Annotated in this window: 55 protein-coding genes and 2 pseudogenes (2 of these 57 only partly in view); 34 read left to right on the top strand and 23 right to left on the bottom strand. The window is 70.6% G+C overall.

Translation table 11 applies throughout. From position 1 onward, the window contains the following. Positions 1-345: the final stretch of a 5-oxoprolinase subunit PxpA gene (locus tag AC1UKG_RS00560; RefSeq protein ID WP_018743610.1), read on the top strand. It extends 417 nt beyond the left edge of the window; the window shows 345 of its 762 coding nt (coding positions 418-762); its start codon lies beyond the left edge, outside the window; its stop codon occupies positions 343-345. Between the two features lie 69 nt (positions 346-414). Here the strand turns inward: AC1UKG_RS00560 and AC1UKG_RS00565 are convergent, their stop codons facing one another. After that, positions 415-2,253: an NHL domain-containing thioredoxin family protein gene (locus AC1UKG_RS00565; protein WP_482642799.1), complete on the bottom strand. Its 1,839-nt coding sequence runs from the start codon at positions 2,251-2,253 to the stop codon at positions 415-417. A 232-nt stretch (positions 2,254-2,485) separates the two neighbouring features. Between AC1UKG_RS00565 and AC1UKG_RS00570 the strand changes: the two are divergent. The 3 genes and pseudogenes from AC1UKG_RS00570 to AC1UKG_RS00580 form a co-directional block, all read left to right on the top strand. After that, positions 2,486-2,887: pseudogene (locus tag AC1UKG_RS00570) on the top strand (DUF5753 domain-containing protein); the annotation flags it as partial. Then, a complete protein-coding gene (locus AC1UKG_RS00575) occupies positions 2,878-3,069 on the top strand; it encodes a DUF397 domain-containing protein (RefSeq protein ID WP_482642798.1) in 192 nt (63 codons plus the stop codon). The pseudogene AC1UKG_RS00570 and the gene AC1UKG_RS00575, both read left to right, overlap by 10 nt. Positions 3,070-3,258: 189 nt before the next feature. After that, on the top strand, positions 3,259-3,870 hold the full coding sequence (locus AC1UKG_RS00580; protein ID WP_018743615.1) for a GNAT family N-acetyltransferase: 612 nt from the start codon (positions 3,259-3,261) through the stop codon (positions 3,868-3,870). 117 nt (positions 3,871-3,987) lie between these two features. Here the strand turns inward: AC1UKG_RS00580 and AC1UKG_RS00585 are convergent, their stop codons facing one another. The 7 genes from AC1UKG_RS00585 to AC1UKG_RS00615 all read right to left on the bottom strand — a co-directional run bounded on the left by AC1UKG_RS00585 (position 3,988) and on the right by AC1UKG_RS00615 (position 12,769). Next, positions 3,988-6,267, bottom strand: a complete 2,280-nt coding sequence (locus AC1UKG_RS00585; protein ID WP_482642797.1) for an LppU/SCO3897 family protein — start codon at positions 6,265-6,267, stop codon at positions 3,988-3,990. Between the two features lie 365 nt (positions 6,268-6,632). After that, the gene (locus tag AC1UKG_RS00590) at positions 6,633-6,770 is read right to left on the bottom strand and encodes a hypothetical protein (RefSeq protein WP_018221794.1); all 138 of its coding nucleotides are present in this window, start codon (positions 6,768-6,770) and stop codon (positions 6,633-6,635) included. Between the two features lie 227 nt (positions 6,771-6,997). Then, positions 6,998-8,461: a dihydrolipoamide acetyltransferase family protein gene (locus tag AC1UKG_RS00595; RefSeq protein ID WP_018743617.1), complete on the bottom strand. Its 1,464-nt coding sequence runs from the start codon at positions 8,459-8,461 to the stop codon at positions 6,998-7,000. A 7-nt stretch (positions 8,462-8,468) separates the two neighbouring features. Further along, positions 8,469-9,458, bottom strand: a complete 990-nt coding sequence (locus tag AC1UKG_RS00600) for an alpha-ketoacid dehydrogenase subunit beta (RefSeq protein ID WP_018737908.1) — start codon at positions 9,456-9,458, stop codon at positions 8,469-8,471. After that, the gene (gene pdhA / locus AC1UKG_RS00605) at positions 9,458-10,633 is read right to left on the bottom strand and encodes a pyruvate dehydrogenase (acetyl-transferring) E1 component subunit alpha (protein ID WP_018813895.1); all 1,176 of its coding nucleotides are present in this window, start codon (positions 10,631-10,633) and stop codon (positions 9,458-9,460) included. Before pdhA ends, AC1UKG_RS00600 begins: the two co-directional genes overlap by 1 nt. A gap of 619 nt (positions 10,634-11,252) precedes the next feature. Next, positions 11,253-11,483, bottom strand: a complete 231-nt coding sequence (locus AC1UKG_RS00610; RefSeq protein WP_018813894.1) for a hypothetical protein — start codon at positions 11,481-11,483, stop codon at positions 11,253-11,255. Between the two features lie 59 nt (positions 11,484-11,542). Continuing rightward, positions 11,543-12,769 carry a hypothetical protein gene (locus tag AC1UKG_RS00615; protein ID WP_018743620.1) on the bottom strand — a complete coding sequence of 409 codons (1,227 nt, stop codon included), beginning with the start codon at positions 12,767-12,769 and terminating at the stop codon, positions 11,543-11,545. A gap of 301 nt (positions 12,770-13,070) precedes the next feature. Between AC1UKG_RS00615 and dnaK the strand changes: the two genes are divergently transcribed. The 5 genes from dnaK to AC1UKG_RS00640 all read left to right on the top strand — a co-directional run bounded on the left by dnaK (position 13,071) and on the right by AC1UKG_RS00640 (position 17,822). Further along, on the top strand, positions 13,071-14,912 hold the full coding sequence (gene dnaK, locus AC1UKG_RS00620) for a molecular chaperone DnaK (RefSeq protein ID WP_018730869.1): 1,842 nt from the start codon (positions 13,071-13,073) through the stop codon (positions 14,910-14,912). Between the two features lie 45 nt (positions 14,913-14,957). Next, positions 14,958-15,788 (top strand): nucleotide exchange factor GrpE, encoded by an 831-nt coding sequence (gene grpE / locus AC1UKG_RS00625; RefSeq protein WP_018743621.1) that lies wholly within the window; start codon positions 14,958-14,960, stop codon positions 15,786-15,788. 81 nt (positions 15,789-15,869) lie between these two features. Next, positions 15,870-17,042 carry a molecular chaperone DnaJ gene (gene dnaJ / locus AC1UKG_RS00630; protein ID WP_018743622.1) on the top strand — a complete coding sequence of 391 codons (1,173 nt, stop codon included), beginning with the start codon at positions 15,870-15,872 and terminating at the stop codon, positions 17,040-17,042. Positions 17,043-17,085: 43 nt separating this feature from the next. Beyond that, the gene (locus AC1UKG_RS00635) at positions 17,086-17,526 is read left to right on the top strand and encodes a heat shock protein transcriptional repressor HspR (protein WP_018723677.1); all 441 of its coding nucleotides are present in this window, start codon (positions 17,086-17,088) and stop codon (positions 17,524-17,526) included. Positions 17,527-17,627: 101 nt separating this feature from the next. Beyond that, positions 17,628-17,822 (top strand): hypothetical protein, encoded by a 195-nt coding sequence (locus AC1UKG_RS00640; protein ID WP_018743623.1) that lies wholly within the window; start codon positions 17,628-17,630, stop codon positions 17,820-17,822. Positions 17,823-17,879: 57 nt separating this feature from the next. Here the strand turns inward: AC1UKG_RS00640 and AC1UKG_RS00645 are convergent, their stop codons facing one another. From AC1UKG_RS00645 to AC1UKG_RS00655, 3 genes are all read right to left on the bottom strand, one after another. Further along, the gene (locus tag AC1UKG_RS00645; protein WP_018743624.1) at positions 17,880-18,311 is read right to left on the bottom strand and encodes a hypothetical protein; all 432 of its coding nucleotides are present in this window, start codon (positions 18,309-18,311) and stop codon (positions 17,880-17,882) included. Positions 18,312-18,477: 166 nt separating this feature from the next. Next, on the bottom strand, positions 18,478-19,683 hold the full coding sequence (locus AC1UKG_RS00650; protein WP_018743625.1) for a cation:proton antiporter: 1,206 nt from the start codon (positions 19,681-19,683) through the stop codon (positions 18,478-18,480). 5 nt (positions 19,684-19,688) lie between these two features. Next, on the bottom strand, positions 19,689-20,189 hold the full coding sequence (locus tag AC1UKG_RS00655; RefSeq protein ID WP_026271298.1) for a cation:proton antiporter regulatory subunit: 501 nt from the start codon (positions 20,187-20,189) through the stop codon (positions 19,689-19,691). Positions 20,190-20,357: 168 nt separating this feature from the next. Between AC1UKG_RS00655 and clpB the strand changes: the two genes are divergently transcribed. From clpB to AC1UKG_RS00725, 14 genes are all read left to right on the top strand, one after another. Further along, positions 20,358-22,949, top strand: a complete 2,592-nt coding sequence (gene clpB, locus AC1UKG_RS00660) for an ATP-dependent chaperone ClpB (RefSeq protein WP_482642796.1) — start codon at positions 20,358-20,360, stop codon at positions 22,947-22,949. A gap of 445 nt (positions 22,950-23,394) precedes the next feature. Then, positions 23,395-23,856 carry a SigE family RNA polymerase sigma factor gene (locus tag AC1UKG_RS00665; RefSeq protein WP_482642886.1) on the top strand — a complete coding sequence of 154 codons (462 nt, stop codon included), beginning with the start codon at positions 23,395-23,397 and terminating at the stop codon, positions 23,854-23,856. Between the two features lie 17 nt (positions 23,857-23,873). Beyond that, positions 23,874-25,145: a hypothetical protein gene (locus AC1UKG_RS00670; protein WP_482642795.1), complete on the top strand. Its 1,272-nt coding sequence runs from the start codon at positions 23,874-23,876 to the stop codon at positions 25,143-25,145. Positions 25,146-25,459: 314 nt separating this feature from the next. After that, positions 25,460-26,086 carry a DUF4178 domain-containing protein gene (locus tag AC1UKG_RS00675; RefSeq protein WP_482642794.1) on the top strand — a complete coding sequence of 209 codons (627 nt, stop codon included), beginning with the start codon at positions 25,460-25,462 and terminating at the stop codon, positions 26,084-26,086. Then, positions 26,087-26,593, top strand: coding sequence for a DUF2617 family protein (locus AC1UKG_RS00680; RefSeq protein ID WP_482642793.1), 507 nt, complete (start codon positions 26,087-26,089; stop codon positions 26,591-26,593). It begins immediately after the preceding gene. Beyond that, on the top strand, positions 26,590-27,015 hold the full coding sequence (locus tag AC1UKG_RS00685) for a DUF4247 domain-containing protein (protein WP_475890130.1): 426 nt from the start codon (positions 26,590-26,592) through the stop codon (positions 27,013-27,015). The genes AC1UKG_RS00680 and AC1UKG_RS00685 overlap by 4 nt, the downstream gene beginning before the upstream one ends. Before the next feature lie 38 nt (positions 27,016-27,053). Next, positions 27,054-27,479: a DUF350 domain-containing protein gene (locus AC1UKG_RS00690; RefSeq protein ID WP_018743633.1), complete on the top strand. Its 426-nt coding sequence runs from the start codon at positions 27,054-27,056 to the stop codon at positions 27,477-27,479. Positions 27,480-27,526: 47 nt separating this feature from the next. After that, on the top strand, positions 27,527-28,255 hold the full coding sequence (locus AC1UKG_RS00695; protein WP_482642792.1) for a hypothetical protein: 729 nt from the start codon (positions 27,527-27,529) through the stop codon (positions 28,253-28,255). Positions 28,256-28,257: 2 nt separating this feature from the next. Next, on the top strand, positions 28,258-29,817 hold the full coding sequence (locus tag AC1UKG_RS00700; protein ID WP_482642885.1) for a polyamine aminopropyltransferase: 1,560 nt from the start codon (positions 28,258-28,260) through the stop codon (positions 29,815-29,817). Positions 29,818-29,910: 93 nt separating this feature from the next. Further along, positions 29,911-30,708: a hypothetical protein gene (locus AC1UKG_RS00705; RefSeq protein ID WP_482642884.1), complete on the top strand. Its 798-nt coding sequence runs from the start codon at positions 29,911-29,913 to the stop codon at positions 30,706-30,708. 92 nt (positions 30,709-30,800) lie between these two features. Next, positions 30,801-31,406, top strand: a complete 606-nt coding sequence (locus AC1UKG_RS00710) for a hypothetical protein (RefSeq protein ID WP_026325261.1) — start codon at positions 30,801-30,803, stop codon at positions 31,404-31,406. 7 nt (positions 31,407-31,413) lie between these two features. Beyond that, positions 31,414-32,223, top strand: a complete 810-nt coding sequence (locus AC1UKG_RS00715; RefSeq protein WP_018743638.1) for an SDR family NAD(P)-dependent oxidoreductase — start codon at positions 31,414-31,416, stop codon at positions 32,221-32,223. Positions 32,224-32,368: 145 nt separating this feature from the next. Beyond that, positions 32,369-32,908, top strand: coding sequence for an orotate phosphoribosyltransferase (gene pyrE / locus AC1UKG_RS00720; RefSeq protein WP_018217902.1), 540 nt, complete (start codon positions 32,369-32,371; stop codon positions 32,906-32,908). A gap of 57 nt (positions 32,909-32,965) precedes the next feature. Continuing rightward, positions 32,966-33,343 carry an ArsR/SmtB family transcription factor gene (locus AC1UKG_RS00725; protein WP_025618262.1) on the top strand — a complete coding sequence of 126 codons (378 nt, stop codon included), beginning with the start codon at positions 32,966-32,968 and terminating at the stop codon, positions 33,341-33,343. 152 nt (positions 33,344-33,495) lie between these two features. Here the strand turns inward: AC1UKG_RS00725 and AC1UKG_RS00730 are convergent, their stop codons facing one another. Together AC1UKG_RS00730 and AC1UKG_RS00735 are read right to left on the bottom strand one after the other, a co-directional pair. After that, positions 33,496-34,209, bottom strand: a complete 714-nt coding sequence (locus AC1UKG_RS00730) for a VTT domain-containing protein (RefSeq protein WP_018743639.1) — start codon at positions 34,207-34,209, stop codon at positions 33,496-33,498. A 162-nt stretch (positions 34,210-34,371) separates the two neighbouring features. Continuing rightward, on the bottom strand, positions 34,372-34,584 hold the full coding sequence (locus AC1UKG_RS00735) for a hypothetical protein (RefSeq protein WP_018743640.1): 213 nt from the start codon (positions 34,582-34,584) through the stop codon (positions 34,372-34,374). A gap of 360 nt (positions 34,585-34,944) precedes the next feature. Here AC1UKG_RS00735 and fbaA point away from each other — a divergent pair, with 360 nt between their 5' ends. From fbaA to AC1UKG_RS00750, 3 genes are all read left to right on the top strand, one after another. Continuing rightward, entirely contained in the window at positions 34,945-35,967 is a 1,023-nt protein-coding gene (fbaA, locus tag AC1UKG_RS00740; RefSeq protein WP_018221765.1) for a class II fructose-bisphosphate aldolase, read from the top strand. A 10-nt stretch (positions 35,968-35,977) separates the two neighbouring features. After that, on the top strand, positions 35,978-36,151 hold the full coding sequence (locus AC1UKG_RS00745; RefSeq protein ID WP_018813888.1) for a hypothetical protein: 174 nt from the start codon (positions 35,978-35,980) through the stop codon (positions 36,149-36,151). Positions 36,152-36,230: 79 nt separating this feature from the next. Next, positions 36,231-36,659 (top strand): DUF3151 domain-containing protein, encoded by a 429-nt coding sequence (locus AC1UKG_RS00750; RefSeq protein WP_018254810.1) that lies wholly within the window; start codon positions 36,231-36,233, stop codon positions 36,657-36,659. 67 nt (positions 36,660-36,726) lie between these two features. Here the strand turns inward: AC1UKG_RS00750 and AC1UKG_RS00755 are convergent, their stop codons facing one another. Beyond that, positions 36,727-38,343, bottom strand: a complete 1,617-nt coding sequence (locus AC1UKG_RS00755; RefSeq protein ID WP_482642791.1) for a MinD/ParA family ATP-binding protein — start codon at positions 38,341-38,343, stop codon at positions 36,727-36,729. 68 nt (positions 38,344-38,411) lie between these two features. Next, positions 38,412-39,431, bottom strand: a complete 1,020-nt coding sequence (locus AC1UKG_RS00760; RefSeq protein ID WP_482642790.1) for a hypothetical protein — start codon at positions 39,429-39,431, stop codon at positions 38,412-38,414. Between the two features lie 126 nt (positions 39,432-39,557). Here AC1UKG_RS00760 and AC1UKG_RS00765 point away from each other — a divergent pair, with 126 nt between their 5' ends. Both AC1UKG_RS00765 and purD read left to right on the top strand, forming a co-directional pair. Beyond that, a complete protein-coding gene (locus tag AC1UKG_RS00765; protein WP_018743646.1) occupies positions 39,558-40,847 on the top strand; it encodes an adenylosuccinate synthase in 1,290 nt (429 codons plus the stop codon). Between the two features lie 67 nt (positions 40,848-40,914). Next, a complete protein-coding gene (purD, locus tag AC1UKG_RS00770) occupies positions 40,915-42,165 on the top strand; it encodes a phosphoribosylamine--glycine ligase (protein WP_482642789.1) in 1,251 nt (416 codons plus the stop codon). 33 nt (positions 42,166-42,198) lie between these two features. On the opposite strand, the gene AC1UKG_RS00775 is transcribed toward purD, so the two are convergent. The 3 genes from AC1UKG_RS00775 to AC1UKG_RS00785 all read right to left on the bottom strand — a co-directional run bounded on the left by AC1UKG_RS00775 (position 42,199) and on the right by AC1UKG_RS00785 (position 45,376). Then, positions 42,199-43,536 carry an MFS transporter gene (locus tag AC1UKG_RS00775; protein WP_018743648.1) on the bottom strand — a complete coding sequence of 446 codons (1,338 nt, stop codon included), beginning with the start codon at positions 43,534-43,536 and terminating at the stop codon, positions 42,199-42,201. A 170-nt stretch (positions 43,537-43,706) separates the two neighbouring features. Then, positions 43,707-44,921 (bottom strand): acyl-CoA dehydrogenase family protein, encoded by a 1,215-nt coding sequence (locus AC1UKG_RS00780; protein WP_018730842.1) that lies wholly within the window; start codon positions 44,919-44,921, stop codon positions 43,707-43,709. 2 nt (positions 44,922-44,923) lie between these two features. Further along, complete coding sequence (locus tag AC1UKG_RS00785) at positions 44,924-45,376, bottom strand: SCP2 sterol-binding domain-containing protein (protein ID WP_018221757.1); 453 nt, start codon at positions 45,374-45,376, stop codon at positions 44,924-44,926. 66 nt (positions 45,377-45,442) lie between these two features. On the opposite strand from AC1UKG_RS00785, the gene AC1UKG_RS00790 reads away from it, so the two are divergent. Next, the gene (locus AC1UKG_RS00790) at positions 45,443-46,099 is read left to right on the top strand and encodes a TetR/AcrR family transcriptional regulator (protein ID WP_482642788.1); all 657 of its coding nucleotides are present in this window, start codon (positions 45,443-45,445) and stop codon (positions 46,097-46,099) included. A 73-nt stretch (positions 46,100-46,172) separates the two neighbouring features. Here AC1UKG_RS00790 and AC1UKG_RS00795 read toward each other — a convergent pair whose 3' ends face one another. The 3 genes from AC1UKG_RS00795 to AC1UKG_RS00805 all read right to left on the bottom strand — a co-directional run bounded on the left by AC1UKG_RS00795 (position 46,173) and on the right by AC1UKG_RS00805 (position 49,126). After that, complete coding sequence (locus AC1UKG_RS00795; protein WP_018743650.1) at positions 46,173-46,808, bottom strand: DedA family protein; 636 nt, start codon at positions 46,806-46,808, stop codon at positions 46,173-46,175. A gap of 72 nt (positions 46,809-46,880) precedes the next feature. Then, on the bottom strand, positions 46,881-47,771 hold the full coding sequence (locus tag AC1UKG_RS00800; protein ID WP_482642787.1) for a MaoC/PaaZ C-terminal domain-containing protein: 891 nt from the start codon (positions 47,769-47,771) through the stop codon (positions 46,881-46,883). After that, positions 47,771-49,126: a 3-oxoacyl-ACP reductase gene (locus AC1UKG_RS00805; protein ID WP_482642786.1), complete on the bottom strand. Its 1,356-nt coding sequence runs from the start codon at positions 49,124-49,126 to the stop codon at positions 47,771-47,773. Before AC1UKG_RS00805 ends, AC1UKG_RS00800 begins: the two co-directional genes overlap by 1 nt. 55 nt (positions 49,127-49,181) lie before the next feature. On the opposite strand from AC1UKG_RS00805, the gene AC1UKG_RS00810 reads away from it, so the two are divergent. Then, the gene (locus AC1UKG_RS00810) at positions 49,182-50,474 is read left to right on the top strand and encodes an acetyl-CoA C-acetyltransferase (protein WP_018743653.1); all 1,293 of its coding nucleotides are present in this window, start codon (positions 49,182-49,184) and stop codon (positions 50,472-50,474) included. 31 nt (positions 50,475-50,505) lie between these two features. Here the strand turns inward: AC1UKG_RS00810 and AC1UKG_RS00815 are convergent, their stop codons facing one another. Beyond that, positions 50,506-50,958 (bottom strand): hypothetical protein, encoded by a 453-nt coding sequence (locus tag AC1UKG_RS00815; protein ID WP_029123423.1) that lies wholly within the window; start codon positions 50,956-50,958, stop codon positions 50,506-50,508. Beyond that, complete coding sequence (locus AC1UKG_RS00820) at positions 50,955-51,290, bottom strand: hypothetical protein (protein WP_482642785.1); 336 nt, start codon at positions 51,288-51,290, stop codon at positions 50,955-50,957. The genes AC1UKG_RS00815 and AC1UKG_RS00820 overlap by 4 nt, the downstream gene beginning before the upstream one ends. Before the next feature lie 225 nt (positions 51,291-51,515). On the opposite strand from AC1UKG_RS00820, the gene AC1UKG_RS00825 reads away from it, so the two are divergent. The 4 genes and pseudogenes from AC1UKG_RS00825 to purB all read left to right on the top strand — a co-directional run. Continuing rightward, complete coding sequence (locus AC1UKG_RS00825) at positions 51,516-52,058, top strand: UTRA domain-containing protein (protein ID WP_018737930.1); 543 nt, start codon at positions 51,516-51,518, stop codon at positions 52,056-52,058. 18 nt (positions 52,059-52,076) lie between these two features. Then, positions 52,077-52,790, top strand: a complete 714-nt coding sequence (locus AC1UKG_RS00830; protein ID WP_482642784.1) for a GntR family transcriptional regulator — start codon at positions 52,077-52,079, stop codon at positions 52,788-52,790. 198 nt (positions 52,791-52,988) lie between these two features. After that, a pseudogene (gene argS / locus AC1UKG_RS00835) lies at positions 52,989-54,712 on the top strand (arginine--tRNA ligase). 104 nt (positions 54,713-54,816) lie between these two features. Further along, a protein-coding gene (gene purB, locus AC1UKG_RS00840; RefSeq protein WP_482642783.1) for an adenylosuccinate lyase crosses the window boundary here: on the top strand, positions 54,817-56,090 show its 5' portion. The gene runs 151 nt beyond the window's last position; only the first 1,274 of its 1,425 coding nucleotides appear in the window; the start codon lies at positions 54,817-54,819; the stop codon falls past the right edge of the window.

Genomic DNA, 56,090 nt, shown 5'->3' on the forward strand with positions numbered 1-56,090 from the left:
CTCTGCCCGTCCGGCTCGGTGCTCGCCCAACTCGCGAACGGGGCCGGCCTGCGGGCGGTCAGCGAGGGCTTCGCCGACCGGGGCTACCAGCCCAACGGCAGGCTGGTGCCCCGGGGTGCCCCGGACTCGCTGGTCACCGACGCGGAGCAGATGGCCCAGCAGGCTCTCCGGATGGCCACCGAGCAGGCGGTGGTGGCGGTCGACGGGACCGTGATTCCCTGCCCGGTCCAGTCGATCTGCCTGCACGGCGACACCCCCGGCGCGGTGCGCTGCGCCGAGCTGATCCGCGCCGTGTTGGTTGACGCGGGGGTCCCGCTCGCCCCGTTCACGGCGGGGCGGGCGTAGCCGCGTCGCGGGACCCCCGTAACTGTTCAGGCGCGGGGCCCGCAAGCGGCGCGGGGACCCCGCGCCGGCTCAGGCGTCCATGCCGCGGAGCACCAGCGGGAGGCGGTCGGCGGCGGCGTCAACCACCCAGATCGGTACGCCCCAGTCCTGCCGGGTCAGGTGACACGCGGCGTGCGCCACGTCGGCGTCGCAGGTGGCCGCCTGGGCGGTCACCTGGAGCACCCCCTCGGGGACCGAGTCGTTGAGCACCAGCTGGCGGGTCAGCTCGGTGCCGGTGCCCGCGCCGGCCAGCAGCAGCTCCGGCGGGGATGCCGTGACCACCAGCCGGGTGGACGGTCCGTAGCTGTCGTCGAGCTTCTGACCGGGCGCCGGGGTGAAGATGACCTCCAGGGTCACCTCGCCGGCGCGTAGCTCGGTCGGTCTCCGCTCGGCGCGGTGCCGTGGGCCGTCGACCGTGCTGGCCCCGGCGGCGGTGAGCGCGCCCGGCGCGAGCCGGGTCAGCCGGTGGGCGGCGGACTCCACGACCAGCACCCCGCCGTCCGGGGTGAGTAGCAGGTCGCTCGGCTCGGCGAGCCCGTCGGCGACCGTGCCGACCGAGTCCGACTCCGGGTCGTAGCGGCGGACCGCCCCGTTGTACGTGTCGGCGATCAGCACCGACCCGTCGGGCAGCGCGCAGACCCCCAGCGGATGCTGGAGTAGCGCCTGTGCGGCCGGCCCGTCGACGTGCCCGAACTCGAAGAGCCCCTGCCCTACCGCGGTGTGCAGGATGCCGTTCTCGACATAGCGGACCGCGCTGGTCTCGCTGTCGGCCACCCAGAGCCGGCTGCCGTCTTCGGAGACCGACAGGCCGGAGGGTTGGGCCAGCCACGCCTCGGCCAGCGGGCCGTCCTTGCGCGCCTCGACGGTGCTGCCCGCGTACATGCCGGCGGTGCGTTTCACCGGATCGAACCACCAGAGCTGGTGGATGCCGGCCATGGCGATCACCAGGCGGTCGTCGTACCAGGCCAGGTCCCAGGGGGAGGAGAGGTCGACCGAGCGGGCGTCGTGGGCGTGGTCATCCACGGTGGAACGCCACTGCCGGCCGGTGCCGGCCACGGTGACCACCTCGCCGGTGTCGAGGCGTACGCCGCGCAGCAGGTGGTTGACGGTGTCCGCGACGACCAGGTCGTAGCCGACCAGCCGGGAGACGTGGGCGGGGAGGAGGCAGAGCCCCTGCGGCTCGGCGAAGGTGGCCGCCGTGGCCGGCCCGTCGGCCCGACCGCGCGCGCCGGTGCCGATCCGGCGGAGCAGCGTCTCGCCGTCCGGGGCCAGCTCCGCGAGGGAGTGCCGGGCCGAGTCCGACACCAGCAGGTTCCCACTGTCGAGTACGACGCCTTTGCCGGGGAAGCGCAGCGTGGTCTCCGGCTCGGCGGGGGGCACGTACGGGCCGTCACCCCGGTGCAGGGTGCCCTTGGCCTCGTGGGTGGCGATCAGGTCGTCCACGAGCCGGACCAGGCCTTCGGCGTGTCCCTCCCCGGCCATCGTGGCTACCACGTACCCCTCCGGGTCGATCACGGCCAGGGTCGGCCAGGCCCGGGCGGCGTACTGCTGCCACGTGTGCAGTTCCGGGTCGTCGAGCACCGCGTGGTGCACGCCGTACCGTTCGACGGCGTCGGCCAGGGCGTCTGGGTCCTTCTCGTGTTCGAACTTGGGGGAATGGACGCCGATGACCACGAGTACGTCGGCGTACTTCTGCTCGATGGGCCGTAGCTCGTCGAGCACGTGTAGGCAGTTGATGCAGCAGAAGGTCCAGAAGTCGAGGACGGTTATCCGGCCTCGAAGGTCGGCCAGGGTCAGGTCCCGTCCGCCGGTGTTCAGCCAGCGACGGCCCTTCAGCTCGGGTGCTCGGACGCGAGGCGCGGTTGCCATGGGGCAACCCTCCCACGGCAACGACGCAGGTGCCCCTATGGATGAGCGAACGTGATGCGGAAAACGCTGGGGGCGTTCCTAGGGGTTGCGTTGGTCGTCAGCCTCGGGTGAGGTGGCTTCCTGGCTGTCGGCCAGCAGCCTGATGGGTTCGGTGATGTCGACGATGGTGACCGGCACCGTCACCCCTGCCTCCTGGATCAGCCGGGCGAGGGGGGGGGTGATCGGCTCGATGGCGCGGCGGCTCTCGCGGCAGGCCATCCTCACCAGGGAAGATCCGCCACAGTTCGCGGCCGTGGTCGACGAGGTCGCCCTCCGGCGCCCGGTCGGCGGCCGGGAGACCATGCGCGAGCAGGTGTCCGCGCTGCTGGCAGCGTGCGCGGCCCCACACCTCCGGCTGCACGTCGTGCCGTTGACCGTCGGCGCCTACGCGGGCCTCAACGGGCCGTTCGTCATCGGCACCGGTGCGGACCATCGGATGGCGGTCTACCTGGACAGCCAGCTGGAGGGGGAGATGGTTAGCACCCCGAACGACGTGGCGGCGATACTGGAGGTGTGGGAGAACGTGCGGGGTGAGGCGTTGTCCCACTGGCAGTCAGTTGATCTTCTGAGGGAAGTGGCTGAATCATGGACTTGACCTGGGCGCGTTGGCGCAAGAGCAGCCGCAGCAGCGGTAACGGCGGTAACTGCGTCGAGGTTGCCGACAATCTGCCCGGTGTGGTGGGGGTTCGGGATTCCAAGGACCCGACCGGCCCGGCGCTGGTCTTCGGGCCGGCGTCGTGGCGGGCGTTCGTCGCCCAGCTCCCAGGATGCGACTGACCTACCCTCCGAACGCGTCCGTCCCGACCTGGGGCGGGCGCGTTCGTCGTTGCGCCGGCGCGCCCCTTCGGCCTGGATAATCCCCCTTTTCGCGCGCCGGACTACATGCTCACGGGCAGTGCCGGGACTTCATCGCGGTGCCTCCGTGTTGGAGGACAAGCTATTGGCGGCGCGGCCGTATGTCGCGACATGATCGTGGCCATGGCGTCTCTCATCCCCTCGTTCGCTGTCAAGCCAACCTTGGTCGGAGAGCGGGTGCTGTTACGTCCGGTCGCCGCTGACGACGCCGCGGGGCTTGTCGAGATGCTGAACGATCCCGAGGTTCGGCGGCTGACCGGAACACATGGCCAGGCGTCGTCCGGAGCGGAGTTGGAACGCGCCGAGCAGTGGTACTCCTCTCGCGCCGGGCACGACAACCGGTTGGATCTGGCGATCGTCGAACAACGCACCAACAGCTACGTGGGTGAGGTGGTCCTAAACGAGTTGGATGCCGACAATCGGTCCTGCTCGTTCCGGATCGCGCTGGTGGGCCCTCGGGTCTTTGGCCGTGGCTACGGCACCGAGGCCACCCGCCTGGTTCTGTCTCATGCCTTTGGGGCTGTCGGCGTGCACCGGGTGACGCTGGAGGTCTTCGCCTGCAACCCGCGGGCCCAGCATGTCTACGAGCAGGTCGGCTTCGTTCGCGAAGGTACGAAGCGTCAGGCACTGCACTGGCAGGGCGACTGGGTCGACGCTCACCTCATGGCGCTCCTCGCCGAAGACTGGTCGGCGCATCGCGGGTATCCCAAGCTCAGCGGTTAGCAACGCCGCTTCAATGGCAGCACCGCTGGCTGGCGTGGAAGTGTCGCTGCCTCCCTGCCGAAACGACCGATGGTGGGGCCACAGGTCGACTGTGGCCCCACCATCGGGTCGGGCTGGTCAGTTGGCCTTTTCGAGGCAGAGCACTCGGTTGTCGCCGGAGCCGGTGAGCTTCACGTGTGCCTGGGTCGGGTCGGTGCACTCCTCATTGGTGTTCACCTTTGACACCACTGTGTGCGCCTCGGCGTCACCGCAGTCCACCGCCACGGCCGTTTCACCCGATTGCTTGACGCAGCTTCCGACCGCGGGGTCGAAGCTCTGCGCCGAATCGTTCCCGCCGATCTTGCCGAGCAGCATGAGCAGGCCCAGCGGTATGGTCAGGATCAGCACCGCGGCGATGAGGACCGCGGCCAGCACCCGGCCGTTACGGACTTTCGGGACGGGCGTGTCGGCCGCTGGCTCGGCGATCGGCTGGAACGCGTCGAAGCGGTTCTGGTCCGGGTCCGGATTGGCCGGTCCGTTCTGGCCCCAGGGCTGGGCCGGGGACGGTGCCTGCTCCCAGGCCTGGGTGGAGGGCTGTGCTGGCGGCTGGGCCTGCTCCCACGCCGGGGTCGGCGGTTGTGCCTGGTCCCAGGCCTCGGTGGGGGGTGCCGCCTGGCCCCAGGCTGCCCTGGGGGGCGGCGCCTGATCCCAGGCCGGGGCCGAGGGCTGGGCCGGCGGTGGGAACGCCGACTCGGGTTGCGGTGGGAAAGCGGTGGTGCCGTTGACGTTGGCAGTACCGGTCACCGGCTCGCCGAAGCGGTCGTTGGGGCGCTCCTCGTCGGGATGCGGCTTGGTGCCATTGACCGGTCGTTCGCTGGCCGGGGCGTCGGCGAAGGCGGGAATGCTCGGCGGGAAGGGCGCCGCGGGAGCCGGTACGACGGGCGCGTAGCCGGGGGGATCGGCGGGCCGATCCTCACTGCCGCGACCGAAGTCGCTCTCCGCACCGAAGCCGCCGTCCGGGCGCAAGCCGCTCTCCGGGCCAGGTCCGTAGTCCGGGCCGAAGCCACGGTCGGCGCCGAACCCGGCGTCGTGGCCGTGCACCGGCGGACCCGCCAGATCGAAACGTTGTGGGTCGGCCTGGTAGCCCTCGGGCTCCGCCGGCTCGGACGGTGCCGGGCGGCCATACACGCGTGGCTGCGGTGCTGGCGTGGGAGGAACCTGGGCCTGGTCGACCGGAGGCGTCACCCGGCTGGCCAGCGGCACAGCGGCGCTGGCCGAGACACCGCCGGACACTGCCGGCGGGGGGGCGGGCTGTTCGGCGAGCTCCGGGGAGGTGCGCGGCGCGGGCACCACTGGGGGCGCGGGCGGCTCACCCGGCCCGGTCGCCGGGGGCCAACCGTGCTGTGCTGCCTCGTATCCGAGGTCGGGGCGAGCGGCCTCCGGGGCACCCGGTGGTGGCGCGGCGAAGTCAGCCGGCGGTGGAACAGCGGCTGGCGGTGGTGGTGCGGCGAAGTCGGCCGGTGCGCTGGCCGCCAGGCTGGCACCGGGCACCCGCTGCTCCTGCGGTGGGAGCGGGACTGCATTGGCGGGAGAGATGCCGGGGCCCGGCGTCGGCTGGTAGGCCGGAGGCGCTCCGGCGCCCGCCGACTCCTGGCCGGCAGCCGCCGAACGTTCGGCGTTACCCCAGGCCTCCTCCGGCGCCCACGGTTCGACGCTGGGCATGTTCAGCCCATCGCCCGCGCCGCGTGGTGCCGGCACCCAGGGCTGCGCGGGACGCTCGCCGGGCGTGGCCAGGCCGGCGTGGGCGGACGGGTCCCCGGCGGGCCAACCGCCCTCGTTGCTCGTGGCGACAGCGGGACTCCCGGGTGCCCAGGCGGCTGCCTCCGGTGCCCAGCCGCCCGACTGGGCCGGACCTGGTTGGCTGGCCCCAGCGTTCCACTCGGGTGTGGGCTCCGGCCGGCCGCTCGGCGGGGCCTCCGGCGTGGGTTGGCTGGGTGCCGGCGGGGGCACCTGCGCGGTGGCCCGGACGACCGGGGGTGGCTGCTGTGCCCAGGCTGGTTCGGCGGCCGCGGGTGGCTGCTGTGCCCAGGCCGGTTCGGGTGGGCCGCCGCGCCCTGGCTCAGGCTGCTGTGGTACTCCCGCGTCCGGGGCCCACTGCGCCGAAGTGGGTGCCGGGTTCGGCGCCGGCGGCTGAGCGGTGCCCCACGCCGGCGCCGGGGGCGGTGCGTCCGTTGCCCAGGCGGGCCCAGCCGGGGTCGGGTGCGCGGGGGGCGGAGGTGCCCAGCCCAGATCCGGCTGCCCGGCGGCGTACCCGCTGTCCTGCCTCGCCGGCCGGTCGCCGTATGGCGTCGGTCCGCCAGCGCCCGGCGACGCCTCTTCCGGCTGTTGGCCGGGGTGGTGCGTGCCTTCGGACGTCATGCGTGCGCCTCCTCCATCAGCTTCGGCCGCGGACACCGGTGCGCGGCACGCCAACCGGCGTCGCCGGACCGCGCGCCCCGGCCGCCCTCCGCACCGTATCCGGTCCTCCTGAAGGGAGGTTTCGGGAGGACCGGGCCACTACTCCGTGTTGTCGGGCGGTTTCGATTGGGTTCGATCCGGAACCGCCCCTGTCACATCGGCGGGCGACGACCGGACACCACCGTACCGGGCGGCGGGTGATGGCGAAATCCCGGTGTGTCAGCCGGTACGGGCCGGTTGACGGGTGTGCGCCGCGGAACGCCGAAGGCCCGTCCGGCGGAGCCGGACGGGCCTTCGGCGAGGAGGCGAGAAAAGTCGTGGGCAGGTCAGTACATCTGACGCTGCGCGATGGTGAGGATCTCGTCGCGGACCGCGGGCGAATTGGCGGAACGCAGCGCGCGCTCGATGGCACGGGCGCGGCGGCTGGCGTCGCGACGGTTGCGGAATCGATCGATCATGCTCATGGGTCTCACTCCTGGCTATTCGGTTGTCGGTAGCCCCTGCTGACACCAATTGAAGCGCAACCGAGGCCGAGATCGCCAACGATTCTTAGGTGAGCTGGGACACCAGCCGAATGATCTAAAGCGAGTTGGCTATCTGACCGAAGGTGTCTCGCCAAAGGCGACGGCCGGTGTGCCGGGGCGTCAGCCCCGGCACACCGGCCGTCAGTGGATCAGCCGATCGCTACCGGTCAGGTCCAGGCGAGCAGCGCCGCCTCGGGATCGGCGAGGAAGTCGCCGATGTCCCGCAGGAAGCGCGACCCGAGTTCCCCGTCGATGATCCGATGGTCGAACGAGAGCCCCAGCGTGGTGACCTGGCGGGGCCGGACCTTGCCCTTGTGTACCCACGGCATCTTGCGGACCGCGCCGAAGGCCAGGATCGCCGACTCACCCGGCGGCAGAATCGGGGTACCGGTGTCCACGCCGAAGACCCCTACGTTGGTGATGGTCAACGTGCCGCCGGACATGTCCGCCGGTGAGGTCTTTCCGGCCTTGGCGGTCTGAACGAGATCGGTCAGCGAGTCCGCCAGTTCCCGTAGGGTGAGCCGCCCCGCGTCCTTCACGTTCGGCACGATGAGGCCGCGCTCGGTCGCCGCCGCGATGCCAAGGTTGACGTAGTCCTTGACGACGATCTCCTCGCCCGCCCAGGTTGAGTTCACCATCGGGTGCCGCCGGACGGCCAACAGCACGGCCTTGGCGACCAGTAGCAGCGGGGAGACCCGGACATCCCGCCACTCCCGCCGCTGGCGGAGCCGGTCCAGGGCCTTCATCGCACGGGTCATGTCGACGGTCAGGAACTCCGTCACGTGCGGCGCGGTGAACGCCGAGCGGGACATGTTCTCCGCGGTCAGCTTCCGGACCCCCTTGACCGGGATCCGCTGTTCGCGGTGCGCTCCGACGTTCGCCGCCGTGCCACTGACCAGTGCCGTCGCCAGCGGTTCCGCCGTCGCCGGGGTGCCGCTCGCCGCCTGCCGTACGTCCTCCCGGCTGATCGAGCCGAGCGGACCCGACCCGGTCAGGGTGGTCAGGTCGACCCCGAGGTCCTTCGCGAGCTTGCGTACCGGGGGCTTGGCCAGCGCCCGAGCGCCACCGGCCGGACCGCTGTGCCCGTTCTCGGCGGTACTCGGCCCGCTGGCCACCGGCGCGGGGGGAGCCGGCTGGGCCGGTACGGGAGCCGGTTGTGCCGGTACGGACGTCGGCTTGGCCGGCGCGGCCGGAGCGACACCCTTGCGGGGGCGGCGCTTCGCGGCGGTGGTGCGCGGGCCGTAACCCACCAGCACGGGAGTGCGCTTACCGGACTCGGCATCGTCGTTCTGGCCGGACTCGGCCGTGCCCTTGGCGACCTCCCCCGCCGACGAGCCCTTCGCGGCACCGCCGGTCGGCTCCGGCGTCTCCAGCGGGCCGGCATTCGGGTCGGTGTCGATCGCGATGATCGGTGTTCCGACCTCGACGGTCGCGCCCTCCGCGTGGAAGATCGACTGCACCCGGCCGGCCCACTTCGCCGGGATCTCGACCGCCGCCTTGGCGGTCTCCACCTCGACGATGGGCTGGTTCAGCTCAATGGTGTCGCCCACCTTGACCAGCCAGCTGAGGATCTCTCCCTCGGTCAGGCCCTCACCCAGGTCGGGCAGGTTGAATTCCTTGACTCGCGACATCTCTCGCTCACCAGCCAAAGGTGCGGTCGACGGCGTCGAGCACCCGGTCGAGGTCGGGCAGGTACTCCTCCTCCACCCGGGAGGCCGGGTAGGGGATGTCGTAGCCGGTCACCCGCAGCACCGGAGACTCCAGGGAGTAGAAGCACTCCTCGGTGATCCGGGCCGCGACCTCGGCTCCGAGGCCGATGTTCGACGGCGCCTCGTGCACCACGATGGCCCGACCGGTGCGGCGCACCGACTCGTACACCTGGCCCAGGTCCAGCGGGGCGAGCGTGCGCAGGTCGATGACCTCCAGCTCACGGCCGTCCTCGGCGGCGGCGGTCGCCGCGTCCAGGCAGGTGCGCACCATCGGCCCGTATGCGATCAGGGTCGCGTCGGTGCCGGGCCGCGCGATCCGGGCGGCCTGAAGCGGGTAGGCCTCCGGGAGCGGCTGGTCGACCTCGACTGGGCCCTTCTCCCAGTAGCGACGCTTGGGCTCCAGGAAGACGATCGGGTCGTCCGACGCGATGGCCTGCTGGATCATCACGTACGCGTCCTGCGGGTTGGCGCAGGTGGCGACCTTGAGCCCGGGGGTGTGGGAGAAGTACGCCTCCGGCGACTCGGAGTGGTGCTCCACCGCCCCGATGCCGCCACCGAACGGAATGCGGATCACCATCGGGATCTTCAGCTTGCCGCGGGAGCGGTAGTGCATCTTCGCGACCTGCGACACGATCTGGTCGTACGCCGGGTAGACGAAGCCGTCGAACTGGATCTCGCAGACCGGTCGGTAGCCCCGGATGGCGAGGCCGACCGCGGTGCCGATGATGCCCGACTCGGCGAGCGGGGTGTCGATCACCCGCTGGTCACCGAAGTCCTTCTGCAGCCCGTCGGTGATCCGGAACACGCCGCCGAGCTTGCCGACGTCCTCGCCCATGATCACGACCTTCGGGTCGTTCTCCAGGGCCTTGCGCATGCCGGCGTTGAGGGCCTTGCCGAGGGTGAGGGTCTCCGTAGCCATCAGTGCGCGCTCCCCTCGAACGACTCCAGGTACTGCGTGAACTGCGCCCGCTGCTGGTCAACCAGGGGCGATCCGTTGGGGTAGACGTGGTCGAACATGCTGCTTGGCTCCGGGTTCGGCATCTCCAGCACCCGCTCGCGTAGGTGCACCGACTCGCGCTTGGCCTGCTCGTCCACCTCGGCGAAGAAGCCGTCGTCGGCGATCTTCTGCTTTACCAGGAAGGACTTCATCCGGGCGATCGGATCCTTCGCCTGCCAGGCCTCGACCTCGCTGGCGATCCGGTACCGGGTGGGGTCGTCGGAGGTGGTGTGCGCCCCCATCCGATAGGTGTACGCCTCGATCAGGCTCGGACCCTGCCCGTGCCGCGCGTTGTCCAGCGCGTGCCGGGTCACCGCGTAGCTGGCCAGGACGTCGTTGCCGTCCACCCGGATGCCGGGGAAGCCGAAGCCGGCGGCCCGCCGGTAGAGCGGGATGCGCGTCTGGCGCTCCAGCGGCTCCGAGATGGCGTACTGGTTGTTCTGGCAGAAGAAGACCATCGGCGCGTTGAAGACGCTGGCCCAGACGAACGACTCGTTGACATCGCCCTGGCTGGTGGCGCCGTCGCCGAAGTAGGCGATCACCGCCTCGCCCTCGTCGGTGCCGGTCTTGCCGTCCATGGTGACGCCCATGGCGTATCCGGTTGCGTGCAGGGTCTGCGCCCCGATCACGATCGTGTACATGTTGAACTTGAACTCGTTCGGGTCCCAGCCGCCCTGGTCGACTCCGCGGAACAGGCCCAGCGGCATGATCGGGTCGATGCCCCGGCAGTAGAGGACGCCATGTTCCCGGTAGGTCGGGAAGGCCATGTCCTGCGTACGCAGCGCCCGGCCGGAACCGACCTGGGCCGCCTCCTGGCCGAGCAGGCTCGCCCAGAGGCCCAGCTCGCCCTGCCGCTGGAGGGCGGTCGCCTCGGCGTCCAGCTTCCGCACCAGCACCAGGTCCCGATAGAGGCCGCGGTACTCCTCGTCGGTGAAGTCGACCCGGTACTCGGTGCCGTCCGGCCCGGTCACACTCTCGATGCGCTCACCTTCGGGGGTGAGTAGCTGCACCAGCTCGGGGTCGCCGGTCGCGCCCTTCCTGGATCGGGGTACGGCCCGCCGGCCGCGGGTGCTGACCCCGGGGTCGCCTTTTGCCATCCGTCTCTCCCTGTCGTGTCTGCGTCGGCGCCGGGGGTAACCCGGCGACGCGCAACTCGTGCGCCTGCCCGGCTGCTGCCGGACAAGATCCTGGCGGCCACGCCTAGCCCCGGTGAGGGTTGCCGCGCGGCGTGAGCCGGATCCAGGGGAGTGGATCCGGTTCGGGAGCGCCGGCGTCCAGCCGTACCGCCCGCGGGGTGCGCGGAGGTTCCGGCTGCGTTGCCGTCGTGGTCCATACTCGCATCACACGTGAGCACGCCCACAGTCCGGCCCGTCCACGTCCTGCCGGGTGCCCGCTTCGTTATCTGCATTCCGAAGTGTCAGTGGCGGTGGCGCAACGCCGAACCGAGGAGGTTCGTGACACTTCCATCCCATTAGCGTGTCGACACGCTGTGCTGGTTGGTGTACCTGGTGTTACTGAGTCAGGGTGAGGGTACTGCTGGTGCCGCGGCTGCCCGGTTGGGTCACCCCCGTCGGCTGAGGACGACGAGGAGGATGGGGTGCCCGAGTCAGGTGACGCGGCGGGTCCTCCCGGTGCCGGCCGGCACCGCTCGGTTAGCGGCTATCGACGGGTTGTCGGCGCGCACCGTGCCCCCAGTGGCGCGGGTTCCTCCCGCGGCTACCTGTTCACGGTAGCGCTGCTCGCCGGGACCGCCTCCCTGCCGCTGCTCGCCGCGGCCGGTGCCGGCTCGGGCGTCCTGCCCCCGTCGGCGGACCAGTCATCGCCGTCGTCGTCCGCGCCAGCGAGCTCGCCGTCACCCCCATCGCCCTCCCCCGCGTCGCCTCCCGCCCCGGTGCCCTCTCCTTCCCCTACGCCCTCCCCCGTGCGTGTCGAACCCCGCGCCGGCATGGACCCGGCTACCGGGGCGGTGCGTTCCCGGCCTTTCGCCAGTGCGCAGCGTGGTGCGTTCAGGACCCTTCGTCGGTGAGATGGTGCCGGTTCGCCTCGATCCACGCGTCCAGTGCGGCCGGGTCATCCGGGTCGACGCCGTCCGCGAGGAGCTGGGCGACCGCCGCGGTCGCCGGGCTGCGCCGCTCGCCGGTGCTGTAGAGGCGGGCGAATTCCGGCACCATCTCATCAATAGCGGCGTTGGTTCGGGCCGTCGCCGATGCCGACAGCCCCCGCTTACGGCCCGCATACGCCGCCCAACCTCGCAGCACCCGGGGTAGCAGCGCCGCGTCGTCCATGTCCAGGACGGCCCGCCGGTGCACCCAGTCCAGCAGGAACAGCCCGGCGACCGTCGGGCTCCACCGCAGCGGGTCGGGGTCGGTGAAGGTGGCGGTGTGATCCAGCAGCAGCCCGAGGCAGAAGTGCAGGGAGGCCAGCTGCTCGTCGTCGAGCGAGTCCAGCCCGAACCGGGCGGCCTCCGGCGCGGCGAGGAACCGCCGGATCAGGTCCGTCCGCTCCGCCGTGGTGAGCGGCTCCACCGTCCGCTGCTGCGTCGCTGCTCCCCGGCTGGTCGGCAGCAATGCGAGCCGGGCCCCGACCAGGGCACGGTCGGTGGCGAGGGACCCTTCTCCGGGCAGCTCGCTGAGCTCGTCGGTGATGGCCAGGTGCCGGCTCACCTCGGTCTGCATGGCGGCGGGTGCCTCGTCCCGGAACCAGGTCAGCTCGTCCTCGGCGCACATCTGACGGATCTGGTCGAGGACCCGGGACGGCGGGCCACCGACGAAGATGTCCTTGGTGATGCCGATGTTGTGGTCCACGAGTGCCACCAGGGCGTGTTCCGGTCCGCCCGCCGGATCGTCGTAGGCGAAGGTCGCCAGGTAGGAGGTCTGGTCGCCGAAGACATCCCCGTACGCCCAGCAGCCGGTGAGGTGGACCCGGCCGAGCTGCCCGGACCAGGCGGGGGCTGCCGCGCCCGGCCGGACCCGGTCGGCCCCGGCCGCGTCCGGCACCAACGCGGCGAAGACCGAGCGGATGGTGGTGGCCGCCGCCGCCCGGCGGCGGGAGGTGGCGGCGAGGAAGTCGCTGACGAAAGCGCGGACGGCGTCGTCTCGGCGGGCCTCGGCGATCGCATAGACGCTTCCCAGGAGCGCCGCGCCGAGCCGCTCGGCGTCCAGTGCGTTGTCGAGCTGGGCCACGTCTCGGGCCGCGTGAAGCACCGCGTCATAGGGGGTCTGCGCAGTTCCCATCCACCGACCCTACGCTGCTGTCCGCCCACGGCGGCACCGGAAGCGGCGGCGTTCCACCCCCTCCGATGGGGTGTTCAGCTCGCCCGGCAAGACGCCGCAACCACCCGTGCGGCGGCCGTCGAGGGGGCGGAACCGGGGCGACTGTGCGGCGACGAAGGGTGACTTGCGTCGGATACGCTCAACCCCGACTTGACGATCGTCGGCGACATGGCAGTATTGAGCCCAGTCCACTCAACTTGTCTGGGACGCGCTCCGGCGGCGCCCGTCCACGGCTCAAATCCAACGAAGCGAGGAAGCGAAGATGGCACGTGCGGTCGGCATCGACCTCGGCACGACGAACTCCTGCGTCAGCGTCCTGGAGGGCGGTGAGCCCACCGTGATCGCCAACGCCGAGGGCTCGCGGACGACCCCGTCGATCGTCGCCTTCGCCCGAAACGGCGAGGTGCTCGTCGGTGAGGTCGCCAAGCGGCAGGCGGTGACCAACCCGGACCGGACGATTCGGTCGGTCAAGCGGGAGATCGGCACCGACTGGTTCGTCGACATCGACGACAAGAAGTACACGCCGCAGGAGATCTCGGCCCGTACGCTGATGAAGCTCAAGCGGGACGCCGAGGCGTACCTGGGCGAGCAGATCACCGACGCGGTGATCACCGTTCCGGCCTACTTCAACGACGGCCAGCGGCAGGCCACCAAGGAGGCCGGTGAGATCGCCGGCTTCAACGTGCTGCGGATCGTCAACGAGCCGACCGCGGCCGCCCTGGCGTACGGGCTGGACAAGGGCTCCAAGGAGCAGACCGTCCTGGTCTTCGACCTCGGTGGCGGCACCTTCGACGTGTCGCTGCTGGAGCTGGCCGAGGGCGTCATCGAGGTCAAGTCGACCAGCGGTGACAACCTCCTCGGCGGGGACGACTGGGACCAGCGGATCATCGACCACCTGGTCAAGACCTTCAACGGTGAGCACGGCATCGACCTGGCCCAGGACAAGATGGCGATGCAGCGCCTCAAGGAGGCGGCGGAGAAGGCCAAGATCGAGCTGTCCGCCGCCGCCACCAGCAACATCAACCTGCCGTACATCACCGCTGGTGCCGCCGGCCCGCTGCACCTCGACGTGACGATCACCCGCGCCGAGTTCCAGCGGATGACGCAGGACCTGCTGGACCGCTGCAAGGGTCCGTTCGAGCAGGCCGTCAAGGACGCCGGGATCAAGGTCGCCGACGTCGAACACGTCATCCTGGTCGGCGGCTCGACCCGGATGCCGGCCGTGACCGAGCTGGTCAAGCAGCTCACCGGCCGGGACCCGAACAAGGGCGTGAACCCGGACGAGGTCGTCGCCGTCGGTGCCGCCCTGCAGGCTGGTGTGCTCAAGGGTGAGGTCAAGGACGTCCTGCTGCTCGATGTGACCCCGCTGAGTCTCGGCATCGAGACCAAGGGGGGCATCTTCACCAAGCTGATCGAGCGCAACACCACCATCCCGACCAAGCGCTCCGAGGTCTTCACCACGGCCGACGACAACCAGCCGTCCGTGCTGATCCAGGTCTTCCAGGGCGAGCGGGAGATCGCCGCCTACAACAAGAAGCTCGGCACCTTCGAGCTGACCGGCCTGCCGCCGGCACCGCGCGGCATGCCGCAGATCGAGGTCACCTTCGACATCGACGCCAACGGCATCGTGAACGTCCACGCGAAGGACACCGGCACCGGCAAGGAACAGAAGATGACGGTCACCGCTGGCTCCTCGCTGCCGAAGGAGGACATCGAGCGGATGCGTCGGGACGCCGAGGAGCACGCCGAGGAGGACAAGCAGCGGCGTGAGGAGGCGGAGACCCGCAACGTGGCCGAGGCGCTGCAGTGGCAGACCGAGAAGTTCCTCGCCGAGAGTGGCGACAAGCTGCCCACCGAGTCCCGGGACCAGATCAACGAGGCGCTCGGCGAGCTGCGTAGCGCCCTCGGCGGTCAGGACATCGAGAAGATCAAGTCTGCGCACGCGCAGTTGGCCCAGGTCTCCCAGCAGGCCGGCTCCCAGCTCTACACCCAGCAGCAGGGTGAGCAGGCCGGTGCGGCCGGCGACCAGCCGGGCGCTCAGGCCGGTGGCCCGGACGACGTGGTCGACGCGGAGATCGTGGATGAGGACAAGGGCAAGAAGTGACTGTTCTCGGACACGGACTCCACGTACAGGGATGAGGTAGCCGCAATGACGGACAAGCCACGAGCCACCGACCCGGACGCCACCGGGTCGGTGCCGGGTGGCTCCGCCTCCGCCGGCGAGGCCGGTGCGGAGCCGCGGGTCGTGATCCGGGACAACCGCAAGATCAGCGATGCCGCGGGCTCCGGCTCGGATGCGGTGGACGCGGAATCCGCCTCGGGCGCGGCCGGCACCGGTTCGGATGAGGTGAGCACCGCCTCGGACGCGGCCGACGCCGCGGCCGCCGCCGACGCCGGGTCGGATGTCCCGGCAGCAGGGCTGGTCGAGGAGGCGGATGTCGTGGTTGACGAGATCCAGGCCGAGACCACCGAGGGGGCGTCGGCCAGCCCACCGGTGGTGGACGCGCCGGCCGAGCCGGTTGACGCCGCCACGGCGACCTCACTCGGCGCGGAGTTGGAGGCGTTGCGGGCCGATCTGGATGAGCGGACTCGGGACCTCCAGCGCGTGACCGCGGAGTACGCCAACTACCGCAAGCGGGTTGACCGAGACCGGACGCTCGTCACCGAGCAGGCCACCGGCTCGGTGCTCGCCGCCCTCCTGCCGATCCTCGACGACCTGGACCGGGCTCGCGAGCACGGCGACCTGGTGGGACCGTTCGGATCGGTGGCGGAGCAGCTCACCACCGCGCTCGGCAAGTTCGGGCTGACCCCGTTCGGTGCCGAGGGTGACCCGTTCGACCCGACCCAGCACGAGGCGGTGACACACCAGACCTCGGCCGAGGTCACGGAGCCGACCTGCGTACAGGTCATGCGGCAGGGCTACCTGGTGGGGGAGCGGCTGCTGCGGCCGGCGTTGGTCGGAGTCGCCGACCCGGAGTAAACGGGTGACACGACGGCATGATTGTCCCGCCCACCCCTGTCGGGCGGGCGGGACGATCACTCGAAGGAAGGGGGCGGACCGGTGAGTTCCAAGGACTGGATCGAGAAGGACTACTACGCCGCCCTTGGAGTGGGCAAGGCCGCCTCCGCGGATGAGATCAAGAAGGCGTACCGGAAGCTGGCGCGCGAGTCGCACCCGGATCGCAATCCGGGCGACGCGTCGGCCGAGGAGCGGTTCAAGGAGGCCTCCGAGGCGTACACGGTGCTCGGCGACGACGCGAAGCGCCGTGAGTACGACGAGATGCGTTCGCTGTTCGGTTCGGGCGCGTTTCGGCGTAACGCCCGTGGAGCGGGCCAGCCTGGCGGGGCGCCGTTCGATGTCGGCGACCTGTTCGGTGGCGCGGCCGGTGGTGGCCGGCGGTTCAGCGGGGCTGGGTTTCAGGACCTGTTCGGTTCGATCTTTCCGGGCGGGGGTGGGGCCGCAGCGCGTGGACCGGCGCGGGGGCGGGACGTGGAGACCGAGGTCGCGCTCGACTTTGACGACGCTATTCGCGGGCTGACCCTGCCGTTGACGTTGCGGACGCCCGGCGTGTGTGACACCTGTCGCGGCGACGGGGCGAAGCCGGGTACGCAGCCGCGTGCCTGTCCGACCTGTCGCGGCGCCGGCGTGACCACCCGCAATCAGGGGTCGTTCAGCTTCTCCGAGCCCTGCTCCGACTGCCAGGGCGTCGGCACGGTGGTAGACGAGAAGTGCCCGGAGTGTCAGGGCACCGGTGGCGTCACCAAGAACCGGACCCTGAACGTTCGGTTCCCGGCCGGGGTAGCCGATGGTCAGCGGATTCGGCTGGCTGGGCGGGGCGAGCCCGGGGCGCGGGGCGGGCCCGCCGGTGACCTGTTCATCCAGGTCAAGGTCAGCCCGGACGAGCTGTTCGGACGAGCCGGTGAGGACCTGACGCTGACGGTGCCGATCACGTTCGCGGAGGCGGTACTCGGCGCCGATCTACGGGTACCCACCTTCGACGGCGCGGTCACGCTTCGGGTGCCCCCGGGTACGCCGAGTGGACGTGTCCTCCGGGCTCGGGGCAAGGGGGTGGTCCGTACCGATGGACGGGCCGGTGATCTGTTGGTCACCCTTGAGGTGGTGGTACCAGCGAAGCTGTCGGAGGAGGCCCGGGCGGCGTTGGAGACGTTCGTTGCCCAGACCCCGCCGGCTGCTCGGGAACATCTCGACGCGCGGGTGCGTCGGGGGAGCTGACCGGGCGGTGGGCTCGGTGGAGTGCACGCGGAGGTGAGCGGGGATGGCGGACAACTTCGTCGGTGCGGATGACCCTGCCTACGAGGCCAAGGTACTGATGATCTCGGTGGCTGCCCGGATGGCGGGCATGCATCCACAGACACTGCGCCAGTACGATCGGCTCGGTCTGGTGCAGCCCGGCCGTGCCGCCGGGGGCGGCCGTCGGTACAGCGTCCGGGATGTGGTGCTGCTCCGTGAGGTGCAGCGGCTCAGTCAGGACGACGGCATCAACCTGGCCGGAGTGAAGCGGATCATCGGGTTGGAGCGGCTGCTGGAGCAGGCGCAGCAGCGGGTGGCTCGGCTGGAGGTGGAGCTGGAGGCCGCGTACCGCCGGATCGCCGAGTTGGAGGCGGTGGCCCGTTTCCCCGGCAGTGACCTGGTGCCCGCCAGCCGCACCTCCACCGCGTTGGTGGTCTGGCGTCCCCGCCGGAACCCGGAGCGGTGAGCCCACGACAGATTCGGGGTTCGGCCCTGCGGGGATGGCCGGGTCAGCTACTCTCGGGATTAGTAACAAATCACCCAAATCGGACTCCACTGGTAGGGGGCATGGCGGAATCAGCCAAGAGTCTCGCCCAGCAGGCGGAGGACAGCCTCGAGCAGGTGGCCGAGGCGGTCCGAAAGCGGTTCGACGAGCTCACTGAGGGAAGGTTCAGCGACCAGATCAGGGAAGGACGGTTCGCGGATCCGGATGACTCCGGCACCGACCAGGTGCGCCCCGCGAACCAGCATCAGGGCCGCTGACCGAGCCGGTCGGCCGATGGACGGGCCGGGACCCACGGGGGGTCCCGGCCCACCCAGTCAGGGGAGGCGGCGGTTCTCCCGGACCAGTCCCCCCTCGCACCAGTCGCGGTAGACGAAGATCTCCGGCTGGGCCAGCAGGATCCGGCTGTTCTGCGCCCAGGTCCGCATCAGGTCGTCCCCCTCCCGTTCGGCCCGCTGCACCAGCTTCCAGAAACGCCGCTTCGGATGGGCCCGAAACCTCGTTCGGATCCCGTCTGCGGCATAGATGTAGAGGCAGTGCAGCGCGAAGCGGCGGGCCGGGCAGGCCGGATCCATTGCCAGGTCGAAGAGGGTCGCTACCAGTCCGTTGCCGGCGACCAGGAGGTCCCAGTCCTGCGGCATGGAGGTCAGCGGCACCGAGTCGGGCTGGTAGGCCCAGGCCCGGAGCTCCGCCGGTGACGGGTCAACCGGGTTCGTGAAGCCGCGCAACGTCGGATCCTGCCCACTCACCGGCCAACCCTCCGCTCTCGACCTGGGCGACGGCCGTGTACCCCTTTCCGCTGTTGGGCGGCAACGGTAACGGAGGTACGCCAGCGGCGGTAGTCCTCGCCGGGCGGATTCGCTCGCCATCCGGCCCGCGGTGGCCCGCGCCGGGCAGGCCACCGAAGCGGGCGGATCAGTCCCGGACGGGCACCGGTCGGGCCTGCTGCTTGGCGGCACGTTGCCGGAGCCAGCTCTTGAACCAGTCGAGGTCGGGCACCCGGGCGAGCGTCGGCCCGACGACCACGGTGATCAATACGTACGCCGTGGCGAGCGCGGCCAGTTGCGGATCGACACTTCCGGCCGCCACCGCCAGCCCGGCGATGACGATGGAGAACTCTCCGCGCGGTACCAGGGTGAGCCCGGTGCGCCAGCGACCTGGCTCAGCGATGCCGGCCCGCCGGGCGGCGAGGTAGCCGGTGAGCGTCTTCGTGCCCATCGTCACCACCGCCAGCGCGAGCGCCGGCAGCAGCACCGGTGGGATGTCGCGCGGATCGGTGACCAGCCCGAAGAAGAGGAAGAACACCGCGGCGAACAGGTCCCGCAGCGGCGTCAGGAGTTCGGTGGCATGGTGTGCGACTGGTCCGGAGATCGCGATGCCGACCAGGAATGCCCCGACCGCGGCCGAGACCTGGAGCTTCGCGGCCACCCCGGCGACCAGCAGGGTCAGGCCGAGCACGCCCAGGAGCAGCGCCTCCGGATCGCGGGCCGACATGACGTTCGAGATGGTCCGGCCGTACCGGATCGCCACCACCAGCACGATCAGCACCGTGGCGACCGCGACGGCGAGCGCGGCGCCGCCGGCGACCAGCCCGGCCCCGGCCAGGACGGCGGTGAGCAGGGGTAGGTAGAAGGCCATCGCCAGGTCTTCGATGACCAGCACCGACAACACCACCGGGGTCTCCCGGTTGCCGAGCCGGCCCAGGTCACTGAGGACCTTTGCGACCACACCGGAGGACGAGATCCAGGTGATTCCGGCGAGCACGATCGCCGCCACCCAGTCCCAGCCGAGCAGCAGTGCGAAGGCGGCGCCGGGCAGCGCGTTGAGCAGCCCGTCAATCAGCCCGGCCGGTGCCGCGGCGCGGAGGTTGCCGACCAGCTCGCTGGCGGAGTATTCCAGGCCAAGCATGACCAGCAGGAGGATCACGCCGATCTCGGCGCCGATCGCGAAGAACTCCTCGCTGGCTTTGAACCCGAAGACTCCGCCGTGCCCGAAGAGGAGACCGGCGAGCAGGTAGAGGGGGATGGGGGAGAGCCCGATCCGTCGGCTGAGCCGGCCGAGGAGCCCGAGCAGGAACAGCAGGGCGCCGACTTCGATGAGCAGTGTGGTGGTGTCGTGCATCCGCCTCAGCCGTCCGGGTCGCCGTCGGCGAGGATGGCAGTCACCCCGTCGAGACCCTGTCGAGTCCCGACCACAACTACGACATCACCGGCCGCGAAGCGGAATGAGGGTTCTGGGGAGACGATCACCTCGCCCTGGCGGAGCACCGCCACGATCGAGGCGCCGGTACGGGTGCGCGCCTTCGTGTCGCCGAGTTTGCGGCCCACGTACGACGAGGCCGCGGGGATGGCGACCTGCTCGGTCAGCAGCCCAGCCGCCTGCTCCCGCAGCCCGGAGAGCTGGCCGAGCAGCAGTGACGCGCCGAGGATGTCGGCGAGCGCCTCGGCCTCGTCGTCGGTCAGCGGAATGTCGGCCTGGCAGGCGTCGGGATCATCCGGGTCGTAGAGAACGAGATCTCGCCGGCCGTTGCGGTGGGAAACCACCCCGAGTCGCCGTCCGGACTCCGTCATCAGATCGTGGCGGACACCGATCCCCGGAAGGGCAGTCTGTTCGACACGTACTCGCACGTGGTCAAGGCTACCGCGCGCGGCGGGTGCAGATGATCGAGCAGGATGCGGGCCGGCGCCGGTGGGTTACCGGAATGGGTGAGCTACTTCACACGGATAAAGTTGAGCGGAATGGGCTCAACTTTGGCAGTGTCCGTATCAGTGGACACGCCGACCCCGGGGGAGCCCATGAACAGCGAACGTCTCACCACGAAGAGCCGCGAGACCATCACCGGCGCCGTCACTCTCGCCGGTCAGCGCGGACACGCCACGGTAGAACCATGGCATCTGCTGTCGTCCCTGCTGGACACCGCCGGGTCAACCGCGGTCGGACTGCTGCGCGCCACCGGGGCCGACCCCGATGACCTGCGCCGCACCGCCGAGCGCGCGGTAGCCGCGCTACCTGTCGCGCGTGGGTCCAGCGTCGCCGAGCCGACCCTGGCCCGGGAGTTCGTCAACGCCATCGGTGCCGCCGAACAGATCGCCCGTCCGCTCGGCGACGAGTACACCTCGACCGAACATCTGCTCGCCGGCCTGGCCCGGGTGGGCGGTGCGGTGTCGGCGGCGCTCCGGACCGCCGGGGTCACCGAAGAGGCCCTGGTGGCCTCGTTCCCGACCGTGCGGGGCGGGGACCGCCGGGTCACCAGCGCCGACCCGGAGCAGACCTACCAGGCCCTCGCGAAGTACGGCGTTGACCTGACCACCAGCGCCCGGGACGGCCGGATCGACCCGGTGATTGGCCGGGACACCGAGATTCGCCGGGTGATCCAGGTGCTGTCTCGGCGGACGAAGAACAACCCGGTTCTGATCGGCGAGCCGGGCGTTGGCAAGACCGCGATTGTCGAGGGCCTGGCCCAGCGGATCGTCGCCGGTGACGTCCCCGAGTCACTCCGGGACAAGAAGCTGGTCTCCCTGGACCTCGGCGCGATGGTGGCCGGTGCGTCGTACCGGGGTCAGTTCGAGGAACGACTGAAATCCGTCCTTGAGGAGATCAAGAATTCGGATGGCCAGGTCATCACCTTCCTGGACGAACTGCACACTGTCGTCGGTGCCGGGAAGGGCGAGGGCTCGATGGATGCCGGCAACATGCTCAAGCCCATGCTGGCCCGTGGTGAGCTGCGGATGGTGGGAGCGACCACACTGGATGAATACCGCGCGCACATCGAGTCCGACCCGGCCCTGGAACGCCGCTTCCAGCCGGTGCTGGTCGGTGAGCCGACCATCCCCGACACCGTCGGCATCCTGCGGGGTCTCAAGGAGCGGTACGAGGTGCACCACGGAGTACGGATAACCGACGGTGCGCTGGTCGCCGCCGCCACCCTGTCCGACCGTTACATCACCGACCGGTTCCTGCCGGACAAGGCCATCGACCTGGTTGACGAGTCCGCATCCCGGCTCCGGATGGAGATCGATTCCCGGCCGGTTGAGGTGGACGAGATCGAACGGGCGGCACGCCGGCTCGAGATCGAGGAGATGGCGCTGGCAAAGGAGGCGGACGCCGCCTCCGTCGAGCGGCTGGAGCGGCTGCGCAAGGAACTGGCCGACAACCGTGAGCAGCTCACTGCCCTTTCTGAGCGCTGGCAGACCGAGAAGCGGCACATCACCCGACTCTCGACGGCCAAAGAGGACCTGGAGCGGCTCAGCGGGGAGGCCGAGCGCGCCGAGCGCGACGGCGAGCTGGAGCGCGCCGCCGAGCTGCGGTACGGGCGTATCCCGGCCCTCAAGGCCGACCTGGCCCAGGCGGCGGAGGAGCTGACCCGGCTCCAGGCGGACGGCGCGATGCTCAAGGAGGAGGTCGGCGCGGACGACATCGCCGCCGTGGTCGCCTCCTGGACCGGCATCCCCGCCGGCCGGCTCCTCGAGGGTGAGACGGCCAAACTGCTGCGGATGGAGGAGTCGCTGGGCGAGCAGGTGGTCGGCCAGGCCCGCGCGGTGGGCGCCGTCGCCGACGCGGTCCGGCGAGCTCGCGCCGGCATCGCGGACCCAGACCGCCCGACCGGCAGCTTCCTCTTCCTCGGCCCGACCGGCGTCGGCAAGACCGAGTTGGCCAAGGCGCTCGCGGGGTTCCTCTTCGACGACGAGCGGGCGATGGTGCGAATCGACATGAGCGAGTACGGCGAGAAGCACTCCGTCGCCCGCCTCGTCGGTGCCCCACCCGGCTACGTCGGGTACGAGGAGGGCGGCCAGCTCACCGAGGCGGTACGTCGCCGGCCGTACTCGGTGATCCTGCTCGACGAGGTGGAGAAGGCCCACCCGGACGTCTTCGATCTCCTCCTCCAGGTGCTCGACGACGGCCGGCTCACCGACGGCCAGGGCCGCACGGTGGACTTCCGCAACGCCATCCTGATCCTCACCTCCAACCTCGGCTCGTCGGTGGTGGGTGACCTCACCGTGGCCGAGGAACAGCGCCGCGAGGGCGTTCTGGCGGTGGTCCGGTCGCACTTCAAACCGGAGTTCCTCAACCGCCTCGACGACACCGTGGTCTTCGCCGCCCTCCAGGGCGAGCAGCTGCGGGCCATCGTGGACATCCAGCTGGACCGGATGCGCCGCCGACTCGCCGACCGTCGGTTGGGTCTGGAGATCACCGACCCGGCTCGGGAGTGGCTCGCCGAGCACGGCTACGACCCGGTCTACGGCGCCCGCCCCCTGCGTCGCCTGGTACAGACCGCCATCGGGGACCAGTTGGCGAAGTCCCTGCTGGCCGGCGCAGTCCGCGACGGTGACACCGTCCGGGTGGGCCTGGCGGACGGTAAGGACGCCCTCACCGTGGCCGCCACCTAACTTGATCTTTAACCTGTGCGGCGTGGCCGGGGATTGGTCGACTTCTTCCTGGCAGAGGTGGTCTTCCCGGTCGCGCTGCTGGTGACGATGTGGACGTCGTGGTGGCGGGTGGGGTGGCGGTTGGGTCGTCCTGGTGGGCGGCCGGGTCCTGGTCGGGTGGGTTTCGGTGCACTGGCGGGACAGGGGCTGTTGGCGCGTAGGTGCCGAAATCCGCGGTTGCGCTTCGCTAGGGTCGGCCGGCCTGTTCATGACGCCGTCGGCGTACGTAGCTGCCACCCTGCCGCCGGGGCGCAGGCGACACCGGAAAAGTCGCTGCAACCGGCGGGAGTTCCCGCACGTGTTCGTGCTGTCCGCCCACGAGGGTGGCACCACGGGAGGAAGGAAACGTGAGGGCAGTGATGACCACAGCCGCGCCCGCACCTCGAGCGTCGACGATAGACGACCAATGCGATTTCGACGATTTTTCTATGCGGCGAAGTTCGATGTCCTCCGGTCGCAACTTTACGCCTACCTGGGTGACCGAGCAGAGGCGCAGGACCTGGTCCAGGAGGCGTTCTGCCGCGCCTACACGAGGTGGGCCCGGATCAGGAAATACGACGACCCCTACTCCTGGGTGCGTCGGGTCGCATGGAATCTCGCCACCAGCAGGCTCCGGCGGCAGAAGACGTCCGCGCTGTTCCTGCGCCGTCAGCGCGAAGAACATCACGACGGCCCGTCACCAGATCGTGTGGCGCTGGTCGCGGCACTAGCCAAGATACCGCCGAAGCTTCGCAAGGCCGTCGTCCTGCACTACCTGGGCCAATTGTCCGTCGCGGAAATCGCGGCGCAGGAAGACGTCGCCGAGGGCACCGTAAAAAGCTGGCTCAGCCGCGGGAGGACCGCCCTCGCTGAGCACCTCCAGGGATGACCGGAAAGGAAACTCTCATGTCTGAGAACTTCGACAACCTCCTCAACGACGCGCTCGCCGAATTCGATGCCGTGGAGCGTTCCTCCTACCTGCCGGCGCCGGGCACCCCCGCAGTGCGCCACACGGTCGCGGTCCGGCGGAGAGTCCGCCTCACCGCACTCAGCGTGGTCGGTGCGTTGCTGATCGCCGCACCGATCGCTGCCTACGCCGCCAGCCCACGGGGCAACAACTCACCACCGAATCTGATCGGATCCGGCAGCCCGGTCGTACCGGCCAGTCCGACCCCCTCACTCGCCCCGTCGTCGGCTTCGCCGTCGTCTGCTCCGGAGTCGTCGGCTCCGACGGCGGCCGATCCGCGCAATGCAACCCTCGAGCTTCCGGCGTTCCCTGGCCTGGAAGAAGGGTGCAAGGCAAAGGGGACGAGGACGTTTGTCAACGGTATGTCCAAGCCCGCGGACGGCGTGAAGCTGGTCATCGGGGAGGTGGCTCCGATCGCGGCCGACCTCGACGGCGTGCCGGGCGACGAGCAACTCACCACTATCCGATGCCAGCACGACGGCTCGGTGAACGTCACCCAGCTGCTGGCGCTGAAGGTCGCCTCGGACGGTGCCCTGACACCGCTGGGGTACGTCATCAACTCGCCGGACACTCCCAACGTGGCCGCGACATTCTCCCGCGAGGCCATCACGGTCGACAACGGCATCGTTCGGCTCGCCGTCTACGGCCCGTACCAGACCGACGGGTGGCCGGCCTGCGACCGACAGGTGCGGGGATACGCGTTCCGCAACGGTGACTTCCGTCAGGTGAGCGGTCCGACCACCTTCCGGGCGCCATCGAAGAACTTCCACGAGATCGACTTCCGCAACACCGGCCTCCTCATGGGGCGCGGGAATGCTGACGGGTCCGGTCGGGTCTACTGCGTGCCGATGGTGAACGGGGTCGGCGAAGCCGACCTGGACAACGTTGACGGCAAGGGCACGACCCGCTACACCATCACGATCGACGGCGTCTCCTTCGCCGACGCCAGCGACGGTGAAGCGACGTTCGCCATCCTGACGTTGCGGTCTCCCAGCGGCGAGGTGTCGCAGACCCTGCAGTCCTTCCAGCAGGACGGGGAGTACCCGCTCGGCTGGGAGGTTCTCCGGTCGGGCACCAACGGAGTCAGCCGGATCGAGAAGGCGGAGGCCAATGGGAGCACCGTGCGGGTGACTGTCACGACCACAAGCGGAGTGCAGGTGTGGTCGTACCGTCCCTACGCCACGAACCAGACCTGGCAACGAGTCAGCTGACAGCTGCCTCAGAAGCGCCGGGCCCGCCCGAGCAGGGCGGGCCCGGCGGGTGTCTGAGAGCGTCTCGGCTGCGTCCCCGCGAGGCCACCATCGCGCTGGTGCCGGCCCCGGGTGATCAGACATCGACATCGTCACCAGCAGCGCGACCGGGGAGACAACCTCTGCCAAGAAGAGTCGACCAATCCCCGGCACACCCGCATAGGTTAAAGATCAAGTTAGGCCCCCTTCTTCGCGCGGGTTCGGGTGCTTGTCAGCTCCGCCGGGGTGCACCGGGTTGTTATCGTCTCCGATCGACATACCTGGGGAGGTGGTCGGTGGACGGGTCGGTGGCGTACCTGCTGGCGACGATGGGCGCCCTGGCGGTGGCGGCCGTGGTGGTGGCCGCCGCCTGGGTCCAGCGCCGAACCAGCGGCCGTCCACTCGGTGCGCCGGTCGCAGGCGATCCGCTGCGCGACCGCGACGCGGATGCCCTTCGGGGCGACCCGCGGCGTCTCAAGCCCGGGGACCTTGTCGAGGTCTCCGGCAGCGTCACGTACGTGGTACGCGGCTCCGTCCGGCTGGTGGAAGGTGCGTGGAGCTGGACGGAACACCTGCTCGACGACCCGGACGGCATCCGGCGCTGGCTCTCCGTTGAGGAGGTGCCAGAGCTGGAACTGGTGCTCTGGGCGGCCGAACCCGGCACGACGATCACTCCGGGCGCACCGATCATCGCCTTCGCCGGCCGCCGTTACCGTTGGAACGAGTCCGGCCAGGCCCGCTACACCGCGGTCGGTGCCACCACGCTCGACCCCAGTGGCACCCTGCGCTACCACGACTACGAGGCCTCCGGCGGGGAGCGGCTGTCGTTCGAGGCGTACGGCGAGGCGGGCTGGGAGGTGGCCCGGGGTGAGCGGCTGCACCGCTCCGAGGTGATGATCTATCCGCGGGACGAGGTGGCCTGAGTGCTCGTCACCCTGGTCGCCCCCTACGTCGACACCTGCGCTGCCGACCTCAGCCTGGCGCTCGACGATCCTCCGCGCCCCGCGCTGCACGTACTCCAGGTCGACCTGCCCGGTGCGGTCCAGGTGCGGCTGCGCCTGCTCGGCGCCTCGCACCAGGTGGTGCTGCGTGCCCCGGGCACCGCGCTGACCGAGACGGTGGCGTGCCTGCCCGGCCGCCGTCCCGACCTGCCCGATCGGGTCCACGACGAGTCCACCGGCTACCGGTTCACCGCCACCGTGCTACGTCCCGGCGACGAGGGCCTGCGGGAACGGGTGGCGGCGCTGCGCGTCGACCTGGCCGATGACCCGTACTCCCTGGTCGGTGTCTTCCCCGGCGACGTTGACGCGGTGACCGCGTTGGCGGTGCGTCCGGGCCGGTCGGGCGGCGCCCTCGGCTGGCGCACCTGGCACGCGTACCCGCAGACCAGAGAGCTGGTCCTGACCGAAACTGTGGTGACTCCCCGATGACGTACCGGCGCTGGTTTGTCGTGGGGACGGCGTTCGCTCTCCTCGGCGTGTTGGTCGTGACCGTCGCCATCAGCTACGGCAGCTTCTCCCCGCGCGGCTTCGTCGAGGACCACTACCAGCGGGCCGCCGCACACGACCTCGGCCGCGAGGCGCTGGCCTACAGCTCGACGAAGCAGCCGAGCCAGGTGGCCCAGGAGCTCACCGACGCCTGGCAGCCGGCGGACCAGTACATCGACAGCACCGGCGTCTACCTGCGCTACGACAACGACTCGGTGGTGATCCGGCCGGTCGACGTGGGCTCACTGATCCTCCTGGAACGGCTTACCACCGCGTACCCGCGCTATCACTCCGTGGTCGGAAGTCACTGGGGCTGGGGTCGGGGCAACACCGTCCGGGGTGGTGGCCCAGGCAGTGGCAAGTAGCACCTCTACCGACCGAACGAAAATCTGGGAGCGCCCCTGTGTTGCAGACCCTCGTCCTTGACCTGCTGCTCACCCTCGCCTATGGAGTGGTCGGAATCGCTCTCATGGGCGTCGGCTACGGTCTGGTTGACCTGGCCACCCCGGGCCGGCTCAATCAGCTGATCTGGAACGAACGCAACCGCAACGCCGCGCTCCTGCTCGCCTCGAACGTGCTCAGCGTCGGCACCATCGTGGTTGCCGCGATCGTCGCCAGCGAGGACAACTTCCTCGTCGGCCTGGTCGGGGCGGCGTTCTACGGGTTCCTGGGCCTGGTCATCATGGCAGCCGCGTTCCTGTTGCTGGACCTCGCCACCCCCGGGCGGCTGGGCGAGATCCTCGTTGACCCGGAGCCACACCCCGCGGTGTGGGTCACCGCCGCCGTTCACCTCGCTGCGGGCGCGATCATCGCCGCCGCGATCAGCTGATGGCCCCGGGGGTAGCGTCGCGAGCACCCTCCGGGCAGGGCTGGAGGGTGTGGGGTCGCCTCGCGGTGGTGGCCGTCCTTAGCACTGTGGTCACCGCCTGCGCCCGAACCGAGGACAACAGCTTGGTCGTACCGCCGCCCACCGCCACCGAACAGAACGACACCGTGGCCCTGCTGCGCGACGCCGCCGAGCAGCAGAACATCTGCTACGGCTGGGAGCTCGAGCAGGGAGATGGCGACGTGGTCAGCGCCGGATCGAACCTCGGTGTCGGCATCTCGGTGGTTGACCACCCGCAGTGCCCCCGCTGGCTGCGGGTCGCCGCGACCGTCGACTACACCCCGCAGAACAGCGAGGTCGAGGACTTCGCCAGGGTGGTGGTCGAGGGGTCGCCCGAATTCGTCGGTGATCTCTTCACGCTGGAGACCAACTTGTCCCGGTTCGGCCTCGATGGAGCGGCTTTCCTTGAAGAGCCCGGATGGGCGGTGACACGGGCCGCGGTGAGTCTTCCCCTATTGGTCGTCGAACGTGGGGTGGTCAGTCCGGAGCCGGTGGTCACCAGCGCGCCCGTCGCGGCGCCGAGCCCGCTGCCGGCAGCGGGCAGCGACCTGTGGCGGGAGCGTTCCGGTTGGCTGATCGGGGCCACCGGGATGGGGCTGATCGCCGTGCTACTGGTCGTGGTCGGTCTGATTCAGCGGCGCCGGCAGCGCGACGAGGCGGCGGTTACGGCCCGGCGTGGCAAGGGCAGCGTTTCGGCGCGGCCGGTGAAGCGGGCGTGACGGTGGACGTGGACGCGCCGGTCCGGTGGCGACCGGCCCGCGCCGCCGTGCTGGCCGCGGTGTTCGTCTGTGCGGCCTGCGGCCTCGTCTACGAGCTGGCCCTGGTCGCGCTCGGCAGCTACCTGATCGGCGACACGGTCGGGCAGGCGTCCATTGTGCTCGGGGTCATGGTCTTCGCGATGGGTGTGGGAGCCCTCGTCGCGAAGCCGCTGCAGTCGCGGGCCGCCGCCGTCTTCGCCGCGATCGAGCTGGCCCTGGCGCTGCTCGGTGGCCTCTCGGTCCTTGGCCTCTACGCGGCGTTCGCCTGGCTGGACCTGTACCTGCCGGCGCTGGTCGGCACCGCCTTCGTCCTCGGACTGTTGATCGGCGCGGAGATTCCGCTGCTGATGGTGCTGCTGCAACGGATCCGCCGGCAGGCGGCCGGGAGTGCGGTTGCCGACCTGTTCGCCGCCGACTACGTCGGCGCCCTCCTCGGTGGCCTGGCCTTCCCGTTCCTGCTGCTGCCCCTCTTCGGCCAGCTCAAGGGCGCGCTGGTGGTCGGTGCGGTAAACGCGGTAGCTGGCCTGGCGTTGGTCTTCACCGTCTTTCGGCGGGATCTCAGCGGCCGGGCGCGAACGGCACTAACCGCCGGCTCCGTGCTGGTCGCTGTCTGCCTCGGGTACGCGTGGCTGACCGCCCATGACTTTGAGGTGACCGCCCGCCAGCAGCTCTATCGCGACCCGGTGGTGCACGCGGAGCGCAGCCGCTACCAGGAGATCGTCCTCACCCGGTCGGTGGCCGAGCCCGGTTACCGGAGCGACCTGCGCCTCTTCCTCAACGGAGATCTTCAGTTCAGCTCGGTCGACGAATACCGATACCACGAGGCGTTGGTGCATCCGGCGCTCGCTGATGCCCGCGGTGAGGTGCTTGTGCTCGGTGCCGGGGATGGGCTCGCGGTTCGGGAACTGCTGCGCTACCCGGATGTCCGTCGGATCACGGTGGTCGACCTGGATTCGGCGGTGGTGGCGCTGGCCCGCACCGAGCCGCGACTGCGGCAGCTCAACGGTGGTTCGCTCGATGACCCCCGGGTGCGGGTTCTGCATGCCGACGCGTTCGGGTGGTTGCGGTCCACCACCGAGCAGTTTGACGTGGTCATCGCCGACCTGCCGGACCCGGACGAGACGGCTACCGCGAAGCTCTACTCCGTGGAGTTCTACACGTTGGTCCGGAGCGCGCTGGCCACCGAGGGCCGGCTGGTGGTGCAGGCCGGTTCCCCGTACTTCGCGCCCCGGTCGTACTGGTCCATCGAGGCGTCACTGCGGGAGGCCGGATTCGCCACGACGCCGTACCACGTGGACATCCCCTCCTTCGGTGACTGGGGCTTTCTGCTCGCCGCGCCCGGCGAGTTACCGCCACTGCTGGCCCTGCCGAAAGACGCGCCGACCCTGCGTTTTCTGGACGCGGCGACGCTGGCCGCCGCCGAGGTGTTCCCGCCGGACCGACGCCGGGTCGACGTGCCGGCGTCAACGCTGTTGCAACCCCGAGTGCTCGAATACGCGCGTGCCGAATGGCGCGGGTACTGAGATCCTCGTACCGTCGTTGTTGGCCCGAGCCCGTACGGTGTGGGCGCGAATGAGGGAAGGAGACTCGTGGTAAATCCGCAACAGCCCGTACGGGTGCGTCCGGGCGTCGTCACCATTTCCAGTTACCTGCTTATCTTCTATGCCGTCCTGGCGCTGATTGACACGGTCATCGGGCTCACCACCCTGGGCACGGTCCAGGAGATCTACCGGGATGCCTATGCGGGCACCGAAGCTGAGGGCACCGAGGGTGTCGTGGCTTTCCTGGTTGTCGCGATGAGCATGGTCAGCCTGCTCTTCGCGGCTGGGTTGGTCGTTCTCGCCCTGCTCAACAACCGGGGGATGAACACGGCCCGGATCATCACCTGGGTCGTCGGGGGAATCGCGCTCTGCTGCACCGGCGGTGGCCTGGCCTTATCCGCGGCGGGCAACGCCGTGGGCGGAGAGACCTCCGATGACGTGGCCAGCCAGGAGGAAATCGACCGTAGGCTGGCGGAAGCCCTGCCGTCCTGGCACGAACCGGTGCTGATGCTGACCGCGACGCTCGGCGTCATCGCCCTGCTGGTGGCCCTGATCCTGCTTGCGCTGCCGAAGTCGAACGAGTTCTTCCGCAAGCCGCAGCAGCAGTGGGAGCCCCCGGTCCCCGGCACCGCCTATCCCATGGCTCCGGGCGGGCCGGTGTACCCCGCGGCCCCGGGTGCCTCCTATCCCACGGGCCCGGGCCAGCCGGGCTATCCGCAGGCCGATCCGGGTTCGGGTGACCCGGGCCAGTCGGGCTCCTCGGGGGGTGACTGGAGTTCGGGCTCCTCGGGCTCTTCGGGCTCTTCGGGCTCCTGGGGATCCTCGGGCTCGTCCGACTCGGGTGGCGGAGGGTATTCCGGCGGGCAGGGCTAGCCGTTAGCTGCCGGCGGCCTCCCGCCGGAGAACGCGACACCACTGATCCCTCCGGATAGTGTGCAACCCGACGCTTACCGGAGGGATCAGTGGTGTCGTACCCCGAACCGGCCCGCCGCCCCGCTGCGGTGACCGCGGCTGTCGTGCTGCTGGCGCTGATGGCGGTGGTCGCCGTCGCCTATGCCGTCGCCGGCCTGTTCGTCCTGTTCAGTACGGTCAACGCCTTTCGGTTGGTGGCGGCGGGAAGGGCCGCCTCGCCGGACGAGGTCGATGCGGTGGTCGCGCTGGTCGCCGTCTGGACAGTGGCCGGCGCGGTGGTCAGCCTGCTCGCCGGGGTGCTCTTGGCCGCGCTCGCCGGGCTGGTGCGCACTGGCCGTTCCGGTGCGCGGGTAGCGACCTGGGTGGTCGCCGGCCTGGGGGTGGTCGCCGGCTGCTGCGGGATCACCTTTCTGGGCGGGACGCGGGCGATCCCCCTGCAGCCGGCCGACGAGGATCGCTCCACTGCCGAACTCCTCGCCCAGCTGTCCGAGGCGTACCCGGACTGGTGGATCCCGCTCGGCGCAGGTCTTTCGGTCGGGCAGGTGCTCGGTTACCTTGTGGTAGCAATGTTGCTGGCCCTGCCGCCGGCAGCGACCTGGTTCCGTCGGCCTGTGCCTTCCCCGCACATGCCGTATCCGCCCCCGCATCTCTCGAGGTGAGACACTCGTGCCGAGTGACCAGTCGACCACCGAGCGGCGTGCCTTGATCACCGGTGCGACGGCCGGCATCGGCGCGGAGTTCGCGCGCCAACTGGCCGCGGAGGGGTGGCACCTGGTAGTGGTTGCGCGGGACGCAGCCCGACTGGAGGAGGCTGCCGCCGAGCTGACCGCCCAGCATGGCCGGGAGGTCGAGACAATCTCCGCCGATCTGTCCACGGACGACGGATGCGCGGAGGTGGAGCGCCGGCTCACCACGGGCTCTCCGGTCGAGTTGCTGGTGAACAACGCGGGGTTCAGCCTCAACACGCCGTTCCTGCAGTCGTCGCCGGAAGACGAGGCGCGGCTGCTCCGGCTCAACGTGCACGCGGTGATGCGGCTCACTCTCGCCGCCGTCCAGCCGATGGCCGAGCGGCGGAGGGGGGCAGTGATAAATGTCTCTTCGGTCTCCGGGTTTGCGCCGGTCATGCCCGGTTCGACGTACCCGGCGAGCAAGGCGTGGGTGACCAGCTTCAGTGAGTCGGTCGGTCTGTCAGTGCGGGAGTTCGGTGTCCAGGTGATGGCCCTCTGCCCGGGCTACACCCGTACCGAGTTTCACGACCGGGCCGGCATTGACCGGTCGAAGATGCCGGGGTGGATGTGGCTGCGGGCGGAGGATGTCGTCACTGAATCCCTGCGTGACCTGCGAAAAGGTAAGTTGGTCAGCGTCCCGGTGTGGAAGTACAAGCTGCTCGTGGCGGCGATGCGGCACGCCCCGCGGCGGCTGGTGAAAGCCTTCTCGCAGGACGTCCGGGGGCAGGTTAGCCGCGCGGAACAGTGATCGCCCCGAATCGTCGTCGCCGACGTCAACGATCCGTTCTGGTTGCGGAGCGTGTTGGTAATTCGCCCGCTGTCACATCGCCCGCAGGGTTGACCTAGGCCGCCCCGACACACGGCTCCCAGCATCGAGCAGTACCCTCTTCGCCATGGGGGACCACGACGACCTGCGTAAATTCATCACCGACCTGGCAGTGGTCCATGGTCGAGTGGTGCTCTCCTCGGGGCGTGCGGCGGACTGGTATGTGGACTTGCGGCGCGTAACGCTGCATCACGAGGCCGCACCGTTGGTGGGCCGGGTGCTGCGGGAGCTGACTGCCGACTGGGCGTACGACGCGGTGGGTGGGCTCACCCTCGGCGCCGACCCGATCGCGTTGTCGATGCTGCACGCCACCGCTGGTACCGACCGTCCGCTGGACGCCTTCGTAGTCCGGAAGGCGGGAAAGGCGCACGGGCTGCAACGCCGGATCGAGGGGCCCGACGTGGCGGGGCGCCGGGTGCTCGCGGTGGAAGACACGTCCACCACGGGCCAGAGCGTGTTGACTGCTGTCGAGGCTCTACGTGAGGCCGGGGCCGAGGTGGTGGGGGTGGCCGTTATTGTTGATCGAGGTGCCGGCGCCGCGGTGCGAGCCGCCGGACTGCCATACCGGGCGGCCTATACGTTGGCTGACCTCGGCCTTGTGGCGTAAAAGTCTGCCGATTTGGATTCGCCGATATGCAGGCGAGTCAATGGTGCTGGTGGAAGGATGGAATACGTGGGAACTGCGTTGGCGGAAATGACAATGCCTCAGATCTCGCCGCTTGCCGGCGAGCCGATCGAACGAGCAGACGCGGAGCGGCTGGCCGGGGTCCTCAAGGCCCTTGCCGACCCCGCCCGACTGCGGCTGCTGAGCCTGATCCAGTCGGCCCCGGAGGGCGAGGCGTGCGTGTGTGATCTCACCGCGCCCCTCGGCCTCTCCCAGCCGACGGTCAGCCATCACCTGCGCATCCTCACCGAGGCGGGCCTGCTGGAGCGGGAGAAGCGTGGGGTCTGGGCGTACTACCGGCTGGTGCCGACCGCGATCGCGACCATTGCCGACCTCCTGACGCCGCCGCGCAAGCGCGCTGGCAAGAAGGCGCGCTGACCGTACCGTTCGTCCGACGCCCTCCGACCCGGGGTGGCGTCGGACGGTCGGGTTGCGGGTTGCGGTCGGTCCCGCGTTCGCGGGCGACTCGGTTTCGGGCGCGGGCACCCGGTGACCCGGGGCACGGCCACTCGGTGCCGCGCCCCGGCCGGTTAGTGCTTGCCGTAGTGCTCCCGGGTTTCCCGGATCGCCTCCTCGGCCGCGGCCCGCTCCGCCGCGGTGGTGCCGCGCCTCGCTGCCAGGCGGGCGCGCAGCAACTCGACCACGATCGGGACCACCGAGAGCGCCACGATCGCGATCAGGATCAGCTCGATGTTTGCCTTCACGAACGGGATCTGGCCGAGGAAGTAGCCGAGCACCGTCACGCCGGTGCCCCAGAGGATCGCGCCGATCACGTTGTAGATGACGAACGTGCGGTAATTCATTCGGCTGACCCCGGCCACGATCGGGGTGAACGTCCGGACGATCGGTACGAAGCGGGCCAGTACCACCGAGCGCGCCCCGTACTTCTCGAAGAAGTCATGCGACTTCAGCAGGTTTTCCTGCTTGAACAGCTTCGAGTTGGGCCGCCGGAACAGCGCCGGCCCGACCTTGCGTCCGAAGGCGTACCCCACCTGGTCACCGGCGATGGCCGACAGCGTGATGAGCAGGCAGACCAGCCAGAGCGGCCAGGTGATGTACTTCCCGTCGGCGGTGAGCAGGCCGGCGGTGAAGAGCAGCGAGTCGCCGGGCAGGAAGAAGCCGATCAGTAGCCCCGACTCGGCAAAGACGATCACCAGGATGCCGAGCAGGCCGAAGGTCGAGATCAGCACCTCGGGATCGAGCCAGTCCGGCCCAAGAGCCAGGGTAGTGGTGGGCGTCGGCACGCGGTGACCTCCGTGGGCTGCCGGGCGGTGGACGTCGCCAGGGCGACGGGAATGTCCGTAGTCTAGGTGGCGGCCCGGTCCGTCCGGTGCCTGACGTCACAGCTGCACCCACGCCGCCGAGTGGCTACCGTGCCGCCTCATTCCGGCCCGTCGGTTGCCCGCTCAGCGGTAGTCGTCCTCATCGTCTCCGACGACGCGGGCCTGCTCCACCGCGTCCCAGCCGCTGACCTCGAAGCCGCGGTGCGGCTCGACCTCCACCTCGCTTGGGAGCACCACCGTGGCCTGCTCGATCGCGTCCGCCGGCTCGGCCTCCAGGTCCCGCTCGTCCGGCGTGAGGTGCTCGCTCGGGGCGAAGTCCTCGTCGGGTAGGCCCATGGTCCCTCCCTGGATCTCGTGCGGACAGCTACCCACACCGTACGGGCTGGTCACGCTCCGCGTTGGGGGTGGCGTGGACCGTGCTGATCTGGTCGGAAACGGGAATGCCTCCCCGGCGTGGCGCCCCGGTGCCACGATGGGGGCGTGGCCTCCGCCGGGTGCGAACGGGCGGTCCGGACCTTTCTGATCACCGCCGCTGGGCTGGGTCGAACCAGGGGCACCGGCCCGGGCGTGCCCGGGCCGGTGGTGCTGACCGTAATCAACTGCGGGATACTGCCGGCGGTGGACAGCGCGGTCCGGCGCACCCAAGGACAACAGCGGCCGGCGACGGCCGAGAGCGTTAAGTAAGGAGCGTTCGACATGCCTATCGCTTCCCCCGAGGCCTACGCGGAGATGCTGGACCGTGCCAAGGAAGGCCGGTTCGCCTACCCCGCGATCAACGTGACCTCCTCGCAGACCCTCAACGCGGCGTTGAAGGGCTTCGCCGACGCGGAGAGTGACGGCATCATCCAGGTCTCCACCGGTGGCGCCGAGTACCTCTCCGGCCCCTCGGTAAAGGACATGGTTACCGGCGCGGTGGCCTTCGCCGCGTACGCGCACGAGGTCGCCAAGAAGTACCCGGTCAACATCGCCCTGCACACCGACCACTGCCCGAAGGACAAGCTGGACAAGTTCGTCCGGCCGTTGCTGGGTATCTCGCAGGAGCGGGTGCGGGCCGGCCAGGAGCCGCTCTTCCAGTCGCACATGTGGGACGGCTCGGCGGTGCCGGTAGCGGAGAACCTCACGATCGCCGAGCAGCTTCTCGGTGAGGCCGCCAAGGCCAAGATCGTCCTCGAGATCGAGGTCGGCGTGGTCGGCGGCGAGGAGGACGGCGTCGAGAACGCCATCAACGAGAAGCTCTACACCACCGTTGACGACGGCCTGGCCATGGTTGAGGCGCTGGGCCTGGGGGAGAAGGGCCGCTACATGGCGGCGCTGACCTTCGGCAACGTGCACGGCGTCTACAAGCCCGGCAACGTCAAGCTTCGTCCCGAGGTGCTCAACCAGATCCAGGCGGCGGTCGGGGCGAAGTACGGCAAGGACAAGCCACTGAGCCTGGTCTTCCACGGCGGCTCCGGTTCGCTGCTGTCGGAGATCCGAGAGTCGCTGGACTACGGGGTGGTGAAGATGAACATCGACACCGACACCCAGTACTGCTTCACCCGTCCCGTCGCGGACCACATGTTCAGCAACTACGACGGGGTGCTGAAGGTCGACGGTGAGGTCGGCAACAAGAAGAAGTACGACCCGCGGGTCTGGGGCAAGGCCGCCGAGGCCGGGATGGCTGCCCGGATCGTCGAGGCCTGCGAGGACCTGCGTTCCACCGGCACCCGGATGAAGTGATCTGATCGCCGTGTTGACGGCCGGCTCCCGCACCCGGGAGCCGGCCGTCGCTCTTGGCGCGTCCGGGGACAGCCTCGCCGGCAACCTTGGCGTCCCGGCGGCGGACCGGCAGCGGCCGCTGGCGCTACCCGGCGGGATCGCGCCCGGAGCCGGTGACCAGCAGCGCGGCCGCAAACGGCAATAGGGGTCGCTCGCGCGGTGTGGTGCGGTCGGGTCGGTCGACCCGCTCGCGGCTCGTCGGGGGAAGCGGGTTGAATAGGGCGATGCAGAACCTGTTGCCGGAGCCACCGGCTACCCTCCTGCCCGCGCACGATGAGGCCGACAGCGCCATCGCCGCCGCTGAGCAGAGCGGCGCCGACGAGGACTTCGCCGCGGTGGCGGCACGTTTCCCCACGTTCAGTGCGGCCTGGGCCGCGCTCGCGGTCCGTGCGTTCGCGGCGGACCAGGTGGTCCAGGCGTACGCGTACGCCCGCACCGGTTACCACCGGGGCCTGGATCAGCTACGTCGAAGCGGTTGGAAGGGGCACGGTCCGGTGCCGTGGTCGCATGAGCCGAACCAGGGCTTCCTGCGTTGCCTCTGGGTGCTGTCCCGGGCGGCTGACGCCATCGGCGAGGCCGATGAGGCGGCCCGCTGTGCCCAGTTCCTCCGCGACTGTGACCCGGCCGCGGCGGACGCGCTGGCGAGCGACTGACCGGTCTTCGGACGACCGACGCCGGGCTGGCCGCGGCCAGCCCGGCGGACCGGCTCGTCCTGGTGGGTCAGAGTCCCTCGGCCACCGCGGCTGCGATCTTGAGCCAGGCGTCCCGGGCGGCCGACGAGAGCGCCGCGTACCGGAGTGGCTCGCCGGAGTCGATGAGCCGTTCGTACGGGGCCAGGAGCACGGCCCGGGTCCGCGCGGCGAAGTGCGCCTGAATCGCTGGCAGGTCGATCTCTTTCCGGGACGGCGGCATCGATACAACGGTCACCGCCTGCCGCACCAGTCGTTGCCGGCCGCTTTGCTCCAGATGGTCGAGCATCCGGGCGGCTGTCTCCGCCGAGTCGTTTCGGGCCGACATGGTCACCACCAACTGGTCGGTGGCGTCGATCGCGGCCTGCCAGTTCTGCGCCCGCACGTTGTTGCCGGTATCCACGAAGATCAGCTTGTAGAAGCGGCTGACCACCTCGCGGATCTCCGCGAATGCCGTAGCGGTGAGCATCCCCCCACCGGTGGCGGACTCGTCCGACGCAAGGACGTCGAACATCCCCTCGCCCTGGGCCCGCACATACTGTGACAGGTCCCCGACCCGCCCGTGCGAGCCGTGGAACTGATTCAGATCGCGCAGCAGGTCTCGCACCGTACGGGCGTGGAAGTCCTGCTGGGCGCGCATTCCCAGGGTGCCCTGCGTCTCGTTGTTGTCCCAGGCCAGGACGTAGCCGCCACGCTTCTGACCGAAGGTCATGGCGAGCAGCAGGATCGCCACCGTTTTGCCGGCGCCGCCCTTCGGGTTGACCACGGTCACCTGTCGAAGCCCACCGAAGTTGCGGCGGACCATCTCTACGTCGCGGCGTAGCTCCTGCTCCTGACGGCCGGGCGGGAGACGGAGCCCCATTCTGTTGGCCATCGCCCGAACGCCCATGGTGGCCATCGGATCCGCCGGGCGTAACTGTCGGCGCCGGGCGAAGTCCTCGGCGGTTGGTGGCGCCTGCCCCGTTGACGTCCATCCGGCTGTCGGCGGTACGGGGCCGCCGTGCGTTGGTGGTGGGTAGGGAGCCGGCCCTGCCGGTGGCAGCTCGGCGGTGGGGGGTCCTGCCGGCGGTGGGCCGGCGGTTGGGTAGGGCGTCGGGATGGTTGCCCTGCCCCCGGCCGGGTCGTAGCTGGCAGCACCGGGGTGGCTGACAGCGTCCTCCGGTGCGGGGCGTTGTGGCGGCGCCACCCACGGCGACTCGGTCGAGGTGCCGCCGCGGCCATCCCAGGCAGCTCTGTCGCCGGCGGCCCCGCTCTCCGTCGACGCCTCGGCGGTCGGTCTACCTCCGGTCGACGTCCCGGGTGCCGGACCGGTCGGGTCGAGGCTGAACGGCTGGTGGAGATTGACGCCGGGAGTCGGTGCCAGGTTGGGGGCGTGGGGCGCCGAGGGGTTATCGGTTACCGCGCTGTGTGGATCGCTGTCCGGGTTCGGCGCCCAGGCGCGTGCTGCGTCGGAAGAGGCGCTCGTCCACCCGGCGGCGATCGGCGTCCCGTGGGGCGGCGTAGGGGGCTGATTCTGGTCGTCCGGTCCCGGCGTGGGCGACCAGGACACCGGGTCGACCTCGGCCGCCGGCCACAAGGGCTCGATGTCCCGCTCCGGCGTCGGCTGCTGGCCGGACGTGTACGACCGGTCGACGTTCTCGTCCACCATGGCTCCTCCCCATGCCTCCTGCTGAGGATATGCCTCGGGAAAGGCCCGAGTCGGCTACCGGTGTGCGGTCAGGGAGACCAGACCGCCCACGCGCCCGGCTCGGTCCACCAGGACCGTTTCCGCTTCAGTTCGCCCTCGGCGCCGTCGTCAAGGAACGGGATCGCCCCCTCCCGGGGCACCACGGCCACGGCCCGACCACGGGCGCGACGAACCTCCAGCCGGACCCGGCGGCGACCCCACCGGGACGCGGTGCGGACCGGGACGGCCACCGCGACCTCGACCAGACCGTCGCCCGGGTCGGGGGCGGCGAGCAGGGTCACGTCGGCCAGCTGGGCGTACCCACCGGCGTTGCCGATAGCGCAGGCCAGTAGCGGGTCGTCACCGGCGGAGAGGAGCGTGTCGTCGACCTCGACCCGGCCGCGCCAGTGCAGCGGCTGGCCCCCCTCGTCGGCCGCGCCGAGCAGTGCGCCGTCCAGCGTGACCGAGCCGGCGTCGTTGCGCAGCAGGTCGAGCCGGCGGGGCGTGCCCTCCAACACCGCCGCCGCCACCGCCACCGGGTCGCGGGGCAGCCCGAGCTGCGCTGCCAGATCTCGGGGTTGGCCGCCGCCACGAGCTGGGTCGAGCGGCAGCACGCCGACCGGTGGCAGATCTGGCACGGTCCGGTCGGCCGGCAGATCCGCCGGGCGGCGGCTTGGCGGCGGGGCGTATCGCCGGACGAGGCGACGGAGGACGGTGCGCAACTGTGCGTCACTGGCGGTGCCGACGATCAGTCGGGTGCGGGAACCGGGGTCGGGCCAGTCGAGGCCGTCCGGTCGAGGCGGGCCATCGAGGCGGCTCAGCACCTCGTCGATCTCCCGCTCGGAACGGGCGGTCACCAAATCGACCCGTGCACCCTGGGCGGTGAGCGCGTCCGCGCAGGCCAGAACCGGTACGCGGGGGGTCTCGCAGCGTTCGGTCGAGGGTTTGCCGTTGGCCTTGTCGGTGTCGCCGTTGGCCTTGTTGGGGTCGCCGCAGCAGGCACCGTCGCTGCCGCAGGTGCCCGGCGCGTCTCGTTCCGAGCCGAGGGTGAGCAGCACCACGTCGTACACGGGTCGCGCCTCCTGCCGTTGCGCGCGAACCCCTGCCGGCCGCGCCGTCACTTCTTGTTAGCCTGACACCTCGGGCTCGCCGACCGGTCGCCGCCTGGCACCCGAGCCTTCTGGAGGCTGAAGAAGATGCCAGCGATCGTGCTTCTCGGGGCCCAGTGGGGCGACGAGGGCAAGGGCAAGGTTACCGACCTGCTGGGTGAGCGGGTTGACCACGTGGTGCGCTACTCCGGCGGCAACAACGCCGGCCACACGGTGATCACTCCGGACGGGCAGAAGTACGCGCTGCACCTGATGCCTTCGGGGGCGCTCTCGCCGAACGCGAAGATAGTCATCGGCAATGGCGTGGTGGTTGACCCGAAGGTGCTGCTGGCCGAGATCGACGGGCTCGCCGAGCGCGGTGTGGACGTCTCCCGGCTGCGGATCTCCGGCGACGCCCACCTGATCATGCCGCATCACCGGGCGTTGGACCGGGTGGTCGAGCGGTACCTGGGGTCGTCCCGGATCGGCACCACCGGCCGGGGCATCGGCCCGGCGTACGGGGACAAGGTCGCTCGGATGGGGATCCGGGTGCAGGACCTGCTCGACCCGGGGATCCTCCGCAAGAAGCTGGAACTCGCGCTGCGCGAGAAGAACCAGATGCTGTTCAAGGTGTACAACCGTAAGGCGATCGACGTCGAGGCGACCGTCGAGGAGTACCTGGGCTACGCCGAGCGGCTCCGCCCGTACATCGCCGAGACCCGGGCGATGCTCTGGGACGCGCTGGACCGCGGCGAGACCGTGTTGCTGGAGGGCGCCCAGGCGACCATGCTCGACATGGACCACGGCACCTACCCCTTTGTGACCTCCTCGAACCCGACCGCTGGTGGGGCCTGTGTCGGAGCGGGAGTCCCGCCGACCGCCATCACCAAGGTGATCGCGGTCAGCAAGGCGTACGCCACCCGGGTCGGTGCCGGACCGTTCCCGACGGAGCTGCACGACGACAACGGCCAGCACCTGCGCAAGATCGGCCACGAGTACGGCACCACCACCGGTCGGGAACGCCGGTGCGGCTGGTTCGACGCGGTTGTCGCCCGGTACGCGTGTCGACTCAACGGGGTCACCGACCTGGTCGTCACGAAGCTTGACGTGCTGACCGGCCTGCCGAAGGTGCCGATCTGCGTCGGGTACGAGATCAATGGCAAGCGCATCGACGAGATGCCGATGACGCAGACGGACTTCCACCACGCGACTCCGATCTATGAGGAGCTCGACGGCTGGTGGGAGGAGATCACCACGGCGCGGACCGAGGCGGAGCTGCCGGCCGCCGCCCGCCGTTACATCGCCCGGATCGAGGAGCTCTGCCGCACCCGGGTCAGCGTGGTCGGCGTCGGCCCCGGCCGGGAGGAGAACGTCGTCTACCACCCGCTGCTGCCCTGAGTTCCCCGCCGCCCGTCCCTACCCCAGGACCGAGCGGGCCGCGAGTGGGGGCCGTAGGATCATCCCCGTGCGGGTACTTCTGATTGGTAGCGGTGGGCGGGAGCATGCCCTCGCGCTCGGGTTGGTGGCCGATCCCTCGGTCGAGGTGCTCTTCGCCGCGCCGGGGAACCCGGGGATCGGCACGGTCGCTGGCATGCGGGACGTGGTCTTCACCGATCCGGCCGCGGTGGCGGCGCTCGCGGTCGAGTGCAACGCGGACCTGGTGGTCGTGGGGCCGGAGACGCCGCTGGTCGCCGGGGTCGCCGACGCCGTGCGAGCCAAGGGCGTCCCCGTCTTCGGGCCGTCCGCGGCGGCCGCGCGCCTGGAGGGGTCGAAGGCGTTCGCCAAGGACGTGATGACCGCCGCCGGGGTGCCGACCGCCCGCGCGTACAGCTGCGCCGACGCCGAGAGCGTCGGTCGGGCGCTGGATGACCTCGGCGCGCCGTACGTGGTCAAGAACGACGGCCTCGCCGCGGGTAAGGGCGTCGTGGTCACCGAGGACCGCCGGGTGGCCGAGGAGCACGCACGGGAGTGCGGCCAGGTCGTGATCGAGGAGTACCTCGCCGGCCCCGAGGTTTCCCTCTTCGTCGTCACCGACGGTGAGACGGCCGTCCCCCTGCTGCCCGCACAGGACTTCAAGCGGGTCGGGGACGGCGACACCGGGCCGAACACCGGCGGCATGGGGGCGTACGCACCGCTGCCATGGGCGCCACCCGGGCTGGTCGACGAGGTGATGCGCGACATCGTCCACCCCACCCTGGCCGAGCTGCGTCGGCGCGGCACGCCGTTCGCCGGGCTGCTCTACGTCGGCCTGGCGATCACCGCCGCCGGCCCCCGGGTGATTGAGTTCAACGCCCGCTTCGGCGATCCGGAGACGCAGGTCGTCCTGGCGTTGTTGGAGACACCGCTCGCCGGGCTGCTGCACGCCGCCGCCACCGGTGAGCTGGCTGCGCACCCGCCGCTGCAGTGGCGTGAGGGCGCGGCGGTCACCGTCGTGGTGGCTGCCGAGGGATACCCGGCGAAGCCGCGCACCGGCGACGTGATTTTTGGGGCGGAGGTCTCGGGCGTCATCCACGCGGGCACGGTGCGTCGGGCTGCCGACGGTGCGCTGCTCTCCGCGGGCGGCCGGGTCCTCTGCTGCACGGCCACCGGCTCCGACCTGGCCGCTGCGCGCGACGCCGCCTACGAGTTGGTCCGCGGCATCGAGCTGGCCGACTCGCACCATCGCACCGACATCGCCGCCGCGGCGGTGGACGGCCGGATCGCCCTTCCCGGCTGACCGCCCGCCGGCGCCTGCCGGTGGCCCGCCGACTCATCGGGAAGCTGGCGGGTCGCGGTGCGCGGCGGGCAGCCACTGCTCACCGAGGGGCACCGGCCCCTCGCTCCGTCCTGTCGTCCCACCGGGCGGGGCGGGCGGATACCGGGGCGGGTCGTCCAACGCCGCCAGCACCGGCAGCGGCGCGGCGACCAGCACGGCCACCAGAAGCGCACCGGCGAGCACCAGGAAGGCGGTGGCCAGGCCCAGCCACTCCACCAGCGGCCCGGCCAGCAGGTAACCGGCGGGCCCGGCGGCGTACGCGAACGAGGTCATCACGCCGACCACCCGGCCGCGAAGCCGCTCCGGGGTACGGGTCTGCATGGCGTAGTTGGCCAGCGGGCTGACCGGCCCGTAGGCGAGCCCGACCAGGCCGGCGAAGGCGAGCATCCCCGGGTACGGGGGCAGGAACGCGAGCCCGAGCAGGGCCAGGCCGGTGATCACGAGGGCGACGGCCAGCAGGGAGCGGCGGCGGATGAACCGACCGGCCGCCGACGAGCCCAGCGCGCCCGCCACGGCTCCGGCGCTCATCGCCATCAGGACGGTACCGAGGCGGGCGGGTTCGTCTTCGGCGACGAACCAGGCGGGCAGCAGCACTCCCTCGACCGGCAGGTAGAGCGCGACCAGCACCATCGTGATCAGGGAGAGGGTGCGCAGCAGTGGGTCCCGCCAGACGAAGCCCAGCCCTTCCAGCGTGCCCCGCCAAAGGCCGTTGGGTGGGCGGTCGGGGCGGCCCGCGCCGGGCAGCCGGACGGCCGCGACCAGGAGAACCGACAGCGCGAAGCCGGCGGCGGTGACCCAGAACGTCGCCTCCGGGCCGACCGTGGCGATGAGCAGGCCGCCGACTCCGGGGCCGATCAGGAAGGCCAGCCCGAAGATCGCTTCGTGTACGCCGTTCGCCCGCTCGATCCGCCAGCCTGCGGCCTGCGCGGCGGCGGGCAGCAGCGTCTCGCGGGCGGTCATTCCGGCTGGGTCGAAGACCGCGCCGAGGACGGCCAGCGCGACGATCCAGCCGAGGTTCAGCCCGACCAGGGTGTCCACGAGGGGGATGGCGGCGACCGAGACGGCGGAGAGGGCGTCGGAGGCCAGCGCGGTTCGGCGACGCCCGAGCAGGTCAACGACCGTGCCGGAGAAGAGGCTGGACAGCAGGAGCGGTAGTCCGCTGGCGGCGGCCACCACGCCGGCCGCGGTGGTGCTGCCGGTGCGTTCCAGGACCAGCCAGGGTAGCGCCACGATGGCCACGCCGTTGCCGGTGGCCGAGAGCAGCGTCGCCGCCTCGACCAGCAGCAACGGTGTCCGGCGGCGGTGTTCGGTCTGAGTCATTGCGAAGATCATCGTAGCCAGTCCGTCGGGACTGGCAGCGGCGGATCACAGTGTTGATGGATCTGGTGACGGCGCCGGCCGTGCGGAGCCAGGGCCACTCCCCGGGCCCGGCAGCATCCGGGCCCCAGGGAGTGACCGGGGGAACGTCCGGGCCGGGAGAGTGGCCGGGAGCCCGGCGCGGGTCAGCGGATCTGGACGCCGGAGATGGCGCGGGCGACGACGAGCCGCTGGATCTCGGAGGTGCCTTCGAAGATGGTGTAGATCTTGGCGTCTCGGTACCACCGCTCGACCGGGTGGTCGCGGAGGAAGCCGGCGCCGCCGAGCAACTGCACCGCCTTCTCGGTCGCGCTGACCGCGACCTCACTGGCCTTCAGCTTGGACATCGAGCCCTCGCCGGCGGTGAAGGCCCGGTTGTTGCGCCCCATCCAGGAGGCGCGCCAGACCAGCAGCCGGGCGGCGTCGATCTCCATCTTCATGTCGGCCAGCGCGAACGCCACCGCCTGGTTCTCGATAATCGGTCGGCCGAACTGAACCCGTTCCTTCGCGTAGTCCAGCGCGTACTCGTAGGCGGCCCGGGCCACCCCGATCGCCTGCGCGCCGACGGTCGGCCGGGAGAGCTCGAACGTCCGCATCGCCGCCTGGGAGGCGGCCCGCCGGCCGGAGCGGGCCCGGGCGAGCCGTTCGTCCAGCGCGTCCTTGCCGCCGAGCAGGCAGCGGCCGGGTACGCGGACGTCGTCGAGGAAGACATCGGCGGTGTGCGACGCGCGTAGGCCCAGCTTGCGGAGCTTGCGGGTCGCGGCGAGCCCGGGGGTGCCCGGCGGTACGACGAACGCCGCCTGCCCGCGGGAACCGAGTTCCGGGTCGACCGAGGCGGTGACCACGTGCACGCCGGCGATTCCGCCGTTGGTCGCGTACGACTTCTGGCCGCTGAGTATCCACTCGTCGGCGGCCTCGTCGTAGACCGCGCGGGTGCGCATCGCGCCGACGTCGGAGCCCGCCTCGGGTTCGCTGGTGCAGAACGCCGCGACAGCGGGGGACTCGAGGTCGCCGAAGCACTGCGGCACCCACTCCATCAGCTGCTCTGGCGTGCCGGTGCCGTAGATGGCGGCCACGGCGAGGCCGGTGCCGAAGATGCTCAGGCCGATGCCGGAGTCGCCCCAGAAGAGTTCCTCACAGGCGATCGGTAGGGAGAGGCCGCTGGGGTCGCCCCAACAGGTGGCGAGGAACTCGAAGTCGTAGAGGCCGACCTTGGCCGCTTCCTGAATGATCGGCCACGGGGTCTCCTCCCGCGCGTCCCACTCGGCCGCGGCTGGGCGGACGACCTCGCTGGCGAAGCCGTGCACCCAGTCACGAAGATCCCGCTGCTCCTCGGTCAGATCGAGCGAGAACTCGGCCACTGTCAGCTCTTGGGGATATCGAAGAGGTTTGCGATGTTGGCGGCCAACCCCAGATCGCCCTTGGCCTTCAACTTGCCGCTCATGAACATCATGACCGGGTTGGCGCTGCCGGAGACGGTCTTGAGGAACTCCACCGGGCCCAGGGTGAGGCTCAGCTTCGGGTCGTGCTGGGAGGTCTGGTTGACGGTGCAGGCGCCGTCGGCGATGACCACCTCGTAGGTGTCGGTGCCGCCGTTGGGACCGCCGGTGATGTTCCAGTGGATGACCGTGTTGGTCGAGCCCGCCCGGTCGGCGCGGAACAGCTGCGGCATCCGGCCGAAGACCTCGTCGAGGACCTTGCCACGGAGGTCACCCGACATCATCTCGGTGATCTTGTCGTCGGGGGTGGACTTGACCAGCTGCGCGAACTCCTTGGGTCCGACGTTCGCGAACTTGGCCGGGTCGAAGTCAGTCATGGGGCGCACCTTCCGAAATTGACTACTCGCGCGTAACCCTACGCACGAGTAGGTATGCTCGCAAGAGTGTCCAGTGCTCCCACCTTCCGCCGCCTGCCCCGAGCCGTCCGCGAGCAACAGATGCTCGACGCCGCAGTCAAGGTCTTCTCCCGGCGGGGCTACCACGGGGCCAGCATGGATGAGATCGCCGACGACGCCGGCATCTCCAAGCCAATGGTCTACGCGTACCTGGGCACCAAGGAGGAGCTCTTCGTCGCCTGCCTGCACCGCGAGGGCACCCGGATGATGCAGGCCATCGCGGACGTCGTCGCCCCCGACCTGTCGGCCGACGAACGGCTCTGGCGGAGTCTGCAAGCCTTCCTCGGCTTCGTCGGCGCGCACCGCGACGGCTGGGCGGTGCTCTACCGGCAGGCCCGGGGCGAGCAGCCCTTCGCCGGGGAGCTCACCGCGTTGCGGCGGCGGATCGTCGAGGTCGTCGCCGGGATGCTCGAACACACCCTGCGCAGCGAGGGGCGCGAGGTGACCGAGACCGAGCTGGAGGTCGTCGCGTACGCCCTGGTCGGCGCAACCGAGTCAGTCGCCGACTGGCTGGTCGACCACCCGGAGGCAGACCCGGAGCAGACCGCCACCCGGATGATGAACGTCGCCTGGGTCGGCGCCGCCCAACTGCTCGCCGGGACCAGCTGGCGCGCGCCCGACCGGCGGGGCGACGCCCCCTCCTGACGTGCCCCCGGGTCATCCTGTCCTCGGCCACCGATGGCGGTTTCCCTCGATCACGGTGAGCGGGGTCCCCCGGTCACCGTGGCGTCCTCGGTCGTCGGTGGGCGGGGTCCCGGCGACGCGAGCGCCGGCGTAGCCGCCGCGCCAACTCGAGCAGGCCGGTCACCCCGAGCGACAGGGCCAGGCCGGTGAGGACGCCCAGCAGCGGCTCCTGCTGGAACGCCAGCCCGCCGAAGTAGCCCAACAGCACGCTGTACAACGCCCAGCTCGCCGCGCCGATCGTGTCAAAGAGCAGGAACGACCGGGGTGGATAGCGCACCGCGCCCATCGTCAGGGTCACCGCCGTTCGCCCGCCGGGGACGTAGCGGGCGGTGGTGAGGACCAGCCCACCCCGCCGATACAACGCCCGTCGGGCCCACTCCGAACTGGCTCTCCGTCGGCTCTCCGCCGGGAACCTGGCGAGCCGCCGGGCTCCGCCGCCCCGTCCGATCACGTACGAGGCGTGGTCGCCGGCCAGTGCGCCGAGGGTGGCGGCGGCCCAGATCGCCGCCAACTCCGGTGCGTCGCCGTTGACCAGCACCGCCGCGGTGATCACCGCCGTCTCGGCCGGCACCATCGGGACGATCGCGTCGACCGCGGTGAGCGCGAACAGCAGCAGATACACCACGGGTGAGGTGATCAGCTGCCGCAGCAGGTCGAGCGCGAACTCCATCTCCTCATGCTCGGGGTGCCGGTATGGAAAGGGGGCCCTTCCGCCACAAAAGGAAGGATGAGGGCGCCCTCACTACTCCCGGAGCGTGCCGAGGAGGTGGGGGCGGTCCCGCAGGTCACGCAGCGCGAAGTCGCCCGCCGAGGTGCTGCCGAAGGCGACGGTGCTGGGCAACGGCACCGGCAGCTTGAACGCCACGTCAACGGTGTAGGCGTCCGGCAGTCGTGGCTCCAGCGCGGCCAGGCAGCGGGCCTTGCTCCACATACCGTGCGCGATCGGGCACCGGAAGCCGAAGAGCCGCGCGCCGAGCCGAGAGGTGTGGATCGGGTTGTGGTCGCCGGAGACCCGGGCGTACGCGGGTCCGAGCTGGCGCCCGATGCGCCAGTGCGCCCGGGCGGTCGGCGCTGGCGGCTGGTCACCCCGGGCGGCTCGTTCGCTTCCGCCGGTCGTCTGCTCCCGGCCCAGGTAGGTGGAGACGCCCCGCCACACCTCCTCGCCGCCGACGGCGCCCATCAACACCACGTCGATCAGTCGGCCCCGGTCGTGTGGGCGCAGGTTCGTCGCGTAGGTGACGAAGTCGAGCGTCTCGGCGGCGTCGATCGGGCGGTGGACAGTGATCCGGTTGCCGATGTGCACCACACCGGAGAGCGGGATCGGGAAGTCCGGCGCGGTCATCAGGCGCAGCGCCAGCGGGAAACCGAGGACGTGTGGGAACGTCGCCGGCAGCCGGTCGGTGAGCCGGAACCCGCAGACCCGGTCGTAGTCGGCGAGGTGCCCGCGGTCGACGGCGATTCCGGCCACCCCCAACTCGACTGCCGGGGCCTGCTCGGCCCGCCGCGACCCGGTCCCGGGCAGCGCGCCGACAAGCGCCCGTCGGTAGAGCGCACCGATCGTCGGCAGCGTCGCCAGCTGGACCCGGGACCGGGTGGCCGGGGCGATGTCGGAGGGCTCCTGCGGGCCTGCCATCACGCCCCCAGCAGGCTCTGGCCGCAGACCCGGACCACGTTGCCGCTGACCGCGCCGGTGGCCGGCCAGGCCAGCCAGCTGATCGTCTCGGCGACGTCCACCGGCAGCCCACCCTGGGCGAGGCTGTTCATCCGCCGGCCGGCCTCGCGCAGCATCAGTGGGATCCGGGCGGTCAGCCGGGTTTCGATGAACCCCGGGGCGACCGCGTTGACGCTGATGCCGCGTGCGGCCAGCACCGGGGCGAGCGACTCGACCAGGCCAATCACGCCGGCCTTGCTGGTGGCGTAGTTGGTCTGCCCCCGGTTGCCGGCGATCCCGGCGATCGAGGAGACCGAGACGATCCGACCTCCGGCCGGGATCAACTCGCGTTCCAGCAGGAGGTCGTTGATCCGCTCCTGGCTGGAGAGGTTGACATCGATGACCTGGTCCCACCGGTCAACATCCATCCGACCGAGGGTTCGGTCCCGGGTGATGCCCGCGTTGTGTACCACCACGTCAACCCGGCTGTGGCGGGCGGAGAGGTGATCGGCCAACCGGGCCGGGGCGTCCGGGGAGGTGAGATCGAGCTGCACGGCGGTGGCGCCGATGTCGTTGGCCACCGTGGCCAGCTCGTCACCGGCGGCCGGGATGTCCAGGGCGACCACCTCGGCGCCGTCTCGGGCCAGGACCCGGGCCAGCGCCGCGCCGATCCCCCGCGCCGCACCGGTGACCAGCACGACCTGGCCGTCCAGCGGGCGGTCCCAGTCCGCCGGGAGCGCGGCCTGCCCGGCGCCGACCCGGATCACCTGACCGGAGACGTACGCGGAGCGCCCGGAGAGTAGGAAGCGGAGCGTGGCCTCGAGGCTGGTCGCGGTGCCCGGGTCATCGGCGGCGGTGACATGGACCAGCTGGGCGGTGATCCCCCGGCCGAACTCCTTGCCGATGCTGCGGGTCAACCCTTCGAGCGCCCGCTGCGCGGTGGCCTCCCGAGTCGTGGCGCACTCGGCGGGCGGGGTGCCGAGTACGATCACCCGGCCGCTGGGCAGCACCGAGCGGGCGTGCGGGTGGAGGCAGTCGTAGAGCTGGCGCAGCTCGGTTGAGTCGGTGATACCGGTGGCGTCGTAGACGAGGGCGCCGAGCCGGGCCCCGGGAGTGACATCGGCCGGATCGCGGAGTTCGACTCCGGCGGCGGTCAGGAGTTTGCCGATGCTGCCGGCGAGCCGGCCACCGGCGGCGGCATCGAACAGGACGAGTCCGGGGATGAGGGGGTCGCCGCTCCGGTACCGGCGGAGTTGGGGCGGGTCGGGCAGGCCGAGGCGCTTGACCAGCCCCCGGCCGACCCCTGATTGGACGAAGCTCGCGTACCTGTCGGTCATAGGCGTAGCCTACTGGCGAGTAGGTTGAGAGCAACCCCCAAAGGAGGCGGGAAACGTGCAGAACATCCGGCGGGTCGCGGTCATCGGCGGCAACCGCATCCCCTTCGCCCGCTCCAACTCGCGGTACGCCGAGGCGTCCAACGCGGACCTGCTTGGCGCGGCCCTCGACGGGCTGGTCGCCCGCTACGGTCTGGCCGGCCAACGGGTCGGCGAGCTGGTGGCAGGCGCCGTGCTGAAACACTCCCGAGACTTCAACCTGGCCCGCGAGGTGGTGCTCGGTTCGAAGCTCGACCCGCACACCCCCGCCTACGACATCCAGCAGGCCTGCGGCACCGGCCTGGAAGCCGCCATCCTGGTCGCAAACAAGATCGCGCTGGGGCAGCTCGAGGTCGGTATTGCCGGTGGCGTCGACACCACCTCGGACGCGCCGCTCGCCGTGAACGAGGAGATGCGGCGCACGCTGCTCAAACTGAACAGTGCCCGGACCCTCGGGGAACGGGTGCGGACCGCCACCCGGCTGCGCCCCTCGCAACCGTTCCGGCCGGAGCTCCCCCGCAACGCCGAGCCCCGCACCGGCCTGTCCATGGGCGAGCATGCCGCCCGTACCGCCCGGCGTTGGCAGGTCGGCCGGCAGGCGCAGGACGAGCTGGCGTTGCGGTCGCACCACCGGCTGGCCGCCGCGTACGAGCGGGGGTTCTTCGACGACCTGATGACGCCGTACCTCGGGCTGACCCGGGACCAGAACCTGCGGCCCGACACCAGCCTGGAGAAGCTCGGCAGCCTCCGCCCGGTCTTCGGGACGAAGGGGCCGGACGCCGAGCAGGCCACCATGACCGCCGGCAACTCGTCGCCGCTGACCGACGGCGCGTCCACCGTGCTGCTCGCCAGTGAGGAGTGGGCGCAGGCGCACAACCTGCCGGTGCAGGCGTGGTTCACCTGGTCGCAGACGGCCGCCGTGGACTTCGTGCCCGGCGAGGAGGGGCTGCTGATGGCCCCCGCGTACGCGGTGCCCCAGCTGCTGGCCCGCGCCGGGCTCACCCTGCAGGACTTCGACTTCTACGAGATCCACGAGGCGTTCGCCGCGCAGGTGCTGGCTACCCTGGCCGCCTGGGAGTCGCCGGAGTTCTGCCAGGACCGGCTCGGTCTGGACGCCCCACTCGGAGCGATCGACCCCGAGCGGATCAACGTCAACGGCTCGTCGCTGGCCGCCGGGCACCCGTTCGCCGCGACCGGCGGCCGGATTGTGGCGACCCTGGCCAAGCTGCTCGACGAGCGCGGCGGCGGCCGCGGGCTCATCTCGATCTGCGCCGCGGGTGGGCAGGGCGTAACAGCGATCCTGGAACGCTGACGCCAGCCGCCAAAACGGGCGGCCCACGGCGTTAGGTCAGTCGCAGCCAGCCCAGGAACCGTTCGTACAACTCCTCGGGAGGAAGGTGCCGCAGGTCGGATACCGCTGCCGTCAGCTGTGTGCTCAGGTAGATGCCGAGCGCTGCGGGGTTGCCCGCGTACCGGTCGAGTAGGCGTCGCCGACGGTCCGGGCAGGGCCACGCCGCTCCGCAGCCGGCGCAGTCCCATCCCGGTCGGACCGGTATGTGTGTGATCGGGATGGATATCGGCTGTGTCTGGATGGCGTCCAGGCGGGCCAAGACCCGTCGCTGGCGTGGCGGGCCTCCGAGTTGAACGCCACGTACGTGGATCCAGAGCCCGTCCGTGCGCCGTTCCCGGCGTCCCACCTCGACGATGCGCAGGGTCAGGGTGCCCAGGCCGTAGCAGTAGTGCTGTTCAGCAAGTTGCACCACGCTACCCACTCCGAAGGGCAGGCCGGCGGTCACGAGATGACCCCGAGCCGGAGGAGCCAGGCGAAAGTGAGCAGCGGCGCCCGACGCCACCGCGTTGACCCCGTCGCCGGAACCGCCCCGGTGGAGCCGAACCAGCCCCGCCACCCGGCCCGCCGTTCGCGTCTCGATTCGGCGCGCAGCACCGGCCGCCCCAGGTCGACCAAGCGGTTCGCCGCCGCGTTGGCCGGACCGCATGGACCAGGCGCCAGGCAGATCGTGCAGCAGCCGTTCTCCGGGTCGGCTGTGTGGTCGGTCAGGATCTCGTGCGCTGCCGCAGCCTCCGCCTCTTCACGAGACCAAATGGTTACTGATCGGTAGATACCCATGCTCCGCTCCTGTCGGTTTGGGTGGGCGCACGGTGAACCGAGTGCTAGGCCGGCGGCCGGAGTCGCTGTTGGCCCTCTGCGTCCGTCCCCCGGCAAAGTTGCTGTGCCTCGTTGGCGGCCCGCCGGTTACATTACTGCCATTCGAATAAGGCAGCAAGGTGTCGTGATGTGTGAGCAGGCATAGATGGATACGCTGACGCAACATGGAACCGCGGGGAGGTAGCGATGGGCGGATCTGACTGGCTCAGCGTCTCGATGCCCTATGTCCAACCGGACGCGACTCATGCTGGAGACGTGTGGGCCGCCGACGCTGCGGGGCAGGGCCGAAGCGGGACACAGCGAATACTCGCGGTCGGTGAGGTGGTGCCGGTCGCTGAGGTGGCTGCGGCGCTACGAGTGGCACCGGGCGACCCGGTGACCGTCCGAAGGCGGTTGATGCTGCTGGACGACGAGCCGGTGGAACTAACGGACTCGTATTATCCGGTCGCCATCGCCCGCGGTACCGCTCTCGCCGAACAACGGAAGATCCGCGGTGGGGCCGTCCGACTCCTCGCCGAGGTGGGCTATCGTCCCAGACGGGTACGAGAGGATGTCTACACGCGCCTGCCGGAGCCAGCTGAGCGGCGCCTGCTTGGCCTGGCCGATCATGAGTGGGCGCTGGGCCTCACCCGGGTGTTGAGCACGCAGGACGACGTTCCGGTCGAGGTCAGCGTCATGACGATGGTGCCGTGGGGTCGACGCCTCCGGTACGAGCTGGCGATCGACTGACGGAGCGGAGCAGCGGACATGGCGAGTGGATCCGACAGCCGCCCCCGTCATGAGCAGGTCGCGGCCGACCTGCGAGCCCGCATCATGTCCGGCGAGCTGCCGCCGGGGTCAGCGCTGCCGTCGATCCCGACGCTCGTGCAGCAGTACTCCGCTGCCACCGCGACAGTCCAGCGTGCCCTCGGTGCGCTGAAGGCGGAGGGCGCTGTTTACAGCGAGGTGGGAAAGGGCGTCTACGTCCGACCGAGGCGACCGCTGGTGGTGGAGGCGTCGGCTTACCTCGCTCCCACCTCCGACGGGTACGCCTACCGGCTCCGCTCGGTGGCAGAGGTGGTGCCGCCAGCCGAGGTGGCGCGGGAACTGGGGATCGGTGCGGCCGAACGAGCGGTCCTGCGGCATCGGCTGCTCATGTGTGGTGAGGAGCCGGTCGAGCTGTCCTGGTCGTACTACCCGGCGGCCATCGCCAGCGGTACGGAGCTCGCCGAGCGGCGCAAGATTCCGGGTGGCGCCCCGCGGGCCCTGGCGGATCTGGGGTACCCGCAGCGGCAGACGCGGGACCGGGTCAGCGCGCGGATGCCCACGACGGAGGAGGTCGAAGCGCTCGACCTGCCGCCGTATGTTCCAGTGCTCCGCCAGCTACGGGTGATCCGATCGGGCGACGACAGACCGGTCGAGGTGTCGATCCTCGTCAAGGGCAGCCACCGGCACGAGCTGCACTACGACCAGCGGGGGTAGTCCCGGACTCGATTCCGGGCGCATCGTGGGCGGAAATCGGTCGGTGGTGCGCCGGAGTTTCGGTAGTTTCGGCCCGTGTCCAGCATTGAACTCCGGCGACCCGTCCTCGACCGCCTGAGTTGACCCTTCGTGTCCGGCGGATCGATCCGCCGGACACCCTGGTCGTCGATCCGCTCCCCCGAGATTGGCGTACCTTTCATGAACCTTGAGGAGTTGCTGGCGGACCGGCTGGCACCGGCGTTCTCGGTGGTGGCCGGGGCGCCGGTCGACCCGGTTCTGCGGCGGTCGCAGCACGCCGACTACCAGTGCGACGCGGCCCTCTCCCTGGCGCGTCGGCTTGGTCGCCGGCCCCGGGACATCGCGGCCGAGGTGCTGGGCCGGGTGGAGTTGGCGGACCTCTGCTCGGCGGTGGCGGTGTCCGGTCCCGGTTTCCTCAACCTGACGGTCGCCGACTCGGCGCTCGGCACGCTGCTGTCGACCGCGGCCGCCGACACCCGGCTCGGGGTCGCGCCCAGCGCCGCGACGGAGACGGTGGTGGTCGACTATTCGTCCCCGAACGTGGCCAAGGAGATGCACGTCGGGCACCTGCGGGGGACCGTGATCGGTGACGCCACCGTACGGCTGCTCGAATGGCGCGGGCATCACGTGATCAAGGCCAACCACCTGGGTGACTGGGGCACTCCGTTCGGGATGCTCATCGAGCACCTGCTCGACCTGGGTGAGTCGGAGGCTGCCGACGAGTTGTCCGTCGGGGACCTGGACTCGTTCTACAAGGCGGCCCGGGCCAAGTTCGACGCCGACGCCGACGACGCGTTCCGGGCGCGGGCCCGGCGGCGGGTGGTCGCCCTGCAGCGGGGCGACGAGCTGACGCTGCGGTTGTGGCGGCTGCTCGTCGCCGAGTCGGAGAAGTACTTCCTCACCGTCTACGACCAGCTCGGCGTCCTCCTGACCGAGCGGGACTTCCGCGGGGAGAGCTACTACAACGACCGGCTCGCCCCGGTGACCGACGAGCTGGACCGGCTCGGCCTGCTGCAGGAGAGCGGCGACGCCGCCTGCGTCTTTCCGACCGGCTTCACCGGCCGCGACGGGCAGCCGTTACCGATCATTGTGCGGAAGCGGGACGGCGGCTACGGCTACGGCGCCACCGACCTCGCGGCGATCCGCCACCGCACCCAGGACCTCGGCGCGACCCGGTTGCTCTACGTCGTCGGCCTGCCGCAGCGTCAGCACTTCGATCTGGTGTACGCGGTCGCGCGGCAGGCCGGCTGGCTGAGCCCACCGGCGCGCGCCGAGCATCTCGGCTTCGGCTCGATCCTCGGCTCGGACGGCAGGATGCTGCGCAGCCGGACCGGTGACTCGGTCAAACTTGTCGGGCTGCTCGACGAGGCCGTGACCGGGCCGCCGAGTTGGCCCGGCAGAAGAACCCCGACCTCTCCGCGACGGAGGTCGCTGACGTCGCCCGCGCGGTCGGCATCGGTGCCATCAAGTACGCCGACCTGTCCACCGACCGGAACAAGGACTACGTCTTCGACTGGCAGCGGATGCTCTCCCTGGACGGCAACACCGCCCCGTACCTGCAGTACGCCCACGCCCGGATCCGGTCCATCTTCCGTCGGGCCGGGATCGAGCGGTTCAGCCCCGCCCCGATCACGGTGGGGCACCCGGCCGAGCACGCCCTCGCCCTCGAACTGGCGGGTTTCGGAGCAGTGGTGGCCAGCGTCGAGCAGACCCTGCGGTTCCACCGGCTCGCCGGCTACCTGCACACCCTCGCCACCACCTTCAGCGGCTTCTACGAAGCCTGCCCGGTGCTGCGGGCCGAGGACGCGGTGCGGGACAGTCGGCTGGCCCTCTGCGACCTCACCGCCCGGGTCCTCCGGCAGGGCCTGTACCTACTCGGCATCGCCACCCCCGACCGGATGTAGCACCCGGGCGTGCCGGCCCCGCCCCCGGATCGCGTGGTCGGCGGCCTCCCGGCCGGGGGCGGCCCGGCCGGGAGCGCCGCGCCCGGGTACCGGAGAATAGGGCCGTGACGACGATCCCGAACGTGCTCGCCAACCGGTACGCCTCCCCCGAGCTGGTCACCCTCTGGTCCCCGGAGGAGAAGATCCGGATGGAGCGGCGGCTCTGGCTGGCCGTGCTCAGCGCCCAGCGGGATCTCGGCGTGGACGTGCCGGACGGGGTGGTCGAGGCATACCAGCGGGTGCTTGACCAGGTCGACCTGGCCTCGATCGCGCAGCGGGAGCGGGTCACCCGACACGACGTGAAGGCGCGGATCGAGGAGTTCAGCGCGCTCGCCGGGCACGAGCACGTGCACAAGGGCATGACCTCCCGGGACCTGACCGAGAATGTCGAGCAGCTGCAGGTGCGGGCCTCCCTGGAGCTGATCCGGGACCGGGTGGTCGCCACCCTGGCCCGGCTGTCCCAGCTCGCCGTCGAGCACTCCGGCCTGGTGTTGACCGGGCGTTCGCACAACGTGGCCGCGCAGGCCACCACGTTGGGCAAGCGATTCGCCTCGGTGGCGGAGGAGCTGTTGATCGCGTACGAGCGGCTGGACGGCCTGATCGGGCGGTACCCGCTGCGGGGGATCAAGGGTCCGGTCGGCACCGCCGCGGACCAGCTCGACCTGCTCGACGGGGACGCCGACAAGGTGGCCGAGTTGGAGCGTCGGGTGGCGGAGCACCTTGGGTTCGGGCGGGTGCTGGACAGCGTCGGGCAGGTCTACCCGCGTTCGCTCGACTTCGACGTGCTCTCGGCGTTGGCCCAGGTGGCGGCCGGGCCGTCGTCGTTGGCCACCACGATCCGGTTGATGGTCGGCCAGGAGTTGGCCACCGAGGGCTTCCGGCCGGGCCAGGTCGGGTCCAGCGCGATGCCGCACAAGATGAACACCCGGTCGTCGGAGCGGGTGAACGGCTTCGCGGTGATCATTCGTGGTTACCTGTCCATGGTCGGTGAGCTCGCCGGCGACCAGTGGAACGAGGGGGATGTCTCCTGCTCGGTGGTGCGTCGGGTGGCGCTGCCGGACGCCTTCTTCGCCGCCGATGGGCTGTTCCAGACGTTCCTCACCGTGCTGGACGAGTTCGGTGCGTACCCGGCCGTGGTCAACCGGGAGTTGGAGCGTTTCCTACCGTTCCTGGCCACCACCAAGATTCTGGTCGCGGCGGTACGGCGGGGCGTCGGCCGGGAGGTCGCCCACGAGGTGATCAAGGAGCACGCGGTGGCGGTCGCACTGGCGATGCGGGAGAAGGGCGCCACCGAGAACGACCTCTTCGACCGGCTCGGCGCCGACGGCCGGCTGAACCT

It is taken from the genome of Salinispora sp. CH2A1_6 (assembly GCF_056820975.1).

Bases quoted from the DNA above. Each gene is read 5' to 3' on its own strand.
- pyrE (WP_018217902.1), top strand. From the start codon at position 32,369: ATGGGGGACCACGACGACCTGCGTAAATTCATCACCGACCTGGCAGTG.
- AC1UKG_RS00600 (WP_018737908.1), bottom strand. From the start codon at position 9,458: ATGGCTACGGAGACCCTCACCCTCGGCAAGGCCCTCAACGCCGGCATG.
- AC1UKG_RS00615 (WP_018743620.1), bottom strand. From the start codon at position 12,769: ATGGGAACTGCGCAGACCCCCTATGACGCGGTGCTTCACGCGGCCCGA.
- AC1UKG_RS00755 (WP_482642791.1), bottom strand. From the start codon at position 38,343: ATGGTGGACGAGAACGTCGACCGGTCGTACACGTCCGGCCAGCAGCCG.
- AC1UKG_RS00585 (WP_482642797.1), bottom strand. From the start codon at position 6,267: ATGACGTCCGAAGGCACGCACCACCCCGGCCAACAGCCGGAAGAGGCG.
- AC1UKG_RS00610 (WP_018813894.1), bottom strand. From the start codon at position 11,483: ATGCCGGCGCGGGGTTCGACACGCACGGGGGAGGGCGTAGGGGAAGGA.
- AC1UKG_RS00825 (WP_018737930.1), top strand. From the start codon at position 51,516: ATGGGCGGATCTGACTGGCTCAGCGTCTCGATGCCCTATGTCCAACCG.
- AC1UKG_RS00685 (WP_475890130.1), top strand. From the start codon at position 26,590: ATGACGTACCGGCGCTGGTTTGTCGTGGGGACGGCGTTCGCTCTCCTC.
- dnaK (WP_018730869.1), top strand. From the start codon at position 13,071: ATGGCACGTGCGGTCGGCATCGACCTCGGCACGACGAACTCCTGCGTC.
- AC1UKG_RS00785 (WP_018221757.1), bottom strand. From the start codon at position 45,376: ATGACTGACTTCGACCCGGCCAAGTTCGCGAACGTCGGACCCAAGGAG.
- AC1UKG_RS00575 (WP_482642798.1), top strand. From the start codon at position 2,878: ATGGACTTGACCTGGGCGCGTTGGCGCAAGAGCAGCCGCAGCAGCGGT.
- AC1UKG_RS00580 (WP_018743615.1), top strand. From the start codon at position 3,259: ATGATCGTGGCCATGGCGTCTCTCATCCCCTCGTTCGCTGTCAAGCCA.
- AC1UKG_RS00725 (WP_025618262.1), top strand. From the start codon at position 32,966: ATGGAATACGTGGGAACTGCGTTGGCGGAAATGACAATGCCTCAGATC.
- AC1UKG_RS00565 (WP_482642799.1), bottom strand. From the start codon at position 2,253: ATGGCAACCGCGCCTCGCGTCCGAGCACCCGAGCTGAAGGGCCGTCGC.
- pdhA (WP_018813895.1), bottom strand. From the start codon at position 10,633: ATGGCAAAAGGCGACCCCGGGGTCAGCACCCGCGGCCGGCGGGCCGTA.
- AC1UKG_RS00830 (WP_482642784.1), top strand. From the start codon at position 52,077: ATGGCGAGTGGATCCGACAGCCGCCCCCGTCATGAGCAGGTCGCGGCC.
- AC1UKG_RS00735 (WP_018743640.1), bottom strand. From the start codon at position 34,584: ATGGGCCTACCCGACGAGGACTTCGCCCCGAGCGAGCACCTCACGCCG.
- AC1UKG_RS00820 (WP_482642785.1), bottom strand. From the start codon at position 51,290: ATGGGTATCTACCGATCAGTAACCATTTGGTCTCGTGAAGAGGCGGAG.
- AC1UKG_RS00665 (WP_482642886.1), top strand. From the start codon at position 23,395: ATGCGATTTCGACGATTTTTCTATGCGGCGAAGTTCGATGTCCTCCGG.
- fbaA (WP_018221765.1), top strand. From the start codon at position 34,945: ATGCCTATCGCTTCCCCCGAGGCCTACGCGGAGATGCTGGACCGTGCC.
- AC1UKG_RS00650 (WP_018743625.1), bottom strand. From the start codon at position 19,683: ATGCACGACACCACCACACTGCTCATCGAAGTCGGCGCCCTGCTGTTC.
- AC1UKG_RS00640 (WP_018743623.1), top strand. From the start codon at position 17,628: ATGGCGGAATCAGCCAAGAGTCTCGCCCAGCAGGCGGAGGACAGCCTC.
- clpB (WP_482642796.1), top strand. From the start codon at position 20,358: ATGAACAGCGAACGTCTCACCACGAAGAGCCGCGAGACCATCACCGGC.
- AC1UKG_RS00800 (WP_482642787.1), bottom strand. From the start codon at position 47,771: ATGGCAGGCCCGCAGGAGCCCTCCGACATCGCCCCGGCCACCCGGTCC.
- AC1UKG_RS00765 (WP_018743646.1), top strand. From the start codon at position 39,558: ATGCCAGCGATCGTGCTTCTCGGGGCCCAGTGGGGCGACGAGGGCAAG.
- AC1UKG_RS00595 (WP_018743617.1), bottom strand. From the start codon at position 8,461: ATGTCGCGAGTCAAGGAATTCAACCTGCCCGACCTGGGTGAGGGCCTG.
- grpE (WP_018743621.1), top strand. From the start codon at position 14,958: ATGACGGACAAGCCACGAGCCACCGACCCGGACGCCACCGGGTCGGTG.
- AC1UKG_RS00795 (WP_018743650.1), bottom strand. From the start codon at position 46,808: ATGGAGTTCGCGCTCGACCTGCTGCGGCAGCTGATCACCTCACCCGTG.
- AC1UKG_RS00750 (WP_018254810.1), top strand. From the start codon at position 36,231: ATGCAGAACCTGTTGCCGGAGCCACCGGCTACCCTCCTGCCCGCGCAC.
- AC1UKG_RS00590 (WP_018221794.1), bottom strand. From the start codon at position 6,770: ATGAGCATGATCGATCGATTCCGCAACCGTCGCGACGCCAGCCGCCGC.
- AC1UKG_RS00635 (WP_018723677.1), top strand. From the start codon at position 17,086: ATGGCGGACAACTTCGTCGGTGCGGATGACCCTGCCTACGAGGCCAAG.
- AC1UKG_RS00670 (WP_482642795.1), top strand. From the start codon at position 23,874: ATGTCTGAGAACTTCGACAACCTCCTCAACGACGCGCTCGCCGAATTC.
- AC1UKG_RS00805 (WP_482642786.1), bottom strand. From the start codon at position 49,126: ATGACCGACAGGTACGCGAGCTTCGTCCAATCAGGGGTCGGCCGGGGG.
- AC1UKG_RS00775 (WP_018743648.1), bottom strand. From the start codon at position 43,536: ATGATCTTCGCAATGACTCAGACCGAACACCGCCGCCGGACACCGTTG.